Source organism: Dyella sp. AD56 (genome assembly GCF_002878475.1).
Taxonomy (GTDB): Bacteria; Pseudomonadota; Gammaproteobacteria; order Xanthomonadales; family Rhodanobacteraceae; genus Dyella.
Genome location: NZ_NRDP01000004.1, coordinates 1 through 56,828 on the forward strand (window position 1 = coordinate 1; position 56,828 = coordinate 56,828).

Sequence of the window (56,828 nt, forward strand, 5' to 3'; positions counted from 1 at the left end):
CAACGCGTTGGCCGAGACCATCAACGGGCTCTACAAGGCCGAGCTGATTCACCGCCGAGCACCATGGAAAACCAGAGAAGCGGTGGAACTGGCCACGCTCGAATGGGTGTCATGGTTCAACCACCAACGCTTACTCGAACCCATCGGGTATATTCCACCCGCCGAGGCCGAAGCTAACTACTACCGTCAGCTGGCTTCCGACTTGGTGCAGGCCGCATGATCACTTAAACCAAATAGCCTCCGCGAAAACCGGGGCGATTCAAAGTGTCATTTATCCCCCATCGGGCCGAAAAATACTAAATACAACTCAAAGGTTTTAATTAAAAACCGGCCATCAGCGAAACCAATCATAGCGAAAAATCAGCCCCAAAATCCTTGGCTGATATGCGGCCCAGACGTGAAGGTCCCGCGACTGGCATCTATCAACGCTTCCAGTCGTCTTCAATCGTGTGCAAGGTCATTGGAGCCACCAGTCCATCTTGGTCCTTTGCTCGCATCTGCTCTTCCTTATGGATGCCAAGGACCAAATAAATCAGCGCAGACCGAACCAACTGCATCAGCCGCAACGTCCGGTGTTCCAGGTCCGTTCGGCGAATGGAATGAGCCAGGGTGTCGTGGAACATGTCGTGCGCGGCAGGCGCATCCAAAAGCAGTTCATGGACCTTCACGTACTTATGTTCGAGATGATTGCGCAAATCCGCCAACGCGCGTGCCTCGGGCTCGGTCGAGTCCCGCATGCCTTCTTCAAACAAGTCCTTGCTCAACCAGTACAGGCCCCGGAGTGGCCAGTTCTCAGAGGTCGAAAAGCGAGGGCGAACCGGGCCTTTATCCTGGTCGCGCCAAATGGTCCTGAAGTTAATCCTCTTCTCCGGCATACCCAGCGCAAGGTACTGATTTAAGAAGTAGGCCACCTTGTCCAGAATCGAGTAAGTCATGCGAAAGGCCAACTTAACCTTCTCAACAGCAAGGCCATACGCGGGATAGTCCAAGGTGTTGTAGAGCAGCACGTCCCGGTCGGAAAAATGCGGACGCTCCGCATGCATTCCCTCCCACAACAACCATCGCGCTGACACAAACGCCTGCTTTAGTTCGTTGAACATGCCTGTAATGATTGGAGGTTCCCCGATGGCGGTGGCGAAATCGGGAAGCCCAAGAATGTCATTCGCGGCGACCGAGGCCGTCTCAACATCATTCAACGGGTTGAGGAAGAGCACATTCCGCAGGCACCAATGGCGATAGGAGCGCTCTTCGTCGCTTTCGCCCATGTCCCATCCATCTGGCGCGTGGTGGGCTTCAATAGCGTCGAGGTTATAGACCTCAGCAATCCGCTCCGCGGACGCCGTATAGAACTCCGCCAGACTGGCATCACCGAAATGGCCATGAGTCGAGAGCGACGCCAAACCATCTAAAAGGTCGCGATGGGCGTGAAGAGCCAGCACTCCGTGGTGTCCTGGGTCATAGAGGGCAACCGCGTAGTGCATGAGCGCGCGACCACGATTGCAACGGGCCATCCAGAAGTTCGGCTCAATGGTGAGCGCAGCACTCCAGGCACGCCTCGCTTCAATGAAGCGCCCTAAGGTATCGAGCGAGTTGCCCAAGTTAGTCAAAATCTGGCAGCGCCGAATAGGATGCAGCGACTCAAAAGCCACGCTGTTCATTGCTCGCCGGAGCCAAAAGATTTGCTCGCGCACCTCCGGCTGCTCGAAATCCCATGCCGCGGCCCGTTCGACACGATTGAATCGCTGACGCCAGGCCCAAGCGTTGGCGCGGTAGTAGTCCAATGCCGCCTGCTCATCGGGCTGAAGTCCCCGGACCTCGAACGTATCAGCCATGACCAATGCTTCGTCGATGAGCACCGAATCACCAGCATCACCGGCTTGGTCGACCAGTTTTGCAATCGCATCTAGCGCATCTGCATGGGACAAGTTGCTCATCGAAATAGGGTTATCAGGCGTCGCCATACTCTTACCTGCCTTGTCCGGTTGGGTTCATCGCGTCGCATGCAACGGAATGATGACTGGCTAAGGATGAGGCGACCAATCGGCCCTCGCAAGCTGGCTGGCTGGCTGGCATGAATGCATCAGGCGAAGCCGATTTCATCGGCTCTCCATCTCCGCAGCGCCAATTACATGTAATGGCATTTCTGCGCGTGCGCTCGGGATTAGATTCGAAAGGGGCTCGCCATCAATTGTTAAGAATCGGGGAAACGTTGGTTTGTCGGCGTCGCTTTTCCAAAAAATACGGCCTATGGCGCTCAACGGGTTAGAGCGATGTTGGTTAGTGCAGCAACCAACTCTTTAGCAAAGTAGTGAACACTAATAAGGCTTCACGGAACATGGCGCAGCACACCGCAATCATTCACGAAGCGAAGCGCGAGCGAGACGCCCCAACTTCGGCGGCTTCTCCAGTGCCCCGTCCTTCCGACAGCCCCCTGTGCGCCGTCCCTTTGAGATGCCGGGACGAATGCCTTCTGACGCTGTTTCACTTAGACCCGCGGCTGACGTACCTTGGCGACCGTGAGCGCATGCGGCTCATTGTGAGGTACTTCGATACCACGTTTAACAATCAACAGTTGGGCCGCGCCTATGTACGATTGAAACAACTCGATGAACATGGCCTGCTTCGTACCCGCGTATTCGACCGTTCGGGCTCTCGCTCTGAGAATGGCCCCCTGCTCGCTCAGGCCACCCAAGTGATAGGTGAATTAGGAGCACGCTGGGGCTGGAATGATTTGCAGGTGGCCGAACGGCAACGACGCTTGCAGCGCGTGCTGCGCTTGCTCGGGCATGAGACCTGACGCTTAAAAAAATATGGAATGAGAATCACCCATGCCTGCAGTGCACCGACGATTCGACTGCAGCGGCGAATGTGGGTTTGTCCCATTGACAAAACCCACGGATCCCCTTGGATAGAGTTGAGGACGCATCCCGCGCCCTCCCACCGAAGTCTCGGTCCGAGGAAATCATCATGTCTCATCCATGCTATACGCATCCAGCGCGTCGCTACGCGTCTTCGCCCGCGCACCCGCCGGTCTCTCCGCACCAACGCGCCGTCGCTGACGCCGCGGTGCAAAATCTAGGCGCTACCGGAGCACCCCCGCCTCGCCATTACTACCACGGAGCCACGCCCGACGGTCGCCGTGTCATCACACGTTCCAATAGGTCAGTGGGCGCCGTCATGGACGCACTTCAGAAGAAAGCGGACACCACTGACCTATTTACGAACGCACCACAGTCAGCCTACGACGTCGCATTGATTCGTGGGCCAAGCACCCACAACACGGCCCCACCCGCAGTCATGGGTGGCCACCTACACATTCAGCGCATGCGCGCCACCAAAATGCTGGATGTGCCGCAGGACGTCTTGGACTTTAACGGCAGCGCGATACTGCACTATCCGGAAGCCGCGCCTAATGCAGCACTACTAAGAGTAGTTCCACCGGTGCCCACCTATGGGGCTACACACCTTCGTTTGTCAGACCGTGCCGCCGTTTTCCTGAGTCAAACAAAGCAGCGCAATCTTTCCCGCTGCATGCTCATCGATTCGCTATGGACATTGCGCATCTTTGCAGAACTCGTTGGCGACAAGCCACTTGCCGAAATCACGCATGACGATGCCGATGCTTTTTTACAAGCGCTTGCCCTGTGGCCGCCACACGCAAGCAAAAGGCGCGAGTATCGCCTGATGGCGGCACCGCAAGTCATTGCCAAGGCCAAGTTGCTGGGAAGCCCGGGCCTCAATCTGCGCACGCAGCAAAAGCACATCGACCGACTTCGGACGTTCTTTCGCTGGCTGGAAGAGCGTGGCGAAATTGAACCAGGACTGCTGAAGGGGGTTCGCCTTTACACCCGAGCCAGAGATTTCGGGCGACATCGTCAGCCATTCTCTGAAGAGAACCTGTCTGCGATTTTTGACGCGCATCTTGATGCCACCTGCGATGCTCCGCATATGTTTTGGGCACCGTTGATGGGCCTCTATCAAGGCATGCGTATCAATGAAATCGGCCAACTCTATGTGGACGACATCCAGCGCATAAATGGCACTCATTGTATCGACATCACATGCGACCGCCCTGGTCAACGTTTGAAGAATCGGCAGTCCCGACGGTTGTTGCCGATTCATCCGACATTGATTGATTGCGGTTTTCTTGACTTCGTGAAGCAAGCGCGGCGGTGGCGCCGCACTACGCTATTTCCAGGCCTGTCCTGGGGCATCAACGGACCCGGCGATGGAATCGGCGATTGGTTCAATCGAACTCTGCTTCGAAAGCGATGTGGCATCTGTGCGCCGACTTTGACATTTCACTCGTTCCGCCACTGCTTTGCGACGTATGGAGAACGCTCCAACGTTCCTGATGCGCGTCTAGCGCTTCTCTTAGGGCATAGTTCCGGCGAAAGTATTCTGCGCATGCACTACGTCAAGCACGCTTCGACTGCTGAACTATCCAAAGACCTCAATGCCATCCAGTTTCCCAAATTCGGACATGGGCGGTATGACCCAGCCCGGTTTGAGGCAGTCTTTGATAAAGCCAATAAGCAGGAAACTCGACCGGCCCGTCTAGAGGCCGTCTATGGACCGCTGAACAACAGATAGGCACTGACGCAGGGGCCCATGCCCAAAGGGGCATGCAAAACCACCGTCAGGTTGCACCGAACATGCGCGATGCCGCCCTTGGCGGCTTCGGCCCCAGTCCAATCCCTGCTTCTCCCCCTGGAGCGCTGTTAGGCTGACGCCCATCGTCCCATTTGGCCCAAGGAAGAGGCACACCATGTACCACGGGTTTGAAGGCGTCGGATACCTGTTTTCCAAGTTTCGCTTGCACGACCGGTTGCAAACGCACATCACCGCCATGGAGCGGGAAATCACATCGTTCGACCCCAACCGGCTGCTCAATACCGCACCCGCCGACCTGGCGGCATACCTGAAGCAGAAGTACGGTATGGAACCTATTCAACTGCGGCGCGATGAATGGCACGCGGTGGAGAAGGAGACCAAGGTCGACGTTCGACACGACGGATTTCGGCGCGGTATTTTCGACCAAAGCCAACCCGTTCTAGTACCCGGCCAACGGATTGACGTTCGCATTCCCTTTGACGGCGATGCAGACCTGTTCCTTGCCCAGGGCAACACGTATTCCACTAATCCGCCACGCGCCTCCGTGGACGGCTCGGAACTTGTAATCACTTTTGAGTTTCCCTCAGACAGCCCGCCGGGGGACCTGCGTGGGTCCGTCGACCAAACACTAAATAACATCGAACAGTACCTTCGCTGGGGGCGTGAAGTCCTTGACCCGTGGAATCAGCGTCTGGAGGGGGTGGCACTGGCCGCCATCGAGCAGCGGCGAGCGCGCATCCTGGAAAATCAGGGACGTTTGTCCTCGCTGGGTATCCCCGTTCGAGCCAAGACTGACGCGCCCAAGACGTACGCAGTCCCGGATGTGCGCCGCAAGGCCATTCCAACATTGCCGCCGGCGACCACTACACCGTTTGAGCCAGAGCCCATCTGGGCCATGGAGCACTATGAGCATGCACTGACGGTCATGCAGAACATGACATTGGTGATGGAGCGCTCCCCGAGTGCTTTCGCCAAACAGTCAGAAGAAGACCTGCGCGACCAGTTTTTGTTCCAACTCAATGGTCAGTTCGAAGGTCGCGCCACAGGTGAAACGTTCAATCTTCACGGCAAAACGGACATCCTGCTCCGGGAAAACGGAAAGAACGTCTTCATAGCCGAATGCAAGTTCTGGAAGGGCCCGAAGAAATTTTCTGAAACCATCGACCAGTTGCTGGGCTATACGTCCTGGCGCGACACGAAAACCGCGATATTGGTGTTCAATCGAGGCACTGAGCCAAGCACGGTACTCAAGGGCGTGGCAGAGGCTGCACAGGCCCATCCAAACTATAAGCGCACGCTACCTTGGAGCCACGAAAGCGCATTTCGATATATCTTCCACCACAAGGACGACGCCAATCGCGAGTTCATCCTGAGCGTGCTGGTATTCCACGTGCCTAAGTAAGCCCACAACAAAACGTCCGTGCGGCGGTGGCAACTACCGGTCGCGTTCTTTCTCGGCAACGTAGCGGTGGTAGGAACAGAGCCTATCGCCGCAGCCGTAGTCCTCCAGGCTCAGCGGCTCGTTGCATACGCCACACGCGACGCCGTCTGGCATCTCAAATCCGCAGGCGAAGCACTGTCCGTCCTCGGATACATAGGTACCGTTGCCACACTCCGGGCAGGTATCCGTGGGTGGTGCACCGCCATCCTTAATCGCCAGATAGGCCTCGCCCGCGAAGTGGTCGGCCAACATTTCGGCCATCCAATCTGCAAAGTCGGATGTTTTCCCACATGCTTCGCACTTGAATCGGATATCAAACGGGCTGGCGTTGTCCGGTTCAACCTGACCCACAAGCGACGATGCGCAGTGAATGCAAGTCGGCGAAATAAGGAAGGCGCCTAGGAGTGCTGGAAGCCCATCGACCTCAATCGGCTTGAAGGTCTCAGTGCATTCCTTAAGCATTGCCGCATAGACGGCACTTTGGTTCAACAGTTCGTTCCAAGCGCGCTCCCCCAGTACCGTCGACGGGTCCGCGCCAAGTTGAATCGGCAGAAATGACCTTAGAAAATGGAACCCATCCACGAATGCACTGAGGACAACCTCCGGCTTCTCAACGTAATGGTGCTCGAGTTGATTCCTGACTTTGACTACTCGCTCCAACTGCGCGAAGTCCACGGCAACGCCAAACGACTTGAACCGCTCCTTGATTTCATTCACGTCAACCGTTTGTTGCCCGAAATGCTCCAACTTGACGGCGGACGTTCCACCGGGAACTGGTTTCAGGTGTTTCCATATCAGGATTTCATCATCCGGCGAAAGCCGCCGCAGTTTCTCCTTGCATAGCAACAACAACCCAGTTGTCAGGTTGCGTACGGCAGAGGCGAGCCGCGGCGGCTCTCCCATGATGAAGTCCTCCACGCCAATGCGAATTGCGTCAAGCGCGTTCTGATAAAGGGGGTTCCGCTCTTGGGACATAGAGCACCTGCTGACAGACTGACGTTGGAGGCCGAAGCTCAGGACACCCAGGAAGCCTACAACCCTACCCGGGGGCTTGAGCGAAGGGTCGGAGGGGTGGCGTCCAGCGTCAAATCATCCTCTCCGGCTGCTTCCTCAGTATGCGGAAGGACCTTTTCAAGTGCTACACGCTCATCCTCCCGACACACAGCCACCAACTGCGCCGCATACCCCGCCCCCAGTTCGGCCAGTGCTTTTACGACGCTCCGCAACCGTCCTTCCTGGACCTCTTGCTGTACCGTCAAAGGCGCCTCGTCTTCGGCCAACGCCTCGATTGCTCTCTGGTGGCCACGCAGGGTCGCTTTCAAAGCCTGCACTTCGGCGTGGTGCGTCCGCGCTTCCGTACGAAGTCGCCGCCACTCTTCCGGCATCTGCGCTGCATCTCCGCCACACGCCTTTGCCACAGCAATTCTCCAGGGGTGCGCTGCCTCCCATGTCTTGAGGCGTTGATAAGAGTCTGCGCGCTGTTCACGCTGACTCGCCAACTCATGTTCCAGCCCCAATATTTCTGCGCGCTCCCGCTCTCGGTCCTTGGCGAATCGAAGCAACGCCGCTCCAAGACGCTCCAGTGCACGAAGCGCGCTTTGAATTACCCGAACGAGAGAAACAGCCTCTCGGTGGGTTCGCTGCTCGTCTTCTGTACCCGTTGTTCCAATGCTTGTCCGAAACCGTGTCGCCAATGAGCCAGAGTCAAGGGAGTCCTTAGGAGCCGCGATTCTCGGCTCCGACTCGGCGACCACCATAGCAGGCGTGCCATTTGCGTCCTCCGAATACGCGGCCTTCGCCACATCGGCCATCGCTTGCGCATGCTGGGCGCTCAACGTTGCGGCGTGGGCTTTCTTATAGACCTCGCTCATGACAAGGATGTCCCGCACTGCATCACCTTGGCGTGTAAAGAATCCATCGCGCTCCAAGGCGACCACCTTCGCCCCTAAAGTAGGTTGCGGTGTGAGCCGCACGCCCGCGCGGACATAGGAGCGATGGTCGACGTCAGGAACGCCGCCGCTCTCTGCCAGATAGCGATTGGCCAAAGTCGCCCAGTGTTGATTCAGCCGCTCGACGTAGGCTCCAGAAGTGTTCTTGTTCGAAAGCATGGTGAGTTTTGAGCCAAGGACCCACATGGAGGACCCGCCGTCCTCTGTTGTTGGCTCCAGTCGCCGCGTCGGAAAATAAAGATGTGCGTGGAAGCCGACTTTGTGAGAAGGCTTTGTATTTCCTAGTGCGTCGACTGAAGCATCTCGGTGAAGCCCCATCGAGACGGGCGTATGCAACTCCCGCACGATGAACTGTGCCATCTCCTCAGCCAAATCGCCTGCTTGCTTGTCGCTCAAGCCGAATGGAATTGGAATCCTGAAGTCTCTCGCTTCCTGGGCATCACGCCGTTTCTCTGCCTGTCGTACGCGCACCCAGAGAATCTGTGGGTCAGTTGCCCATGCGGGAGCGCCAGCAGGTGCGATGGTCGTCGCGCGCACAATCTCTTCGCCAATGGCACGCCGTGTGTAATCGTGCCATTGATTATCGAGTGGGTCGTACAGCCGCAAGCCGAGCCGATAAGCAGCACCGGCAACGGCACTATGTCCTTTTGCGCGATTATGTGTTTCTAGGTGAGGGCGAGCGTGCTGAGACATTCCATCCTCCTTGATTTGGCTTGGCCATCCATGGCCATCAACGGGTGCCGAGCAACTGCGACCACTCGCCCTCATGGATTTATCCAAGCAGAAGCGCGCGACATGTCAAGCGCGCTACTCGGCTAAACCCCCGACAAAACGCCGCATATTTCTTACGAAAGGCTTCCAATCCGAGGCAGCATGACTTCGGTCTGATGCTTAGGCTCTGAAAGGACTTTTGCCGTTTGCCCTTGGCTCTAAGCGTCGTTTTCGAAGAAAACTAAGACGCGCACTTCGCTCCTGCGTTGGCCTGTGGTCTTCGTTTTTCGCCTACACCGAGCCAATGAGGTCATCAACTGATGCACGCAGGACTTCCCACGACGTGCGACACGTCGCTTCGTCAAAATTCGCCTTCATCGATACCTCGACCCAAGGGTGAACAACGTTCCTGGACTCACGCAAAGCATGACTGAACTTGCCGCGGTCGCTCTTGAGCCAACCCACATCCACTGCTACATCAACGAGTACATTGAGTGTCCAGTCCTGGATTGCTGGTGATTTGCCTGCCTTATCCTTAGGGGCTTTCGCCGACTGATAGGCCAAAGATGGGTGCAACATCGCGCGCGCAAGCAGGAGCGCTTCGAGCACGCTACCCATCATGATGATGCCTGAGGTGTAGCAGCCGATATGCACGCACTTTTGCGCTTCACGCCAACGACGCTCCACCGACTCCTTGAGCAGCGGAACCGTCGTTGTCAGTTTGGACACGTCTGGCGGTGCAACTATTTGCTTCTTCGCCGGAGCAGCGGGCGCTGCATTCAAAAAGCGCTGGGCGCTCTTGATGTGAGCCGCCAGCGCTTCGAGCCGAACGCGCCGGCTCATCGTTTCAAAATTGGAATCGTTATCGAACTGGGCGAGCATGTTCGGCGGTAGCCCTTCCACGCCATCAATTACATGTCGGACTTCCCTAACCTTAGCGTCAACCTCGCGCAGGCCGGGGAATGCGTCGGTCGCAGCCCTTCCGTCTGAAAGGGTGATGTCTTTCAGAATGGCCGCCAGCAACGAAAGCGCAGTCGTACGGTCCATAACCCACTCCTAGCGGAATGCGGGGGCCCGCTCCGGAGCCCCCGCTGTCATTTGACACACACTACCTATCCGTTCCCACCTTTGCATCGTTCACATCGGGCAGTGCAAGCGGCCCACTGCACGACGCGCGCCTAGAAGTATTCGCGGAGGTCTTGAGGAGGCTCCTTTCCCTCTCGCTTGTCCCAATCATCCCAAACCCGCTTCGCCCGCTGGTGAGCGTCCCATTCAACTGCTCGCAGGGCATGAGCGCGCGGGTCGTCGATGTTGCGATGCCCGTACTCATTGGCGCCCCAGTGGCCGCCGCCCTCGAATCCAACCACAAAGCCCGTGGTAAACGAGACCTTTCGTGGGTCCGGCATCAGAAAATGGGGACCACCCAATTTTGGCCAGATGGTCTTGCCGACACGTTGCTCCGGGTAGAGCCAATCCTCCTGTGCCGCTGCGATGTATCGGCGGGCCTGCGTCTTGAGTACGTGGTTAATGCAAATGACCTGTTCTTCGCCGATGGTCCTTCCACGCTGAACCTTCCGCAGGTCGAACATGGCATCGGCCATGTATCTCGGGTTCTCTCTGAACTTCTTTGGCGATGCCTTGGGGTTTCGGGCGTACTGTGTGTTGGTAATCACCAGGCAGTGATTGGGCCCAATCGGAAAGAGGGTCTGTGTTCCGATACGTTCAACCAGCGCATGACCAAAGCGGCGGACCTCTTCAGAGCCCGGGTATATCTCTTTGTTGTACATCGAAACCGGACAGTCGCTGACGATGAATTTCGTCGGCGAATCTGGACACGAAAGCACTTCCCAAACGCTTTCGCTCCAGATGGTTTGATACAAACGCCAGAACCGACCCAGTATTTCCAGCGTGTCCTGGTGGCTTTTCGCGTTGACGAGTCCTTGAAGTACATGGAGGCCACGCGGAGTGCGAAAAAGTTGGGCGGAAAGGTAGTTGTGCATGTCGCCGAACGCTTCATGCACACCCTCACGCATATCGTAATTTTCGAAGAAGGACGCTGCCGCTTCACCGCTGGCATCGATGCGCCCGAAAAAATGTCGCTCAATGACATCGGTTGCGTGCTCGCCAAAGAACAACGTGTAGAGATGGTCTTGCTTGAAGCAGTTGACTGGCCCAAGCAAACGCAACGCTTTGCGCGTGATGGGCGGCTTGCCAGGTCGGTGAATTTCCTGGGGCTTGAGGTCCAAATAGTAATACTTAGCCTCGCGCGCTCCGGGATTGAGGAAACGCTTCTGGTACCACTGAGGCACGTAGTGGTTGCGTACGGTGAAATCCATATTTGCCCCCGTGAACCGGCTTTAGCCACTCTCAGCCAAACTCATCACCCCTCGGACAGGTCCCGCGCATCGCTCGCCTGTAAAAACGCAAAGTCGATGGTCTGCTTCACGATGCGAACCGTGGCCTCGTAGGACATGATGCCAATGCCGAAGAACAAGAAAATCAGAAATCCGGCCAGCACCCGCGTCATAGCCTCTTGTCGAAGCGCATCAGACACGTCGGTCGTGAACACCCAGTGCGACGCGGCCCAAACGAGGCCAGCCCAGCAAATGCCCAGGAGCCAGTTGATGCGGGTAATCCGTGCGCTGGCCGCGGAGTCGAGCGTCGCGACACCAGACTGGAGCAACTTGATAGTGGCTTCGTCCGGAGCGACGGACTTGATGTGCGCTGCAAGCCTGGCCACTTGTGGTGGTCGAATGCCCAGTCGAGTCGACCGACTGGGAAGACGGAAAATCACTGAGCCCGTAGCCATCAGCCCGGCGACAATCCAGCCGTTCGACGTGTGGAGATTCCCCACCGAACCGCCACCAGTGAGCCACATGATGACGGCAAGGATGCCCCACCAAATGGGCACCAGGAACAATCCGAACCCAAAGGTAGCCAAGCGCTCTTGGACACCCACCATGAGAAACCAGGGCACATGCACGACAGCGTCGAGCGTGGATTCCACCGGCTTCCAGCGCGATTTGACGCGCGGACCAATGACTAGATGCTCGGCCTCCCGAACGATAGAGACCGTTTCCTCAAAAATAGACATGTCCCTCCCCCTGACCGGCGTCCTGTATGAGCCATGATGGATTTTCCCACTTCACGTTGCCATAGCGCAGTCTCAGGACTTGCGCTCACCGTCCTGAACCTCCGGGCGGTCCGCGACCTTTCCCAGGAGGTCGGTATAGGCGTCGAGCGTCATCCAGGCCACGCCGTGGCGCTGAGATAGAGGCACGTCTTGCAACGCAGTAAAGAAATCGACGGGGCGGCGCTCCTTGCCGACCTGGGTGAATAACCACTCGTCGTTATGGTGGGCCATGGCCATGAACGCAGAGAAGGTTTGCGGATAACCCCGAACCGCAGCGTCGTGAGCGACGCCTACTTCTGCAGAACTGGCGTGGCGATGCAGTCGACGCGCCGCCAAGACATCACGCAGCACGTATCGAACTGCCGCACGGGGCTTAGCCTGATGAAAAGGCGGCGGGTCGCCAGCCTTCCTCGCACGCTCAAGTGCGTCGAGCGAACGCCCCATAAGCACTGCCGCCTCAATGGGCTGCAACTGCGTTTCGGGGTCAAGGTCGTAAATGCCATTGCTCCGAAGGAAGTTATCGGAGAACGACCGGGGTAAGGGTTTCGGCATTAGGGCGGCCACTCCATGTTGGGCACATCCTATGCGACACCCTGAAGCCGCGTCAGCCACCCCAGGCGGCGTAGGCCACTTGTAGGCCAGAAAAAGAACAAGGGCCTAGCCTTTCGGCTAAGCCCTTGTTTTTGTTGGCTGGGAGACTAGGATTCGAACCTAGATAAACGGAGTCAGAGTCCGTTGTCCTACCGTTAGACGATCTCCCAAAACCCTGCTGAGCGGTGCGCTCTGACTTGTTGCACCGGCCAGTCGAAGCGTTATTAGCGCTTCGAGAACTGGGTAGCGCGGCGGGCCTTGTGCAGACCGACCTTCTTGCGCTCGACTTCGCGGGCGTCGCGAGTCACGAAGCCAGCCTTACGGAGCTGGGACTTCAGGGTTTCGTCGTATTCGATCAGGGCGCGGGCGATACCGAGACGGATCGCACCAGCCTGGCCGGTGATGCCGCCACCAGCAACGGTGACGTTGACGTCAAACTTGTCGGTCGCTTCGATCAGCTCAAGCGGCTGACGCACGATCATGCGCGACGTTTCACGACCGAAGAACTGGTCGAGGGTCTTGCCGTTGACCGTGATCGCGCCACTGCCCTTGCGCAGGAACACGCGAGCGGCGGAGGTCTTGCGGCGGCCGGTGCCGTAGTTCTGCTGGATCGCCATAATGATTCCTTAGAGTTCCAGCGTCTGCGGCTGCTGAGCGGTATGCGGATGTTCGGCGCCGCCGTACACCTTGAGCTTGCGGTACATCGCGCGGCCGAGCGGATTCTTCGGCAGCATGCCCTTGACGGCGATTTCGATGACGCGCTCCGGATGCGTGGCCAGCAGATCCTTGAGACTCGTGGTCTTCAGGTTGCCGACGTAACCGGTGAAGCGGTGGTACATCTTGTCGTCCAGCTTGGCGCCGGTGACGGCGACCTTCTCAGCATTGACCACAACGATGTAATCGCCGGTATCGACGTGCGGGGTGAATTCCGGCTTGTGCTTGCCGCGCAGACGGCGTGCGATCTCGGTCGAGAGACGACCGAGCGTCTTATCCGTGGCGTCGATCACGAACCAATCGCGCTTGACGCTTTCCGGCTTGGCGCTGAACGTTTTCATTTCAGAATACCTGGGCTGCCGCCTCAAGGGCGGTACACATAATCTGTGGAACAAAGGCGCGAGATGATAACGGAGTTTTCATCAATCGCGCAAGCCCACCGACCGGTGGGATGCGAGTTGGCAATGATAGCATGATCACTATGGCGCTTGAAAAGCCCCCCCATGCTCGAAAACAGAAGATCGCTGCCCTCGCCGACCAGTGCGTGCAGTGCGGGCTGTGCCTGCCAACCTGCCCCACCTATGGCCTGGACGGCAATGAGGCGGAATCCCCGCGGGGCCGCATTGCCATTGCCGCGGCATTGGCCCGAGGCGATGCGGAACCCACGGCTGCCTTGCGCATTCACCTGGATCACTGCCTCGGCTGTCTCAACTGCCAACGCGTATGCCCAGCCAACGTCAAATACGACGAGTTGCTGGTGGAAACGCGTGCACTTATCGGTCCCGCACCGGAGCGTCCGCGGCAATTGCTGGCGATGCTGAAGCAGCCCACGTTGCTGCGCCTTGCCTCACGGGTCGCCGACGCTACAGGCCTGGAGCGCTGGAAGAAACGCCTCACCGACCGGCTACCAGCGAATTCCGCATGGCGTGCCGCGCTAGCCACTTGGTCCGACGACGAAACCACCATGCCGGCATCGCTCGCACCATCCCCGGAAGCCGGCCAAACCGTGGTGGCTATCTTCCCTGGCTGTGTCGCCAGCGTCGAAGACGAAACAGCTGAGCGCGCCGCCGTGACGTTGCTGCAAGCGGTGGGCTACCGCATTCACCGGCTGCCTGCTTTTTGCTGTGGCGCGATGGATCTGCACGGCGGTGATATAGAGACGGCCGATCGTCTTGCCGAACGCGTGCGCGACAGTTGGCGCGATGCAGGCGCTGCGCAACTCGTTACGGTGACGCCCGGCTGCCTGGGCACGCTGCGCCGCGCCCTTCCGGATGTCAGTGTGACCGATCCGGTGACCCTACTTGCGGAACGCATGGATCGCCTGAGCTTTCGCCCACTGGAACGGCGCGTAGCCCTGCATTTGCCCTGCACGCAACTCAATGTCGCGCGTAGCGAATCGGCCCTGCAGAAACTTTTGAGCAAAGTGCCGTCGCTGGACCTTGCGGTGGTACCGCGCCCGCCCCACTGCTGCGGGGCAGCGGGTACGCATATGCTGGAGTTCCCGGAGCGCGCAGCGCGCCTTCGCGATGGCGTACTGGGACAGATCGCCATCTTGGCGCCACAGCAGTTGTTGTCGTCCAATATCGGATGCCGCCTGCACTTGGCTGCAGGCATGGATAAACATGGTGCGCACTGGCCGCACATGCATCCGCTTACGCTGCTGGCGCAGCAATTGGAGAACTCGCCATGAACGCACGCACGCTTTCCCCGCTCGACCGCCTGCTGGCTGGCATCGAACGCGCACTGGAAACCGTGTCCGGCGCGCCGGAAGCGGCCCGCCCTTCGCCGGCCGACACGTTCGAAGAAGCCGATATGGACGACGCCGAGCGTCGCCATGCTGCCGGCCTCATGCGCATCAACCATACGGGCGAGGTTTGCGCGCAGGCGCTGTACGACGGTCAGGCCGCGCTGGCGCGTAACGAGGACATCCGCGAACACCTGCTACATGCCGCCGCCGAGGAAACCGATCACCTCGCCTGGTGCGCCGATCGCCTGAAGGAGTTGGATAGCCGCCCGAGCCTGTTCAACCCTTTGTGGTACGCGGGCAGTTATGCCATCGGCGCGCTCGCCGCGCTCGCAGGCGACCCGGTGAGCCTGGGTTTCGTCGTGGAAACGGAGCGCCAGGTGGAAGCACACCTGGAAGAACACCTCGACAAACTGCCCCCGCAAGACGAACGCTCGCGCGCCGTGCTATCGCAGATGCAGGCCGATGAGATCCGGCATGCTCACGCCGCGCGTGAGCGTGGCGGCATCGATTTGCCGTTTCCCATCCCTGGCGTGATGCATTTGACGTCGATGGTGATGAAGGCGGTGGCTTATCGGGTTTGAAGGCCACATCGCGACGTCGTCGCGAGCCCCGCCCCTCACTCCCAAAGGGGCGAGGGAGGAATAAAAAAAACCCGCCTTTCGGCGGGTTTTTCGTTACATCAGGTTGCGGCCGTGGAAGAGCTCTTCGATCTCACGACGCAGCAGCGACTCGATGCGCTGGCGCTCCTTGAACGAGAGGTCGTCCGCGTGAGCCTCGAACAGGTACGTGTCCAGGTCGAAGTCCTTGATGTGCATCTTCGTGTGGAACATGTTTTCCTGATACACGTTGACGTCGAACATCTCGTACTTCTGACGGATGTGCTTGGCCAGGTAGTCCTGCACGGAATTGATCTTGTGATCGATGAAGTGCTTCTTGCCCTTCACGTCGCGCGTGAAGCCGCGCACGCGGTAGTCAGCGATGACGATGTCCGACTCGAAGCTGTCGATCAGGTAGTTCAGGGCCTTCAGGGGCGAGATGACGCCGCAGGTGGCCACGTCGATGTCCGCGCGGAAGGTCGCAATGCCGTTGTGCGGATGCGTTTCCGGATAGGTATGGACAGTAATGTGGCTCTTGTCCAGGTGCGCGACCACCGCATCGGAGATCGTGTCACGGCCCAGCTTCTCTACCACCGGCTCCTCGGAGATGAGGATCGTGACGGAGGCGCCTTGCGGATCGTAGTCCTGGCGTGCAATGTTCAGGATGTTGGCGCCGATGATCTCGGCCACGTCCGTAAGGATCTGGGTGAGGCGGTCGGCGTCGTACTGCTCATCGATGTATTCGATGTAGCGTTGGCGCTGCTCTTCCGACACTGCGTAGCAGATGTCGTAGATATTGAAGCTCAGAGCCTTCGTCAGGTTGTTGAAGCCCTGCAAACGCAGGCGGGGAAGCGGTTTCACCACAACGACTCTCCATGGCCGGGGATGGGGCCAGCAGTAGAGGCGGGTTAGCTACAAGGGTCCCCGCTGGATAATTCGACGTGAAAGCACGAAGCTTCCACGACCCTTGTGACCGGATCGCGACAAAGGGATCGCGTCCGAAAGACCGTGAAGTATGCGGCAAAAAAAAGGAAAACTGAACCTTCGGCAGGTCGGTTAGTTTGCCATAATGCCCGGAGGGGGGAAGGATTGGACTGTCGGGGGACGCTTGCGGACCCCGTTTGAATCTTACGGGATCTAACGTGGCGCAACTCAAATACCAGCTTCAGCAAGCCTTTGAACGTTCCCAGGCGCCAGCTAACTTCGCACCGGACCCGGCCTCGATGGAGCGCTTTCTGGCGCTTTGCCATCGCCGACGCTACCCGGGCAAGACTGCGATCATCCGTCCGGGAGACCCCGCCAACACGCTTTATTACATTGTGGACGGCTCACTGGCCGTCTGCACCGAGGACGAACAAGGCCGAGAGCTGATCCTGGCCTACCTGAGCCGCGGCCAGTTCATCGGGGAGATGGGCCTGTTCGTGGAGCAGGCTCAGCGCGAATCGATGGTGCGCACCCGCACCGCCTGTGAGATGGCCGAGATCAGCTACGAGCGCCTGTTCCAGCTGATGGAGGGTCCGCTCCGCGAGGAATGCCCGAAGATCCTGTTCGCCATCGGCTCTCAGCTGACCCATCGCCTGCTGCGTACCTCGCGCCAGGTCAGCCGCATGGCCTTCATGGACGTCACCAATCGCATCTCCAAGACGCTGCTGGACCTGTGCCAGGAGCCGGATGCGATGACCCACCCGGAGGGCACCCAGATCCGCATTTCCCGCCAGGAAGTGAGCCGTATCGTGGGTTGCTCGCGCGAAATGGTCGGCCGCGTGCTCAAGCAGTTGGAAGAGCAACGCATGATCGATGTGGCTGGCAAAACCATCGTGGTCCGCGGAACGCGCTGAACCCGCTGCCATCCGTACTAAAGAACCCGGCCTCGGCCGGGTTCTTTTTTTGCGCAAAGCCAGGCCGCTCAGGCGCTGGCGCTGCGCTTCCTGTCCGGCTGGTAGACCATATAAACGTCCGCACGCTCGTAGTGCGAGCCCGGGCGCGTCGATGGCTGCAGCACGAAACCGACCTGCTCGTACATGCGCAACGCCGTCTTCAGGCGGCTGTTGGATTCCAGGAATAGCTCCTTGCCGCCGCGCCGGTGAAATTCGGCGATAGCCGCCGCCAACAGGCAACGGCCGGCGCCCATACCCCGGAAGGTCTCGTCCACGCCCATCTTGGATAACTCGTAGACGCCGGGAGACTCGTGCAGCAGAGCACAGGTGCCGATGACCTCACCCGCCAGGCGTGCGAAGAAGATCGCCCCGCCTGAGGCGAGCACGTAACGCTCCGGGTCACCCAGCATCTCGCGATCGATATCCTCGATGCGAAAGTGGCGCTCGAGCCACTGGGCATTGAGCCTGTAGAAGTGCTCCTTCAAGGCGGGCTCGTAAGGCACCACCTCCAGCGCCGCCGAGGTCAGCGCGGCATGCTCGGCCAGCATCGCCTCGACCACCGGCCGCTCCTGCACGGCGGCTTCGGTCGCGGCCAAGGCGTCGAGCAGCGTCCGCAGCCCTTCCTCGCCCAGCGATTTCACAATGCCCCGGCGCACCGACACCCAGATCGGGCCCAGCGCCGACAGATCCGCCCGTCCCTTGTCAGTCAGCGCGAGCAGGCTGCGGCGACCGTCCTGGACGTCCTTCTTGCGGCAGACCAGGCCAGCGTCCACCAGCTTGTCGGCCAATTGGCTGACGCCCGAATGCGTCTGACCAATAGCCTGCGCCACGTCGCTGACGGTGGTTTCGCCGTTCTCCCAAAGGAAGCGCAGCACAGGGAACCAGCGCGATTCGATGCCGGCGCCGCAGGTGCGATAGACCTCGTCGACGGCCGCGTAGAAATGGTCGCTAAGCGACTTCAGCCGGCTGCCAAGCGCCAGCTGGGCAAGCGAAGGGAGGTACATCCGACTACCCTCGAACTTATTATGTAAGTGCTAACGTAATTCGATCCCTGGGCCGGGACAAGCCCGACTCCCGCGACGCCATTCCAAGCATCGCCAGCCACAGGACGAACCTCCCCGCCCCGCGGCCGCGCACAGGGTGCACCCGAACGGGGTATAAGCCGGTTAGAACCAGTCGACGCGCGTAATGGTGCGACCCAACGCCCTTTCCAGCTTCTTGCAGAGCTTGGGCGTGCCATTGACGAGCACAGCCTCCGCCGCAGGCTTCAGCATGGGGGCATCGACCAGCGAGTCGCTATAGGCCACATGCCACTCGCTAACCCCAAAAGCCGCCAGCTGTGCAGGCTTACGACGCCCCACGTTGTGCAGCTTCACGCGCATGCCCAGCAGGCCCGGACGTAGGTGCGACGCCAGTACCTCGATGCCGCCCAGCCCGAGCTGGGTCAGGATGTGGCTGACCAGCACGTGTTCGCAGCCAGTCACCACGATCACCCGGTCGCCGTCCGCCTGGTGGCGGCGCAGGGCATTCAGGCCATCGCGACAGAACTGCTTCGGCCGCCGCACCAGGCTGCCGCCGAACGCCTCAGCTGCTGTCCGGTAACGTTGTTCATTGAGGCCGATCAGGCCCACGTGAACCAGCGCTCGCTCCGCCAGCCTGCGGGAGAACGGCGACACCATAAGCATCCACGGCAGCGCACACAGCGCGCCCAGCTTCCGCAGCCAAGAGCGCTGATAGCGATCGCGCATGAACATGTAGAAGGCATCGCCATGGATCAGCACGCCGTCGAAATCGAATAGCACCGTGCGCGGCGAGGCCACGGCCGCTTCGGCCGCTGCCGGCCCGAGACTGGTTTCCCCTGTGGTCATACGTCGATATCTGGCGTGTGTTTACGTCGAGGCGAACAGGCGCTGCAATTCCGCGCCGGGGTCGTTGGCACGCATGAAAGCCTCACCAACCAGGAACGCATTGATGCCGGCGTCACGCAGCGTGGCCACGTCGTCAGGCGTATGAATGCCCGACTCGCTGACCAGGATGCGGTCGTACTCCATCAGTTGCTGCAGCTCCAGCGACGTATCCAGCGAAGTGTGGAAGGTGCGCAGGTTGCGGTTATTGACGCCGATCAGCGGCACGGGAAGTGCCAGCGCGCGTTCCAGCTCCTCGGCATCGTGCACTTCGCAGAGCACGTCGAGGTCGAGGTCAGCGGCAAGCAGCGAAAGCTCAAGCAGGGCGGCATCGCCCAGTGCAGCCACGATCAGCAGGATGCAGTCGGCACCGATCACCCGGGCCTCGTACACCTGGTAGGGATCGATCACGAAATCCTTGCGCAGCACCGGCAGCGAACACGCCGCACGCGCCTGCTGCAGGAAGTCTTCGCTGCCGTGGAAAAAATCCTTGTCGGTAAGCACGGAAAGGCAAGCTGCGCCGCCCTTCTCGTAGCTGCGCGCAATCGCCGCCGGGTCGAAGTCCGGACGGATCACGCCCTTGCTCGGGCTGGCCCGCTTCACTTCGGCAATCACGGCAGGCAGGCCGGCGTCGATCTTCGCCTCGATGGCGGCCGAAAAGCCGCGCGTTTCCGGCAGATCTGCCACGCGCGCGGAGAGTTCGGCCAGCGGCAACCTCGCGCTGCGCTCGGCCACTTCTTCGGTCTTGCGGGTCAGGATGCGCTGGAGAATGTCAGTCATGGCAAAAGCTTGATAGGTCAGTGCATGAAGAGGGCGTGAGCGTCAGCCCGCGCCGGCCAGCCGCCGCGTCACGGCGACGAATGCGTCCATTTTTGCACGAGCTGCGCCGCTGGCAATGGTGGAACGCGCGAGCTCGATGCCTGCCGCAATGGAATCCACCACGTTGGCCGCGTACAGCGCTGCGCCCGCGTTGAGGCACACGATATCGTGTGGCACGCCGCGGCGGCCTTCCAGGGCTTCCAGCAACATGGCCCGCGACTCCTCGGCGTTTTCCACGCGCAGGTTTCGGCTGGATGCCATGGCAAGGCCGAAATCCTCCGGCTCCACCTCGTACTCGCGCACTTCGCCATCACGCAGCTCACCGACCAGGGTGGCAGCGCCCAGCGAAATCTCGTCCATGCCGTCGCGCCCCCAGACCACCAGGGCATGCTTCGCGCCCAGCTGCTGCAATACGCGCACCTGGATACCCACCAGGTCGGGATGGAACACTCCCATCAGGATGTTGGGCGCATCCGCAGGATTGGTCAGCGGACCCAGAATGTTGAACAGGGTCCGCACGCCCATTTCCTTGCGCACCGGCGCCACCACCTTCATGGCCGGATGATGATTGGGCGCAAACATAAAGCCGATGCCGACCTCTTCCATGCATTGCGCCACCTGAGCGGGAGGCAAGTCGATCACCGCGCCCAGCGCCTCCAGTACGTCGGCGCTGCCCGACTTCGACGACACGCTGCGACCACCGTGCTTGGCGACGCGCGCGCCCGCCGCAGCAGCAACGAACATGGAAGCCGTGGAGATATTGAAGCTGGAGGCGCCGTCACCGCCGGTACCCACGATGTCCACGAAATGCTCGTGCGGCGGCAAATCCACCTTGGCGGACAGCTCGCGCATCACGCGTGCCGCGCCCGTGATCTCGCCCACGGTTTCCTTCTTCACGCGCAGACCGGTAATGATCGCCGCGGTCATCAGCGGGCTCACTTCACCGCGCATGATCTGGCCCATCAGCTCAATCATCTCGTCATGGAAGATCTCGCGATGCTCGATGGTGCGCTGAAGCGCTTCCTGCGGCGTGATGGTGACGCGGCGCCCGACGGTCCCGGCGCTGTTCATGCAGCGAGCTTCAGCGGCAAGCCCAGGAAGTTGCGCAGCAGATCATGACCGTACTGCGTGAGGATCGACTCCGGATGGAACTGCACACCCTCGACCGGCAGCGTCTTGTGGCGCAGGCCCATGATCTCGTCGATGCTGCCGTCCGGGTTCTCCGTCCACGCTGTCACTTCGAGGCAATCAGGCAGCGAATCCTGCTCCACCACCAGCGAGTGATAGCGCGTGGCCTCGAACGGATCAGGCAGCCCGGCGAACACGCCCTGCCCGCGATGGCGCACCGGCGAAGTCTTGCCATGCATGATCTGCTTGGCACGGATCACCTTGCCACCAAACACCTGGCCAATGGCCTGATGACCCAGGCACACGCCGAACACCGGGATCTCGCCCGCCAGCTCACTCAGCACATCCAACGACACGCCCGCATCGTCCGGCGTACCGGGGCCCGGGGAAATCATGATGTGGGAGGGCTTCAGGGCCCGGATACCCGCCACATCCAGCGCATCGTTGCGCACCACTTTCACCGCCTGCCCTAACTCGCCCAGGTACTGCACGAGGTTGAAGGTGAAGCTGTCGTAGTTGTCGATCATCAGGAGCATAAGCGGCGGAACCTGTGAGTCTCGTGCCGAGGGGATGGCCACCGGCTGGGCCGCTGGTTACACCGATTGTAGCGGCCAGGGTCGCCGCGGTGCAGCATGACTGCCGTAGGAGACGGGCACAAACGGGCCGACAGGCAAAAGTAACAGCGGCAACTGTTCCAGTGGCGGGCTACATGCCCGCCATCTCGGGGCCCGTACGGCGCGAAATCAGCCCTTCAGGCGGGTGGGATCGAGCATCGCGGCGGTCACACCGGCATCCTGCACATGGCTGGGCAGTGGGCGCCCCAGCGCGAGGTTGGCGCAGGCCTCGCCCATGGCGGCCGATGTCTGAATGCCGTAGCCACCCTGGGCTGCTACCCAAAAGAAGTCATTCCTTCCCGGCTCGAAACCGCCGACGAGATCGCCGTCGGCCACGAACGAGCGCAAGCCTGCCCAAGTGCGTGTGGGGCGGCGAATGGTCATCGTCGTCGCTTCTTCAATGCGATGGATGCCGATGGCGATGTCGAGCTCTTCCGGCTGCACGTCGTGCGGCGCCACCGGATCAGCATTCGCGGGACTACCCAGCAATAGCCCTGCATCCGGCTTGAAATAGAACGTTTCTTCGACATCGGTGACGAATGGCCAGCTTGCCGTGTCGACACCCGACGGCGGCTCGAACAGGAAAGCGGAGCGGCGCCTGGGCTGGATGCCCAGCGATGACACGCCGGCCAGCGCGGCAACCTGGTCCACCCAGGCGCCAGCGGCATTGACCAGTAGCGGCGCGCGAAAGCGTTCGTCACCCGCATCGACAAACCAGTGACCGGGCCCGCGCTCTATCGAACGGATGTCGACACGTACGCGAAGCTGACCGCCTCGGGCGCGCAATCCTCGCAAGAAGCCTTGGTGCAGTTCGTTCACGTCGATATCTGCAGCGCCCGGTTCGTACAACCCGACTTGCGCCATCTCCGGTCGAAGTACGGGGACGGTATCGCGCAGCCAGGTCGCATCCACCACCCGAAGACCCTGCGTACGCGAGGCCATGTCGGTGTGCAGCGCGTGGACCTGCTCAATCTGCGCATCAGTGCCTACGCTGAGCGAGCCGCGCGGCGAAAGAATGGTGTGGCGGGCGAAGCCTTCCGGTGGATGATCAAAGAAGCGGCGCGCGGCTCGGGTGAGTGCGCGCACCTGCGCAGAGCCGTAGGTTTCGGAGAACAACGCCGCCGAACGACCGGTTGAATGCACGCCTGCATGCTCTTCACGCTCCAGCACCAGCACGCGCGCGTGCGGCGCCATGAAATAAGCCACGGAGGCCCCGGCCATACCGGCTCCGATCACGATGATGTCAGCCTCGTGCAGCGTACTCATGCAGTCTCACTTTCCCGGGCGGATTGACGGGCCACCACACTGGTGGCGGTAAGGTCGGCGGTCACGTTGCCCAAGGTGGCAAGCGCATCCGGCAAGGCATCAACGGCAAGCATCAACCCCAGTGGCCCCACGGGCACGCCCATCGCCTGCGCCACCGGGAGATTGGTCGCCATGAAACTCACGGCGCCGGGCAACCCCACCGAGCCGAGACTGATCACTACCGCCAGTAAGGCTGCCGCGAACAACGGCGCGATGCCCACATCGATGCCATAGGCCCATGCAATGAAACACGCCGACGTCACGTACTGCACCGGGCTCGTCAGGCGGAACAGGCTGACTGCCATCGGCAGCACCAACGCATTCACCTGTGACGGATAACCGAGCCGCCGCTCTGCACTCTCCAGCATCGCCGGCAGCGAGGCGAGCGACGATTGCGTGCTGGCCGCGACGATCTGCGCCGGTACCAGCGCGGGCACAAACCGGCGCAGCGTCTCGCCACCCCACACGACCGCCACCGGCAACATCAACAAGGTCAGGCAGAGGTAAAGGATGCACTCCACCAGCACATAGATGCCCAGGGCGCTCAGCATGTGCACTCCAGCCCGCGCACACACCGCAAGGATCAGCGCAAACACGCCCAATGGCGCCACCCACAACACCCAGCGCACGATCACGATCATGGTGTCAGCGATGGCCTGGAAGAACGATACGACCAAGGTGCGGCGCTCCGCCGCGATACGCGTGAGACCAAAGCCAAAGAACAACGCGAACACCACCAGCGGCAACATGGCGCTTTGCGCTGCCGCGTTGATCGCATTCGACGGCACGATGCCGTTGAACCACTCCGCCCATCCCACGGCGCCCGTGGCCGCCGGTGCGTGCGTCGCCACGGCGCTTTCGAGTGCCGTCGTCAGCGATGGACTGTGGGGAAACAACGCGAACAAGCGGGGGGCGGCGGCAGCCGCAAAGAGCGCGCCACCGGTCAAGATCAGAATGAACGCCACAATGGCCCGGCGCGCGATACGTCCCGACGCGGCGGCATCACTGGCCGTGTTCACGCCCACGACCACCAGGGCGAACACCAGCGGCACCACCGTCATCTGCAACGCATTGAGCCACAGCCGACCCAACGGCTGCACGGCATCCGCCACCTGCACGGCAACCGCTGGAGACCACGCGGCCAGGACAAGGCCACCTGAGGCACCCAGCACCAGGCCGATAAGGACCCGCGTAGTCGGGCTCAAGGTTGTTTCCCCAGCGCCGGCAAATGCCATGGCGCACGCAATCGCAAGTACTCGCTTTGCGGCAACAACACGAACACCGGCTGATCTTCGGGTTTCATCCAGGCCAACAGCCGGCGCATGACCGGCTCGGGCATGGCCGTGCATCCTGCGGTGGCGTCAGTGGGCGATGCCCACAAATGCGCAAAGATGCAGCTACCGCCACCCGACTTTCCCTTGGCGTTGTGCTCGATGACAAAGCCGATCTTGTAACGCTGATCACCATTGAGGTGCAGGTCGCGTCGCATCGGCTCGCTCGCACCCGCCACGGCTTTCTCGCCCACCTTCTTCGCGTCGACGATCTGGTTGTAGTACGGCGAGCCATCCACATCGACGCACCAATCGGTATCCGTCATCGCTTCATAGGGCATGTGCGTGCCACCGCTGGCGGCATAGCCGAATACCTCACCGACGCGATAGACGCCGGCCGCCGCGCGGCCATCCCCTTCGTGCTTCTGCGGCCCGTCCGATTGCGGCTCGTTTAAGCCCAAGCCCCAGGCGGCGCCGGATCGACCCACGGTGACGGCCTGCGCATCCACCACCGGCTTCCAGCCGTCGCCCGTTCGCTCGAAGGCGCGTAGCACGCCATGATCCGCATTCCAGTCGGGCGTAATCACCAGCACCATTTGGCGCGACGCCTGCCAATCGACATCGCCGCTGGCCGCCACGGAGGGACCGATGGCAGCGGTGGCCAGTGCGGCGGCGAGAAAACGGCGGATCGGAAAGCGATGAATGGACATAGTCATGCGATGCCGTTGGTGGAGTGACTAGAGGTCCAGCATCTGCTGGATGCGTTCAAGATTGGCGAGAAGCTGCAGATGACGCTGCTCGTCGCCTTCGCACAACTGCACAAACACGCCATCGAGCAGATGCTGCAGCGCCGACTGGTACAGCACCGGCTGGATGTACGGCCGCTCGTCATGTGCCGATACCAGTAGTGCGATATCCGCCAGAGCACGCAATGGGTTGGAGGTATGTCGCGTCACCGTGATCAAGCGCCCGCGGCGCTCGCGGAAGAAACGAGCAATCTTGCACAGCGCCGGATGCTGCCCTTGCTCGGAGAACACCAGCAAAATATCGCCCGCACCGGCAGCGGATACACTGGCGGCCATGCGCCCTGCATCGATGTGGTGCACGCAGGGGATGCCGAGCAACGACAAGCGCTGCGCAAAGCCGCGCGCGTACATGTCATCGTCGCCCAGACCAATCATGAACACCTTGCCGCCTGCACCTGCCACAGCGATGGCGTCGGCTACTGCCTGCAGTGTTTCGGGTGCATTGATGAGGCGGGTTTCTTCTTCCGAAGCGGATTTGCACCGCCACAGATTGCCCGCCGGCGACTCGTCCGCGGCGGCCGGTACGAGTGCCGCCACCTGCGCAGCATCGCCGTTGTCGGCGCGCGCAATAGCTTCGCCCACCGAATACTTGAGATCGGGATACCCCTTGAAGCCCAACTTCTGGGTGAACTTCACCACGCTGGACTGGCTGATGCCCAGCGCATCCGCCAACTGCTGCGACGAGTAGTCGCGCAACAGTTGCGCGTTCTCCAGGATGAAGTCCGCCACGCGCCGTTCGACCGCCGACATCTGGTCGCGTTCGGCGCGGATTTTCACCAGCGGCGACATATCAGGCTTCCAACTTTTCCAGGCCGCGAATTTCGCGGATGCCCAACCCAGGCGCATCGGTGACCGAGATCTCCGATTCGTTGAACACCACGCCGCCGTCGACCGGGTTGTATTGGCACAGCGACGGACCATCCAGATCCACCTTCGTGATCACCGCGGACTTGGCTACCGCTACGTGCACGGCCGCCGCCACGCTGATGCTGCTCTCCAGCATGCAACCGATCATGCACTCCACCCCGTACATGCCGGCAATGTCAGCGATGCGCATGGCGTTGGAGATGCCGCCCGTCTTCATCAGCTTGATGTTGATGATGTCGGCGGCGCGCATGCGGATCAGGTCCATCACCTCCATGGGGCCAAACACACTTTCGTCGGCCATGATGGGCGTGTGCACACGCTCGGTGACGTAACGCATGCCTTCCAGGTCGCGCGCCTTGACCGGCTGCTCGACCAGTTCCAGCCGCACACCTGCATCTTCCAACGTCTGCAGGGCATAGACCGCCTGCTTGGCCGTCCAGCCCTGGTTGGCATCCAGGCGCAGCAGCGCGCGATTCTCCACCGCCGCGTAGATCGCCTTGACGCGCTCAATGTCGACGCCGATATCCTTGCCTACCTTGATCTTCAGCGATTCGAAACCGCGATCCACGGCGCTGATGGAGTCAGCCACCATCTTGTCGATGTAGTCGACACTGATGGTGATGTCCGTGGTGATCACCGGATCGCCGCCACCGAGCAGCTTGTATAGCGGCGCGCCGTACATCTGACCCCACAGGTCGTAAAGGGCGATCTCTACCGCGGCCTTGGCGCTGGTGTTGCGCTCCATCGCAGTCTGGATCAACTGCGTAAGCCGGTTGAGGTCGGCGACGTCCTGGCCGGTCAGGCGTGGCGCGATGTAGTGCCGGATCGCATCGACGATCGAACCATGCGTATCGCCCGTGATGACCGCCGTCGCCGGTGCCTCGCCGTAACCCACGTGGCCGGTGTCGGTATGCACCATCACCACAATGTCCTCGACCTGGTTGACCGTGCGCAGCGCCGTCTTGAACGGCGTCTTCAACGGCACCCGCAGCATGCCGAACTGGATGTCGGTGATCTTCATAGGGCTCGGCAACTTCCTGTCTTCGATGGGTGACGGGGATGGAAACGCGTTCATGGGCGCACGTGCACGATGCTGGTCATGCGGTCGACATAGGTGTGCTTGTCGTCGTACATCAGCGGCAACAAAGGCGTCACCGACACTTCGTTGAGCTTGACCCGGCGCATGCCACCCGTGCCATCCCGGTAGGAAATGCCACTGGTGTCGTGGATCACGTAAGGCTCGCCGTCGAGCTTGCCGATCACCATCATGACGTGCCCCGGGATGTAGACGAGATCACCCACCTTGAGCGCCATCGCCGCCTTGAGCCGCTCGTCGTGACTGTCCTTATCGCCGAATGCCTGATGAGTAAAACCAGGACTGATCGCCTGCTTGCTCGTGTTGCGGGGCATCTGCACGCCCAGGCTGCGATAGACATCCGAGACGAAGCCGCTGCAATCACGCCCGTCGTAGTCATGGCCCCAACCGTAGCGCTCACCGAGGAATTTGAAGGCCTGCCGGATGATGTTCGCTTCGGTCAGCGGCAGGAAGTCATCCTGCGTATCCGCGTTACGCTGAATCAGCGCTGGCGAAAAGGCGAGCTTGCCGTCCGCCTGCCGGATGGGTAGATCCACCACGTAGGAGGCATACGGCGACTGGCCGTTCACCGGCTCGTCGGCGGGTTGATTGGACACCACCGGCACAGCGATGCCCATGTCCAGTTGCAGCTGCGACACGGCGGGCAATTCGGGCGTAAAGACGGTGCGTATGGTGCTACCAGTCACCACCCGATACGGCGTACGTCCGCCATACGCCAGCACGTCGGCCGCAGTGCCTTCGGCGACGTTCTCGCGATGCGTCCACGCTGCGTAACGGGGACTCACCACGAACAGCCAACGCCCGTCACGACTAGTGTGCGCGATGAGCACAGGCGTGCCAGGGAACTCCGCCGTTTCCTGGAAACGGTCAATATCGGTGTCGTCTGTCGATGTAAACACGCGCGTATCGGTCGGAAACGTACGCAACGCAGCGCGCTGCACGATCATGCCGTAGCGGCTGGGTTGTTGCGCCGGTACGGCATCCAGCGCCAGCGCGTCCGTCAGTTGGTCGTGCAGGCTCCCCGGTACGGGCTGACCCTTGATGTCATAGAGCTTGCGCTTCGGATACTGCGAAAGGTCGTTGATCCAGCCAGTGACCGTTGCACGGTCAAGCTGCGCTGGCATCGCATGCAGGTCATGCATGGACGGATCGATCTTGAGCAGGTCGGCGTTTCGTTGGCCGATCTCGACGGTGTCCAGCAAGACTTGGTCCGGCTGTGTCGACTGTTTGATCCAGAAGTCCGGCCCGAGCATTGCATTGTTGGCGATGCCGATGACGCCGGATGGCGGCACAAGAGCCGCGGCAACTCCTTTGTCCGCGAATGTCGGCGCGGCCGCGAGGGCGGCGATCAGGCAGAACGTCAGGCGAGGCATGGATCGCATGATGATTCCTAGGCAATGGCCAGCGACGACATCACCGACGCCACCAGCAGACCGAATCCCGTACCGAGGATATAACCGAGCAACGCGAGCAAAATGCCCACCGGCACCAGTGACCGCGAGTAGCTCGCCGCCAAGATGGGTGTGGCGGCTACACCGCCGATGCAGGCCAGCGAAGAGATGCCGCACAGGTACAGGTCGAAGTGAAACAGACGCGCCGCCAAGGCGAGCAGCACCGCGTGAATCACGATGATGCAGATACCGCAGCCGATGTAGAGCGGCGCCGAGCCGATGCCGTCGAAGTTGCTTTGCGAAGCGAGGATCGCCACCACGCTGATGAGCAAGGCACTAGAAATGGTGTTGGCGCCCGCAAAGCGGGCCAGCGGCGTATGCGCCGCAACCAGACCCAGCGCCGTGGCCAGCATGATGGTCCAGGTGGTCGGGGAGATCATGTCCGACGTGGGCAGACGATCAGCCAACCACGCCGAGAAAGCCGCCGCCGCCAGCGCCATGCCCAGCCATAGCAGCACGTTGTCCGGTGTGGTCGGGCCGTTGTTGCGGGTTTCCTCCACCACCATGTCCGCGCTCGACTTGGCGCGCGTCCAACGATTGAACTGCGTGGCCACGCGACCCAGCCCGAACAGCACAACGACCCACATGGAGTAGCACAGCGCGTCGGTGAGCAAAGAGAAGGCCAGCAGGCGGTCCGGCATGCCGATGGCTTGCTTCACCGCCACCATGTTGGCCGTGCCACCGATCCAACTGCCCGACAGCGCGGCCAGCGGCTGCCAGGCACTGCCCGGGAGCCAGTAGCGAAACATCAGGAAGGTGCCGACGAAGGCAATGAACAAACAGACCATGGTGACGAAGAACACGGCGAGCACACGAGGCCCCAGCCGGTAGATGGCACGCAGATCGCAGTTGATCATCAACAGGAACAGCAGCGCCGGCACCATGTGCTCGATCAGCAGGCTCTGTGTGCCGCGAATTTCGTCGTTGACCTGCCACAGGCCCGTGACCGCGAGCGCGGTGACCAGTAGGTAGGTCAGCACGATGGGCGGAAGCACTTCGAAGAACCGCCAATGGAAGCGCCGCTCGAGAGCGGGAAACAAGCCCGCCGCGAGCAACATGACAGCGAGATAAGGCCAGGCCGTATGGATCATGTGTCCCCTCTGACTCCCCGATCACATTCGTTTTTGGAATACCTTACACAACTTTTGGAATATCTAATTCACGCAATGGACGGCCGAAGCATAATTTATTGACCGTCATTTGCAAGCCATGCTAAACAGCGACTTCGCCTTGTTCTTGGGGAAGCGGCAGGTGCGGAAGGAATCACCCTCTTTGGCTTTACGACGCCTGCGCGCACTGCCGATGGCGCTGGCGCTTTGCTGCCTTTCACCCGTGGCGATGCCGTCGAGCGTCGATGATTCACCCGTACCGCACGCTGTCGCGCTGATCGATGCCGGGCAATTCAAGGCAGCCGATGCGGACATCGACAAGGCACTCGCGCAGCCGGGCCTTCCATCGGAGACGCGAGAGGCGTTGTTGTTCCAGCGCGAACGCATGCGCCGCATCCTGCTCGACTTCACGCTGGATACCGACGCAGCCAAGGCGCGCGTGCGCAAGCAGATTCCCGATCTCTCCGATGCGGAGTTCGCGCGCTGGGATCAGCAGGGTCTGATCGAGCATCATGTGATAGACGGCCGCACGCTCTACTTCAAGCGCGCGCCGAATAACCTGTTTCTGCTCAGCAAGGAGGCAGCGGCGCGGCGCGCGCATCCTGCACCATCCAATGACGATCCCATGGAAACGCTCAACGATCATCACCGCGCCACGCGGCGCGAAGCGATCGCCACGCACCGCAGCAGCGTTACGCCCAATCACGTGCGGGTGACGGAGACCGTCACCGTTCGCGCCGATGCGGTACCTCCCGGCGAGACCATCCGCGCGTGGCTGCCCTTCCCTCGCGCGTTGCCGGGGCAACAGGACGGCGTGCGATTGATCGACAGCCAGCCGGCCGGCGCGCGCGTCGCCCCGGCAAGTGCGTTGCAGCGCACGGCTTACATGGAAAGGAAGGCCGAAACCGGCAAACCCACCCTGTTCGCGGTGACCTACGAGCTGACCATTTACGCGCAGTATCACGACATCGATGCCTCGAAAGTGGTGCCGACAAAGATCACGCCAGAGCTTGCTCCGTACATCGCGGAGCGCGCGCCGCATATCGTTTTCACTGATGACCTCCGCGCCTATTCGCACAAGATCATTGGCAACGAGAAGAATCCTTACCGCATCGCGCAGAAGTTGTTCGCGTCCGTAGATCAAATTCCGTGGGCCGGTGCGCGCGAGTACTCCACCATCAGCAACCTCAGCGACTACACGCTGCATGCCGGCCACGGCGACTGTGGCGAGCAGACCATGCTGTTGATGGCCCTGCTGCGCCTCAACGGCATCCCTGCGCGCTGGCAGTCGGGCTGGATCTTTTCTGACGGCAGCTACGAAAACATCCACGACTGGGGGCAGCTCTACCTTGCCCCCTACGGCTGGGTGCCGATGGACGTGACTTTCGGCCAGCTGCAACCCGCCAAGGGCGATGACCCTGCCCTGCAATGGTTCTACCTCGGCGGCCTGGATGCCTACCGCATCGCGTTCAACAGCGATTTCAGCCAGCCCTTCGTGCCGCCCAAGCAGTTCGTACGCTCCGAAACGGTGGATTCGCAGCGCGGCGAGCTGGAGTGGCGCGGCGGCAATCTGTACTTCGACCAGTGGGACTACGAGTTCACATGGCAACAGCTCCCTCTATGACGGCGGATTCGAAGGAGACCGGAAATGATGGGGCGAATCCTCCGCAGGACGACAAGGCACCAGGTGCGAGCATGACGCTGGCAACCACTTCACCACTCGCCACGCTCGACGATGTGGACCTCCGCGCGTTGGCTGCGCGCCTGGGCACGCCGCTGTATGTGTACTCCGCCCGCTCGATTCGCGAACGCATCCAGGCATTGCAGGCCGCACTGCGCGGCACGGATGCGCTGATCTGCTTTGCGGTCAAGGCGAACTCGAATCGTGGCGTGCTCGGCTTCATGCACGAACATGGTGTGGGTGCAGACATCGTCTCGGCGGGTGAACTCTGGCGAGCACTGCAGGCCGGCATACCGCCCGAACACATCGTTTTTTCCGGCGTGGGCAAGAGTGAACTGGAGATCACCGAGGCACTCGGCGCAGGCATCCTGCGTTTCAATGTGGAGTCGCACGACGAACTGCTCACCCTGCAACGGCTTGCACGCTCCAAGGGCACCATCGCCCGTGCCGCCGTCCGCATCAACCCGGATGTCGATGCACTCACGCATGCCAAGATTTCCACCGGCAAAGCGGAGAACAAGTTCGGCGTGAGCATCGACGAGGCGCGACGATGGTTCGCAGCACGCCATGAACTGAGCCACGTTCAACTGGACGGACTGCACGTGCATATCGGCTCGCAGATCCTCAGCCTTCAGCCCTTCCGGGAGGCCATGCAACGCGTCGCCGCCTTCTGGCGCGAACTTGTCGCGCAGGGCCATCCGATCAACAGCATCGACGCGGGTGGTGGGCTGGGCGTTTGCTATCGCGCGGGCCTTGACCATCCCATCGATGCTGCCGACTACGTGGCCACCGTGCGCGACGCGCTGGCCGGTTTCGACGGCCGTTTGCTATTCGAGCCCGGTCGCTATCTGGTCGGCGAAGCCGGCGTGCTGCTGACGCGCGTGATCCGCGTCAAACATGGTGATCAACGCGACTTCCTGGTGCTTGATGCCGCCATGAACGATCTCGCCCGCCCCAGCCTGTACGATGCATGGCATGACATCGCGCTGATAGACGGGGAGCATCGCCCGATGACCGCGTACGACATCGTAGGGCCGGTCTGCGAAACCGGCGACACCTTCGCCAAAGCCCGCACCCTGCCGACCTGTGCCGCTGGCGACCTGCTGATGATCCGCACCGCCGGTGCTTACGGCGCCTCCATGGCATCCACCTACAACTCTCGCCCGCTTGCCGCCGAAGTCATGGTCGACAAGGGTCGCTACGCCATGATGCGACAGCGGCAAACGTTCGAAGAGATAGTCGCCGGCGAACAACTGGCCAAACACTGGGAGACCGCATGAAGACTGTCCGCAAGTTCGGTATCGCGCTAGCTATCGCACTAGGCAGTACCACTGCCGTCGCGCAGAAAGATCCGCCGATCACGCTCGACACCCATGTGGATATTCCCTTCGCCTACATGCGCGAGGCCCGCTTCGACTTCGGCAAGCAGACGCCACTGCAAGTGGACCTGGATAAGATGCGACGCGGCGGACTCGATGCCGTGTTCTTCATCGTCTACGTGGACCAGGGGCCGTTGACGCCCAAAGGCTGGGCCCACGCCGTCGCGCAGGCAAAAACCAAGTATGACGACATCGACCTGATGCTGAAGGCGTACCCCGACCAAATCCGACTGGCCAGGACGCCCGACGATGTACGCACCAACAAGGCAGCGGGCCATCTCTCGGCGATGATTGGCGTCGAGAACGGCTACTCGCTGGGCCATGACATCAAGAATCTCGACGCCGCCTTCGCGCGCGGCGCGCGTTACGTCGGGCTGGCTCACATGGGCAACAACGACCTCTGCAGCAGCTCCACACCGGAAGCCGACCTTGGCGACACGCCACTCCCCGAGTACAGCATCACCGACTTCGGCCGCAGTGTCGTCAAGCGTGCCAACCAGTTGGGCATCATGGTCGACGTCTCGCACTCCTCCGATGCCTGCGTACGCGAGGTGCTCGCCCTATCCACATCACCGGTGATCGCCTCGCACTCCTCTGCCCGTGCAATCGACAACCATCCGCGTAACCTTTCCGACGATCTGTTGCGCGCCATCGCCGCCAAGGGTGGCGTGATCCAGGCCGTGGCAGTGCAGGAATTCATCCGCCTCGATCCCGCCCGTGATCTCGCGATGAAAGCATTACAGGCACAGGTCGCGAAGCAGACCGGCGACAAAAGCTTCGACAGCGAAAAGCACGAGTACCTGCCTGCCTACATCGACGGCATGAAGCGCATCGACGCCGCACTGCCACCGCCGAACGTGGACGACTACGTCGCCCACATCAAGCACATGGTTGAGGTAGCCGGTATCGATCACGTCGGTATTGCCTCGGACTTCGACGGCGGTGGTGGCCTCGCAGGCTGGAACGATGCCACGCAGACCCGCAACGTGACCGCAGCGCTGCGGCGAGCCGGCTTCAGCGATACAGACATCGCCAAGATATGGGGTGGCAACCTGCTGCGTGTATGGGGCGAGGTGACCCAGCGGGCCACCGCAAACCATGCGAGCTGAGCTGATGAAGCCGCGCTTCTTGGTGGCACTCGGAGGGTCGCTCTTGGCCTGTGCAGCCCATGCCGACGGCACACCGACGCTATCGCCCGCACGGACGGCGGCGCAAGCAGGCCTGGTCGACATCCATCCACTGGCACCGGATATTGCCGAGGACATCAAGTACGCGGGCAGCGACAATTTCGTCGGCACACCGGTGGATGGCTACCTCGCCGCCAAATGCCTGTTGCTCAAGCCGGCGGCCGAGGCACTGGCAAGCGTACAGCGCGATCTTCGTCCCCAGCATCAGCGGCTGGACGTGTTCGACTGCTATCGCCCGGCCCGCGCCGTGAAGCACTTCGTACGCTGGGCTGGTGACCTGGCTGATCAACGCACCAAGGCCGCGCACTATCCCAAGCTCGACAAGAGCGCCTTGCTGGGCGACTACATCGCGCCCGTCTCCGGCCACAGCCGCGGTGCCACGGTAGATCTCACGCTGATGCAATGCGATGCGGCCGATACGCACTGCACACCGCTCGATATGGGTACGGACTTCGATTACTTCGGCACGCTCGCCAATACCGACTCACCCGAGGCCACGCCCGCGCAGCATGCAAATCGCGAAGTGCTCAAGCGCGTAATGGAGCGGGAAGGCTTCCGCAACTATGCCATGGAGTGGTGGCACTACACGCTCACGCCCGAGCCCACGCCAGACACCATCTACGACGTACCCGTGCAGTAAGACCCCGCCACACCATGAGACGACACATGATGCGCAAGTTAGCTCCGTTGCTGGCCGCCACGCTGTTCGTCGCCGGCCTCGCGCACGGCAAGGATTCCACCCCCGATGTCGATGCGCTGATGGCCCGCTACCAGGGTGACGCGCCGGGGGCATCGCTGCTGGTCATCAAAGATGGCAAGCCACTGGTGAAGCACGGCTATGGCCAAGCCAACCTGGAGACGCATGAAGCCGCGACGCCAGCCACCAACTACCGGCTCGCTTCCGTCAGCAAACAGTTCACGGCGGCGGCCATCTTGCTGTTGGCGGAACGCGGCAAGCTCAGCCTTGATGATCATGTGCGTCACTGGTTGCCGGAGCTTCCTGCAGCGCACGAGCCGATCACCATCCGCCAGTTGCTCAGTCATGGCGGCGGCCTGATCGACTACGAAGACCTGATGCCCGCAGACCAGACCGCGCAGATCCATGACGACGACGTGCTGCGCATGCTGGCCGCCGAACCACGCAGCTATTTCGCGCCAGGCACGTCTTATCGTTACAGCAATGGCGGCTACGTGCTGCTGGGGCTGATCGTAGAGCGCGCATCCGGCCAATCGCTGCAGGACTTTCTGGCAAAGAATATCTTCCAGCCACTAGGCATGACGCATACCTTGCTCTACGTGCACGGCGGACCGGAGGTGGCGCATCGCGCCTATGGCTATAGCGAGGACGGCGCCCATTGGGTGCAGACGGACCAAAGCCCCACCAGCGCGACGCGCGGCGACGGCGGCATTTACTCATCCATCAATGATCTGGCGAAGTGGGATGCAGCGCTCTACGACCACCGCCTGCTATCCGATGCCTCTCGCCAGCTCGCCTTCAGCGCGCAGAATAAGGTGAGCGGTGAAACCGACGTCGATAGCTACGGCTTTGGCTGGCGCATCCATGGTGATGTGCTATGGCACTCAGGCGAAAGCATGGGCTTTCGCAACGTCATCATCCGCTGGCCGAAGCAGCATCTGACCGTGATCCTGCTCAGCAACCGCAACGACCCAGAGCCCTACCCGACCGCGCTGGCCATCGGGCAACTGTTCCTGACGAAGTGAATCAGGCGGCTTGGCGCCACGGGCGGTAGCTGGGCAAGCAGTGGGTCTCCTCGCGATCCATGACCACCCGCGTACTTTGCCCACTGCGCACAGCCTCGCGTTCGGCGAGATGCGTGGCGAACTCCAATGCGCTGACCAGCACATAGCGCCGGCCGATCGGCGCGCCATTGCGCACGACGTTCCAACCCTCGCCACGCTTGCGCGTGACGACGTATTCGACAACAGGGGAAACCATGCGGAACCTCCGTGCCGGGCGTTCGCCAACGGCTTGATTCGGGATTCCGAAAAGGTAGTGAGCATCAACGGCTCAAAACATAGGAACAATCTCAAACACTCACGGGAGCCTGGCCGACAGCCGGCTCCCTCAAAGCGAGGTTAGAGCCCGCTCAATAGCTCGCGACGCCCATGGGCTGCATGGCCACGCAGGCATCGCCAGCGCACTCGATCTGCACGTCGCCAGAGACCGGACACTGCGAACGGAACATCGCCCGCTGGCCATCCACCATCACCACGTGGATCGCACGGTCACATTGGCGCGCGGCCGCCACGTTCTGCGCCGCGTTGAACATCGTCTTGCTGACGCGGCTGTCGAGACTGGCTAGGCCAGCGGCTTGGGGTGAAGACGACGCCGCGTAACTCGCTGTACCTGCCCCACCCGGGTTGGCATAGCCGGCCACAGCGGCATACGACGAGGACACCAGCACGCTCAGCTTGTCCGGATAGTGATGCGACGCGCCGTCCGAAAAGTCCACCACCACGCCGATCAATCCGCCGAAGAGGATGTTGCCCCAGACCATGCCTCGGATGGTCGAGTCATAGGATTGCTGCGCAATCTGCTTGCCGTCCTTCTGGCAGCTCACGCTGAGATCGTGCGACGAACGGTGGACGGTGGCAGTGCCTGGTGTGGTCACGCGTACCTGGCTCTCCCCGTTGCTCAGCGTGCAATCAGCGCGAATGCTTTGGTCAGCGGCGCGGGTTTCCACCTGCACCTTCTGATAGCGCCCACCGACGATCGACGCGCACGCGGACACGCTCAAGGCGCACGCAAGCACGACGCCCTTCTTCCATAAAAGCTTCATGTCATTCCCCTGACTTGGCACCCCAGGCATTCACCGGACACTCCCCCATGGATGTCCGTAGCAAGGGGTGGGACATCGGCGGCGTGATGCACATCGCGTAGGTGTTGCACGGAGATCCCGTCGATCGACGGCCCGATGCCTGGCAGCCAGCCCCCTGTGACTGCGCTCACGCATTCTTATCGAAGCCAAGGGAGAAAACGAGTGGCGCGATATCTAACTTATGGCCGATGCGGGGGGCCCGAAGAACGGGAAATAAGGGACGCTATGGAGTGCACTTTTCAAGCGCACAGCCAGATAGCGGGATAGAAAGTCCACTCTGACCCCAGTTTTTTCCTTTGTAGGCTGTTTGCTGGGACCGGTAACCATCGCGGGGCGCACGCTAAAGTCGACCGAAAGTGATCAAGGTTTAAAAACTGAAAAACTGGGGTCAGAGTGCACTTTTCAAGCGCGCTGCCAGATAGCTGGATAGAAAGTCCACTCTGACCCCTGTTTCTCTGACCCCTGTTTCTCGGATTTTTCAACGATGAATGAGCGAAGCACGATTCAAGGCGTCGACGTTGAACCAGGCGCCTTAGCAACGAGACATCTCTTGATGGTCGAAGAATTGAACTGCCGGAGAAGTTCCTGCGAGACAGGGTCAACTGACTGCGCGAACGACGGTGCGATGGATCCCGTCACCGCCAACGCGAGTAGCACGCCGGTCGTCAGTCCACGTGATCGCTGCCACCGCGGCACGCGATGATCTATTACTGCACTGACTTCCATACCCCTAACCGCATCCCGTGTTGAAAAAAGGGGCTCGGAACCGCCCACCGCCTTCGGGGGGACAAGAGTTAAGCGGCTCCGAGCACAACAACTCAGGGTGAAACGCTAGCGGTTTGTATGCCCGTCATGAATCAGACAAGTCGTAAATTTGCAGTGTGGCTGGGCGCGAAGGACTCCCCTTTCACTGCGCCGTAGAGAGGCGATGCACCCGGATTTCGCAAGCCAATGTGCTCGAACATCGACCGCGCCAAGGAGCGCCGATGGCGCGACAAGCGAGGATTGATGCCGAAAGGAGCGCCGGAACGGAGCAGTTAGAACAATGGCATGCGACAACCCTGATCGTTCCTGGGCGTGTCTCGGCCGTCTCGCGCTACGACCCGAGACAGGACCACTTCATCCCTTCGACGATGTCGGGGAGGAATCGAAAGCGCGAAAGTAAGCTTACGGCTGACGCGACGAAGCGGGAGCGAAGGCGAGCACCTGTGACGTATAGCTCTCGACCACGAGGCTAAACGCACGATTCGACTCGTCGAACAACAGTGCGCGGTGCTGCAGGACGTGATGAGGCATGGAAAGTACCGCGCCGCTGGATGTGGGCAGGCTGGCTTCGCTCTCCCAGCCTTTCGGCAGTGGCGACCACAGCAGTTCCGCTGACAGGGTCTGGCGACGGAAATGCAGCGCCTGCACCACCTTGCCGAACGGCGTGTCGGTGGTGTCGAGTTCGTGGTTCATCGCGTCGGTAAGGCGCGATGGCACATACCAGTTGTCTGCCTCTGACAGCACGTGTCCGCCGCAGGTGAGCTGCACGCGGCGATAACGTACGGGTTCATCGGGACCGATCTGCAACTGGGTGCGTCCGTCGGCAGGCAGCGGTTTGTCTTCGCCTTGCACGCGCTCCGCGACGACCTTGGCTTCGGCCGCCATATGGTGCTCGCCGCACCAGCGCTCCAGTGTGAGCGTGGCGCTGGGATGGCTGAGCAGTTCAGCGTTGAGCGATTGCAGCAACGCCAGCGCCTCGAGCCGAGAGGTGGCGTCATCGTGCCAGACGGGCGGGGTTTCAGGCTCACGCGCATGCAGCGGCGCCAGCAACAATGAACTACCCAGGCCCAGGGCGCAGGTCCACGTTGCGTGCCGCTTCATGCCGCGCATGTTTATAAGCCCTTCGCTGCCTGAGCCACGGCGCGGAATAGAGCGCGCCCCTTGCTCATCGTCTCTTCCCATTCGGACGACGGGTCGGAGTCATACACGATGCCCGCGCCGGCCTGGACGTGTAGACGTCCATCCTGAATCACGGCGGTGCGGATGGCGATGGCCGTGTCCGCGTCGCCCCACCAGCCAATCCAACCGATAGCGCCAGCGTAGATGTTGCGCTTGTACGGCTCCAATTCCTGGATGATCTCCAGCGCGCGGATTTTGGGCGCACCGCTGAGTGTGCCTGCCGGGAAAGTGGCCTTGAGCACGTCCATATAGCCGACGTCCGGGCGAACCTTGCCTTGCACCTGCGAAACGATGTGCATGACGTGCGAGTAGCGCTCGACCACGAAGGACTCGCTCACTTCCACGCTGCCCGTTTCGCTGATGCGGCCGATGTCGTTGCGCCCAAGGTCGATCAGCATCACGTGCTCGGCGCGTTCCTTGGGGTCGGCGAGCAGCTCCGCTTCCAGCGCCTGGTCTTCTTCCTCGGTCGCACCGCGTTTGCGCGTGCCGGCCAGCGGACGCACCACAACCTTGCCGTCTTTCAGGCGCGCGAGGATCTCTGGCGAGGAACCGACGATCTGCGTGTTGCCCAGGTCCACGAAGTACATGTACGGCGACGGATTGAGCGCACGCAGCGCGCGGTATACGTCCACCGGGCGGGCATTGAAGCCCACGCTGAGACGCTGCGATGGCACCACCTGGAAGATGTCGCCGGCGCGGATGTATTCCTTCGCGCGCTCCACCATGGCCTCAAACTCCTCCTTGGTGAAAGAGGATTTGAAGTCGCCTTCGTCCAGCGCCGTGCCCTGGTTGAGCTGCGGATACGACACGCCGCTCTGGCGCAATCGGTACACCAGCGCGTCGAGTCGGCGCTGAGCCTCGGCGTAGGCATGCGGCTGCGAAGGATCGGCGTGCACGATCAGGTACAGGCGGCCCTTGAGGTTGTCGAACACCGCCACTTCCTCGGCGAGCATAAGCAGCACGTCGGGCGTGCCCAGCTCGTCAGGGCGATCCCATCGGGCAAGCCGCGGCTCGATGTAGCCAATGGTCTCGAAGCCGAAATAACCGACTAGGCCGCCACTGAAAGCGGGCAGCTGCGGAAGGCGCGGTACGTCGTATTGCTTGCGCAGGTTTTCGATCTCGCCCAGCGGATCGTCCACGTGGCGGCGCTCGGTAACCTCGCCGGCATCTTCCACTTCCAGCTCGTGGCCGCGCAGGCGATACACGCGCTTGGCAGGCAGGCCGATGATCGAATAGCGCCCCCACGTCGCGCCGCCCTCCACCGATTCGAACAGGAAGGTATACGGGCCGTCGGCCAGCTTCAGGTATACCGACAGCGGTGTGTCGAGGTCGGAAAACACCTCGCGCACCAGCGGAATGCGGGTATGACCCTGCGCTGCCAGCGCGTCGAAATCGTCTCGGGAAATCACGTGGGGGATCCGGATGGCCAAGCTTGAATGGCCATTGTAGGGGCAGGGAGCCGACGAACCGAAGCCCAGCGCTAAGAAAGAGTCTGCTTGTTCGCCCGGGCCGGCGCGCCTAACCTTGCGGCATCGGTGCACATGACGGCATCCGCAGGGGGAATCGATGGGTATGGACCGCTGTTGCCTGGTACTTTCCGGCCGCCTGCTCGACGGCCAGGACCCGGACGCCGTGCACGAACGCATGGCTACAGCCTTTGGCATGGAGATGGCAGGGTTCCGCGAGCGCGTATTCGCGCGGACGCCGCTGATCATCCGTCGCGGCCTGGATGCCGAGACCGCCGACGCGCAGGCGACCCAGTTGCGCGCCTTGGGCGTCGAAGCCGATGTATGGCCGGACGGCGACCGGCTGGTGTGGCTGCGCCGTGACAACCAGGTGCGTGGACCCTTGCCGGAGGATGCCTTGGAGCGCTACACCGAACCGGACGACCAGTGGTGCCACGACGGTGGCCAGACCTGGTTTGCCTGGACGCCCACTCCAGCAGCGGAGGAACCGCCGCCGCTGCCACCGCAGGCGCAGGTACCAACGCAGCACGCTATCGACGACACGGCCACGCTCGAGCCTGAAGTCACCACCCCCGCGTCCCACCAGCCACCGCCGCTACCTGCCGCGCCCGTGACCAAGCCGGTGAGGAAGGCTTTCTCCTTCGCGGCCATCGTCACGGCGTTGGTCGCCGTGCTGGCGTTGTTCTGGCATCCCGCGTCGCCCTTCGCCTTGCTGCTGGCCCTGTGCACCCTGGTGTATCTGCATCCGCGCCCGGCCCTGCAAGGTCGCGTCGTTGCCATGGCTGCGGTGGTGTTTAGCGCGACCGCGCTGGTGATGTGGATGCATCGCCCTGCCCCGATACCGGTGGCGCAGCCTTATGTCCCGCGACCGTTGAAGCCACTGTCGCATGGCGCACCGGGCACGGTCGCCGCGACCCAGTGCGTGACCCGTACCTCCGAGCCGAAGAATGAGGAAGATCGCTTCTTGCTCACCGGCGAACGCCTGCTCACCGGCCGCGCGCAACGCAAGGGCGACACTTACGTCGCGGAAGCTGCGGTGGCGGTTGACAAGCAGTGCCACCCCAGTGAGTTGCAGTTGTACGTGTTCCACAACGGCGTATTCATCGGCACCGTGCTCGACAAGGCCGCAAGCTTGGCGAGTACGAAACTCGCGGATTTCGACCTGGTGGACGACCAGCATTTGCGTGTCACGCTGGCTCAGTGCACAGACAAGCCGGCCGACTGCGCAGCGACCACCGTGCGGCAATTCGCAGTGATGCCGGGCGGTGGTGGCTGGACGCTGGGTGAAACCAAGTAGCGAATCGCGCTTAGCGTCAGCAGCTGCTCAAAGTCGCTGACGCGGCATCCCATGCAGTTGCAAGGTGAACGCCACACCGCTGCCGTCGTCCAGGTTGCGGGCAATCGCCACACCACCATGACGCTCGGCAACGAGGCGCACCACGTAAAGACCCAGCCCCAGATGCGGCGCATCGCCCGGCGTGGCCTTGTCGCGCAGGCTGACCAGTGAGTCGAACAGCCTGCCCTGCATCGCCGCCGGCAGCGGCGGCCCCTGGTTTGCCAGTTCGATCTCGGCGCCGCTACTGGTGGCACGCAGCGTGAGGCGCAACCAGCCACCCTCGGGAGTGAAGGACAACGCGTTGTCGAACAGCTTATCCAGCGCCTGTGCGATAAGTTCCGGTGCGCAGTGCATGGTCATGGGCTCGTCGGGCAGCACGGCTTCCATCCGCCGCGTACCCGCTAGCGGGCGATAGGCGTCGCTGCACCCACGCACCACCGCGACCAGATCCACGTCTTCCGGCTCGGCCGCGGCAATCGCACGCTCCATGCGGCTGGCCTCACTCATCGCACGCACCAACTGACCCAGCCGCGCCACGCCGTCGCGAGCGCGTTGCATGTAGGGCTGCGCATCGGGCGGCATGGCGTTGCCCTCCTGCAATGCGTGCTCCAGATTGTCGAGCGACGATTTGACGATGGCCAGCGGTGTGTTCAATTCATGCGAAAGCTTGGACGCCAACGTCCGTAAGTAGTCGGTGTAACCGCCCACCACCTCGAACAGGCGCTCGAAGCTGCGGGCCAGATCGCCAATCTCATCCTCCGCGGAGGTCATCGGGAAGGGGCCATCCAGACGTCCATCGTTCAACTGCGCGCGCTCCGCTGCATCACGCAAACGACCCAGGCGAAGACTAAGACGAGTGGCGAAAATCAGCAGGATGGCGCCTGCCACCAGCAGCACACCAAAGCTCGTCAGCAACAAACCCAACAAGGCACGATTGGCCAACAGGGGCACGGCGCGGCTGGCCTGCTCAAGCAGCAGTACACCGACGACTTGTCCATCCCGCTCGATCGGCACCGCAGCGGCAAGCACCACACTGCCCCGTGCCTCACCCTGCCGCCACAACGTAGCTGATTTGCCAGAGCTGGCTTCGCGCACTTCGGTGACATCCAGGCGCGGCACGTCTTGCGTCCACAACTCTGCATCGTCGACCTGATCGGCCAGCAGAGAGCGATAGACCAGCGCGGCAAACCAGCCCGGTTGATCGCTTGGCGCCATGGCGGGTGTCGTCAAGCGACCAGTCTGCGCCAACAACCATCCCTGCGGCGCGAGCACGCGCGCCTGGACTCCGTCGAGCGCCAGCAGGCCCAACTCCTTCGACAAAGCCTTTGAATAGTTGACCAGCGGACGGCTCTGCACCGCCTCGGGGTCGCCGCCCGTCGCCGGATCGAATACCGCCAATCCAAGGGTGTCGAGCCCGCTGCGCGGCACACGTAGTTCCACGCGATAGCCGCTGCCGTCTTCCTGCCATTGCACGGTAATGCGCGCGGGCAGGCCGTCGACCGGTGGATCCAATGGGCGAGGTGTCACCGGCCCCGGCGCGGCACTGGCAATCAGGAAGCGGCGCGATTGCCCGCCCTTGCCGAGACTCAGCACGAGGTGATCAGCGCGCAAGGCGCCGGGATCGTCCGCATCGGCGCGGGTGCGCTGCGCGCTGCGCACATCAGCGTACAGGTAGAGCCAGTCTGCATCGGCGGCGAGCAGCAGCTTGCCGCGCTTGTCCAGCGGCTGGCTCCATGGCGTCAGCGGCGCCCAGTCGTCGCCGTAACCGTCGATGGTGATGGGATTTGCAGCGTCCTGTACGTACCACACAGGCCCGGCTGGCGGCAGCGGCGCATCGGTGACCACCAGGCTGCGCGCCATGGCACGCGCCGAGGCGGTGAGCGCCTGCGCCTGGCCTTCGCGCAGCAGCGTTTCCATCTGGCGCACGTAAAGCCAGCCGGCCATGGGAAGGGCCAGCGTGCAGAGAGCGACGAGTAGGAGCTTGCGGCGGAGGGTCATGGGGCGACGATACCGAAAACGTGGCTCAATGCTGCGTCTTGGCGGCGCCCTGTTTGCCAGCCCCTTGCTTCATGTAGAGCGATTGCCCGGCCACGCGGCGAAACAGCGAGAGCAGATCCTGCTTCTGCGCATCGTCGTGCGCCAGCGTCATCGACCAGCTCAAGCGGATGTCAGTAGCGAGGCCAGGGTCGCAAAACACCACCGCGTCGTCCTTGTGATCCGTGCCTTCGTACAGCACGCCACGGCACGTCATCGACTTGTTATCCACCGCAAAGTCGCTGACCTTACCCTTGGGGTCCCGATCCAGGTAGTGGTGCCGGTCGTCCTGCAACTCGGCTTCCAGCGAGGACAGTTTGGACGGCCAGACATTGAGCACCATCACGCGATCGGGCTCACCCGTCCATTCGCCCTTATAGAGCACCAGATTCACGCCAATCGCCTTGGCGTACATGCAGCAGTCCTGTGTCCAGCCATCGGGCAGATCAGTGAGGATGGCCCAGCCCGGCACGTCACGATCCGCCTGGCCGTAGACCATGACGCTCTTGTCGCCAGGATTGGCCGCCTGCACGGCTGACATCACCAACAACAGCAACAACGCAAAACACCAACGCTTCATCAAGGCTTCCACCGATAACCCACGCCATGCACCGTTTCGATGGCATCGAATTCCGGTGCCACGGCGATGAACTTCTTACGGATGCGCTTGATGTGCGAGGTGATGGTGGCGTCGTCCACTACCAGTTCCGCCTCACGCATCAATTGGTCGCGATTCTTTACGTGGCCGGGGAAGCGCACCAGCGTGTGCACCATCCAGAACTCGGTGACGGTGAGCGGAATCTCTTCGTTGTTCCAGGTGATGCGCATGCGCTCGGATTCGAGCTTGAGCGGACCGTGCTCGATCACCGTTTCGCTGCTGGTCGGCACCTTGAGCGATTCGATGCGGCGGAAGAGCGCCGCGATGCGCGCGGCCAGCTGGTGCAGGCTGGTGTCCTTGCTGAGGTAATCGTCCGCGCCCAGGCGCAGGCCGGAGATCACATCGAAGTCGGAATCGCGTGCAGTGAGGAAGATGATCGGCAACGTGGCCGACTTGGCGCGCAACTCGCGGCACAGGTCGAAGCCGCCCTCGGGCTCGTCGCCCAGGCCGATGTCGATAATGACCAGCTCGGGCAGGCGCATGGCGAAGGCGCTGGAGGCTTCCTGCCGCGAGCCGTAGCCGCGCGTTTCATAGCCAAAGCGGTTCAGCGCTTCGACGTAGTTCGCGCGGATCAACGGTTCGTCTTCGACGATGGCAATACTGCGGCCCATGATTCACTCCGAGATGGCAACGCCGCGCAGCGTGCAGCCTGAGCCCACATGACGCAAGCCATCTGACTACGCTGCCCGCGTTTCGCCATGTCGAGCCGGCGTGGCGCCACACCCTGATGTGCACGGTTCACAGCTTGGTCCACCTGCCCGGGCATGGGCCGATCTTGCCCGCGTTTTGCCACATTCGAGCCCCGAGCCATGCCCGCCGGGAGTCGCCCAATGGGGTCGTCAACCCAGGAACCTTCGTCCATGCGTCCCACCGGCCAGCCCAACGTCGACCCCAATGCAGAACTTCGCGGCTTCGAGCCCCTGCGCGTGGTGCTCGCCTTGGGCGGTCTGCTGCTGGGGCTGGTCATGAGCCTGCACTGAGGAGATCGCTCATGAACGACATCGACCTGAATGACCCTTTCCTGTCTTCCGCCGTGGAAGCCTTGGAAGCGGCTGGTGCGCATGGAAGTGCGCCGGCCGCTGGGGCGGATGAACCCGACCCCGACTGGCAGCCCGTGTAAAGCCGTTCCTCTAGGCACGTTCCTTCCCCGCCCGAAAGGCGGGGATTTTTTTGTGTGTTAACAAAGCGCTATCGCAAGGTGACGACGCAAGGACGGGAACCAAACCGCAAAATCCCGGTCTGAGTTCCTGACGGTCGATGGTTCTTGCCGTGGATCACCGGCCGTCGTGTGGTCTCCTCACACGTCGTTCCGACGAAACTTATCCCGGTGCCCTCGCGCCGGGATTTTCTTTTCTAGGGCTCTCTCAGCCGCGCACTGCGGCCAATTCTTTGTGCATCGCCTCGATCACGGCCTGGTAGTCCGGCGCGTTGAAGATGGCGGAGCCGGCCACGAAGGTGTCCGCGCCGGCGGCGGAGATCGCGCCGATATTTGCGGCCGTGACACCACCGTCGATCTCCAGGCGGATCGGGCGACCGCTCTCATCGATGCGGCGACGCACTTCGCGCAGCTTGTCCAGGGCGGACGGAATGAACTTCTGCCCGCCGAAGCCGGGATTCACCGACATCAGCAAGATCAGGTCGAGCTTGTCCATCACGTAGTCGAGCCAGGAAAGCGGCGTGGCCGGATTGAACACCAGACCGGCCTGGCAGCCCGAGTCCTTGATCAGGCCAATGGTGCGGTCCACGTGCTCGCTGGCCTCCGGGTGGAAGCTGATCACGCTGGCGCCAGCTTTGGCGAAGTCCGGCACGATGCGATCCACTGGCTTCACCATCAGGTGCACGTCGATTGGCGCTGTGATGCCGTAGTCGCGTAGCGCCTTGAGCACCATCGGGCCCATGGTGAGATTGGGCACGTAATGGTTATCCATCACGTCGAAATGCACCCAGTCCGCGCCGGCAGCCAATGCCTTGGCGGTGTCCTCGCCCAGGCGCGCGAAATCAGCGGAGAGGATGGACGGGGCGATGACGTTGGATTGCTTGCTCATGTTCGTTCTTCCTATAGGAGCGCGCCGACATGCGCGATCCGGGGTTTCAAGGCGGCTGCAGTGGCGCACAGGGTGCGCTCCCACACGTGGACGCCCGGTTTACTTGAAGCCGCGTTCCGTCTTGATGCGCTCGTAGGCAGCATTGATCTCGCTGGCGCGCGACTCGGCCTGCTTGCGCATGGTCTCTGGCAGGTCACCCAGGCGATCGGGATGGTGTTCGGAAATGAGCTTGCGATAGGCGCGCTTTACAGCGCGATCGTCCACGTCGCGGGAAATGCCCAGCACGGTGTACGGGTCCGGCCCCTGCGTGTTGCGTTGGGGCGGCACGTAGCTGCCACCGTTGCCGCGCGAGCCGTAACCGCGCGAACCGCCGCCAGTGGCGTTCCAGGCGTAGCCCTTCATCGCCATCAGCGCCATCAACTCCATGTCGCTCACACGCAACGCGAAGGCGAGCTGGCGCAGAATGGCCATTTTCTCCGGTGGCGGATTGCCTTCGGCCAAGACCGTGACGATCACCACGTCGAGTACGGGGAAGGCGTGATCGCGGCGCAGGCCCACCCAGCGGCGCAATTGCTCGATGGCCGGGGTGACGTCGAACTCCGGCTGCTTGCCCGCGTTGAAGGCCGCGATGGCATGCTTGCGCTGATCCTGCTCCAGGCCCATGCGCTGCATGAGGCTTTCGGTGACGGCAATTTCCGCCTCCGACACGCGGCCATCGGACTTGGCCACGGCGCCCAACAGAGCGAACAGCGGGCTGATGTAACCGCCCGCTTCGGGCGTGGCGCGACGGCGCTGGCCCTGGCGCAAGCTGTCAATGATGAAACCGGTGATGCCGCCGACGACGGCACCGGGCAATCCGTGGCCGAAAATCAGCCCAAGCAGGGCGAGCCAGATGGTCCAGGTGAAATTCATGGGTTGCCTTGGTTGGACGGCATGGCCGGCGTCTGCGCGCTGTACCAGCGTGCCAGTTCATCGAGGTCGGCGTCGCTCATGGGGCCGATTGCGGCGCGCATCAGCGGCACGTTGCGGCGACCGTCCCGGTATTGCTTGAGCGCTTCGCGCAAGTAGTCCAGCTTTTGCCCCGCGAGATTGGGGGCGCCGGGAATCTGCGCCATGCCGGTTTCGCCGTGGCAAGCCGCGCATAGGCCCAGCCGTGCGGGTTTGGGCTGAGGTGCAGCATGGGCCGACGCCAGCACGCCCCACGCCAGCGAGGCAGCGGCAAGGCTCCGGACAAACGATGCGCGGTGATGGCGCGGCTGGACCATGACAAAGACACCGGGCTCAAAAAGCGCCGATTCTAGCAGCCGCCGAAAGGCCCGCCCGGATATGTCCCATCGGGCCCACGCCTCGCGCCCAGGCCGCACCGGCTACAATTGCCCGCTTGATCGCCGGCCTGTTCCGGGCCGTCTTCCCCGTTTTCCCGTCCTGCCGCGCAGGCCGGCCACCCAGGAGCGAAAGACCGTGCCCACCACCTTGCTGCAATCGAACCTCCCGGGCCTGGACCTGATCCACCGTGGCAAGGTGCGCGACGTCTACGCGCTGCCGGAAAACCGCCTGCTGATCGTGGCCAGCGACCGCCTTTCGGCGTTCGACGTGGTGTTGCCCGACCCGATTCCGGGCAAGGGCGAAATGCTCACGCAGATCTCCAATTTCTGGTTCGACAAGACCGCACACCTTGTGCCTAACCACCTGCTCGATGTGCCGCTGGCCGACGTGCTGCCCGCCGGCACCGACCTGAAGCTGTATGAGAAACGCGCCGTGGTCACACGCCGCCTGAAGCCGGTGCCGGTGGAAGCGATTGCGCGCGGTTACATCATCGGTTCGGGCTGGAAGGACTATCAGGCCACCGGCTCGCTGTGCGGCATCAAGCTTCCGACGGGCCTCAAGCAGGCTCAGCAATTGCCGGCGCCGATCTTCACGCCGTCGACCAAGGCCGCCGTGGGTGACCACGACGAGAACGTGAGCTTCGACGCCGTCGTGGCCGCTGTGGGGCCCGAGCTCGCCGAGCAGGTGCGCGAGGCCACTTTGTCCATCTATAAGTGGGCGGCGGCGTACGCGGCCGAGCGCGGCATCATCATTGCCGATACCAAGTTCGAGTTCGGCACCGACGAGAACGGCAAGCTCTACGTGATGGACGAGATGCTCACGCCCGACTCCTCGCGCTTCTGGCCGGCCGACTCCTATCAGGTGGGCATCAGCCCGCCGAGCTACGACAAGCAGTTCGTACGCGACTACCTGGAAACGCTGGACTGGAACAAGAAGGCGCCCGGCCCGAATGTGCCCGCCAATGTGATCGCAGCCACCGCCGGCAAGTACGCTGAAGCGCTGCAGCGTCTGGCCGACATCACGCTGGACTGATCCCGTGAAGGCCTGGCTGCTGCTTGGCACTGCCATCCTTGCCGAAGTCATCGCCACCAGCGCGCTGAAAGCCTCCGATGGCTTCAGCCGCTGGTTGCCGAGCATTGCCGTGGTGATCGGTTACGGCATCGCGTTTTACTGTCTTAGCCTCACTCTTCGCCACATTCCCATCGGTATCGCCTACGCGGTATGGTCGGGCGTCGGCACCGCGCTGATCGCATTGATCGGCGTGGTGGCCTACCAGCAGAAGTTGGACCTGCCTGCGATGCTGGGCATCGGCCTGATCGTGGCCGGCGTACTGGTCCTCAACCTTTTCTCGAAAAGTGGCGCGCACTGATGGCATCGACCGGATCGACGCAAGGCATGCAAGGCTGGCTCGACAGCTACAGCAGTGACCACCAGCACCCGACCAACCGCGTGCTGCACTGGGTCTGCGTGCCGCTGATCGTGTGGTGCGCCATCGCCATGATGTGGACCATCCCGGTGCCATCGATGGTCGGCCGCCCCGGGTTCTGGTCGGTATGTGCGCTGGTGCTTGCGTTCACTTGGTATTGGAAGCAATCGCACCGTCTTGCTGCCGCGTTGCTCGTTGCGCTGGTGCTGTTGTGCGTGCTGACCGAATTCGCCTATCGCGCGCTGGGGCCGCATACGCTGTTGCTCACCGCTATCGGGGTTTTCGTGGTGGCATGGGTCGGGCAGTTCATCGGCCATGTCATCGAAGGTCGGCGACCGAGCTTCCTGACCGACCTGGCGTACCTGCTGGTAGGGCCGGCGTGGCTGATGGACAAGCTGCTGCGCCGCGCGGGAATCTAATCGCCTCACCCACTCGTCATTCCGGCGCAGGCCGGAATCCAGTGGCGTCAGCGTTCGATTTTTGCCATGTAATCTCGCGACCGTCGCCAAACACTATCGATTGACCACGCGACAATCCAACACCGTCGCCACTGGATTCCGGCCTGCGCCGGAATGACGAGCAAACATAGGAACATTGTCTAATGACCACCCTGCTCACTCTCGTCAGCACCCTACTCTGGTGGGTGCTCTACAGCAGCATCGGCGCGCTGTTCTTCGCAATCATTGCGTGGTCGGTGTTGCGTTGGGCTGAGCGCTGCCCCGTAGTGTTCAACCGGACCTACTTTGCCTGCCTTGTATGGAACCTCATCGGGCTGCTGCTCGTCGCCGGTGTCGCCATGCACGAGGGACACACGAAACCGCCGTATGCGCCACTGCTGGCTTCGCCGCTGCTGCGTGGTGCGCTGGTGGTGGACATGGTGGTCGGCGCATTCGTGCTGTGGCGGCTGATTCCGCGCCTCGACGCGCGCCGCATCCGCCCTGCCAGCGCGTGCATGGCGGTGGCGGCGGTGATGGCCGTGGCGTTTGGCGCGGCGACCAGCTTGGCCTGACCGCACGCTTTATTGCCGGAGCCCGCTTCGCTCAATAGCCGGTCTTGTGATTGGCTTCGCGCACCGCATCGATGAAGTGCGTAAACGGCCGATCAGTGATGGCGACCAAACCGATGTGCGCGTTCTCGCCGTCGATCAAACGCCCGGTCACGGGCTGATCGACATACTGGAACCAGTGAACACCGATGATGGCCGGGTTGGCCACCGCATCGGCCACGTAATGCGCATACGCTTCCCCGCGCTGCTGTTCGTTCCATACCGGCGCGACACCTTTGCCGAATGGGCCGCGATCGTCGGAACCGAAGTGGAATTCCGAGATCAGCGCAGGCTTGCCGAGCTTGGCAAAGGCCTCCGCATCGAACGCATGTTCGGGCACGTCGGCATAGCCATTGAAGCTCACTACGTCGCAGAACTGCGCGCATGAGGCGACCGCCTCTGGTGTGTTCACGGCGAAACGCCCGCCCAGGAACAGGTGATGCGGGTCATGTTTGTGGATCGCCTGCGCGACTGTGCGGAAATACTGATCCGCATACGTGCGCAGCCACGCACTGTAGTCATCGGCGATGGCCGGATGCGCGTCGTCCGGGTTGGGCGCGGCAAAGTTGGTGGCGTTGAGTGCTTCCCACGTGTCCAGCGTGATGCCCCATGCCGAAGCAAGCTTCGCCGGCGTGCCGTACTTTTTCTTCAGCTCGGCAATGAACGCCTGCTTGGCCGGGCTGCGCGCCTCGCCACGCAAGGTTCCCTGTGCCAGCCCCCAGCGGCCCTGCGGGCCTTGTCCCGCCCACGCCAGCTCGTTGTCGGCAAAATAGCCAAGCATCCACGGATCGTCGCGCACTTCCTTCGTCGCCTGCGCCGCGGCCGTATCGGCGGCCTGTGCGAAGCGGGGATCGAACGGATCGGGCATACGCCCCCAGTAGTCGTAGCCGCTGGACACATTGCCGAACGTGCCGGCGATGTTCACCGATCGCGTATACGCTTTGCGATGCATCTGGCTCAGCGCGTCATCGCTCCAATTACCCAGCGTGTTGAAGCCCCAGTGGTCAAGGCGCTCGATGGTGCGCGCACGCCATGCCTGCCGCCAGTGACGACCATCGGCAAGGAACAGATTGGCCGAGTAGTAGTCGAACCATTTGCCCTGATGGAACGCGATGCCGGTCGATGCCGTCTGGTCGCCAACGGATTTGCCTGTGGTGCCGTAGAACGGCGCCCAACGGCCGCTGTCGGGCGGCAAGTCCTTGAACATGAACTCGCGGCCTTCGATATACGTGCGACCGCCGTCGTCATCAACGACATTCACGCCCAGCGAGAAGAACGCGTGCCCTTCCGGCGTCACGAACTGCCAACGGCCGTTGCGCTGTTCGGTGCGGAACCAACCGGTGCCCTTGAACGCAGCAACATCGGTACGCCCACCATAGCGGTCGAAACCCTTATGTGCTGTCGCCGTTGCCAGTGCCGGTGCAGCAGGCGTCGCAGCGGCAGCCGTTGCGGCGCCCGCCTTGAGTTTGGGTTTGGGCTTGGGATGAGGCGTGCCACGCAAGGCATCGTCGGAATCCACTTTGCCCGCCCACTGGCCGCGCGTGTACTGGCCCCAGGCGTCGACGATGCCGGTGTAGGCGTCGCGCAGGTCGTGATCGCCACGCGAGGTGTCCAGCTTGCCGAACAGCAGGGTCTGCGCCGCCGTTGGCGCAGGCATGCTCAGGCGAACCGACTTCACGTGCGAGAGATCGAGCGAACCCTCCACCGTCGTCGCCACAAACAAGCGTTTGCCCCCCGACACATAAGGCATCGGCGGCCCGGCCTGCATGCCCATCGCACGCGGCGAGGTGGCATGCAACGGAATCACCAGGGTCTGCGGCGGGCCGGCGGGAATGCCAACGGTGGCATGCAGATGTTCACTCGGCTTGGCGCCATCAATGTCGACGGTAAGCGTGACGGCCCAGGACATAGCGTTCTGCATGTCCACGCGCAGCGAACCTTCCTTCGACCAGTCACCCTTATCCAGCAGCACCGTCACCTGCGGCTGCGGCGATGGCTGGAACACGTAGCGCTGCAACGACATGTCGTCGACCGTGACGGGTTTGCCGTCGAGCGTCACGTGATCGAGCGTGGTCTGCGGCGTCGCGGGTGCCGGCGCAGTGCTGGCGCTGGATGCCGCAGCGGGCGCAGCAGCGGCCGCTCGACTGAGGTCGGCCCGATCGGTATCGCTGGCCTTATGGCAGCCCGCGAGGGCGAACAGGCAGGCAACAGCAAGGGGAGCGATCCGGTTCATCGGGGGCTCGACGCAAGGAAATGGCGGCAGTATGCCTGCGCCGTCTGAAGGCTACCTTGCTGGATCAAGGTCACACATGAACGCAATTTCATGCTGCTCTCCGCTGCCACGCACGCCACGCGTAATACACCGGCGCGCCCATCGCGATGAGCAGCAAGCTCATGCCGGCGTCACCCGGCGAATGGATGGATGTGACCACGATGACACCCAGCACAGTCCCGACAAACAGTATCGGCAACAACGGGTATAGCGGCACGCGATAAGGCGACGGCTCGTCGCGGAAACGTCGGCGATACCAGAACAACGTGGCGATGCCGAACGCGTGCGATAGCCACTCACCCACCGTGGTGTAGTCGACCAGTTGACCGAAGCTGCCGGAGAGCACCAGCACGATGGCCCAGCCACCCAGCACCGCCAGCGCCACGCGCGGCGCGTGCGAGCGCGCATGGATGCGGCCCACGGCGCTGAACAGCATGCCGTCCGCGCCCATGGTCTGCAGCACGCGGGCACCACCGGCGATGGCGATGCTGCAGTAGCCGAAGGTGGAACAGGCAATGCCCACGGCAATGAGCGTGGCGCCGCCTTGGCCGAACAGGTGGCGCATCAGGTCGGCGGCCGGCGCCTGACTCGCGGCCAGCCCTGCATGCCCCAGGCCCGCGAGGTAGGCAAAGTTCACCAGCACGTAGCACACCACTACGCCGCCCAAACCCAGGCCAAGCGCGCGGGGCAAGGTGCGCTGCGGGTCGCGTACTTCGCCAGCGAGATCGTTGAGGTAGTGGAAACCACCGTAGGTGAAGAGCACCGGCAGCAACGCGCCAAGGATCGCACTGGACGGCATGACGTGCGTGGTGTCGGTCGCCAGCACTTGGCCGAACTGCCCATGGGCGAGGATCACGCCGACCACCACGACCAACGCAATCGCCGACAGCTTGAGCAGAGTGAACAGGTTGAGCATGCGCGAACCGGCGCGGATGCCGAAGAAGTTGACGCCCACGATAAAGGCAATGGCGCCCGCCGCCACCGGCTTGACCCACAGCGTTGGAGACAACCCGATCGCCGTGCAGAAGTAATCGGCGAAGGTGGTCGCCACCGCCGCCACGCTGCCGGGATAGTTGATCAGCGCCATGGTCCAGCCGAACAGGAAGGCCGGAAGCTGCCCAAAGGCTTCGCGCAGATAGATGTAGACGCCGCCCGCCTGCGGCCTGCGCGCCCCAAGCTCCGCGTAGCAGAGCACACCCGCCAACGTTAGCAGGCCACCCACGGCCCAGAGCGTCAGCAGCTGCGCGCCGGACGACGTGCGCTCGGCCACCGTCGAGGCGCTGCGGAAAATGCCCGCGCCGATCACGCCACCGATCACGATGGCCGCCGCATCCCAGGTGCCCAGGCGACGCACGTACGAAGTAGATGTCTCAGCGGTCATGGGGCGGCGCAGGGTCCTGCACGATGGATGGAGCACCGAAGATAGCGGACTGCGCCACGATGTACGACTGACGCCTTGCCTAGACGGCCCGGCTCCCGGTGGGCACGACTTGACCGTCCGCCCTTGAGCCCCACAGCACCCATGGGTCACGCGGACGACAATCCACACGACGATTTCTCATCGCGACCAGTAGTTTTTCGCTTCCGACCAGGCCCGAACGGCACGATAGTCCCGACTTGCGTCACTCACGCGATCCCCTGCGCATCCCCACTGATGATCGTTCGGAGGCACCATGAGCACCGTCGCAAGCGTCGCCCGTCCCGAGGACGACAAAATCCTCGCCCCCCTGCTTGAATGCGACCGCGCACTGGTCGCCGTCGGCAAGAAAATCCGCGTACTGAAGGCCATCGACTGGCCGCAGTCGATGGAGGCGGCGTTTATGGCCTCCTACGAGAAGGGTCGCCCCGAGCTGCCGCAACCGTCCGTCCGTCACCCCGACCTCACCGCCGAGATGGGCACGCTGAAGGCCATCATGGCCAAGCTGGACCGTGGCCACCCCATCGGCGACTGGCTGTTCAAGACGGCGTGGAGCTACCTCACTGCGGCACAGATGCTGATGAGCATTGGCACGGAGGCTTTCACGCGCTGCTCGACGGCGCTGTACGGCCGCCCGGACACGATCTATCCCGGGCAAACATCCAACGCGGTCGATGCGGCCAACGACCTGCTCACCATCAGTGACGACCTGATCAGTCGCGAAGGCATACCTCACGTGCCGGCGGACATCCCCGCTGAGGAATTTGCCCAGCGTTTACGCGAGCGACTGGGCCCGTTCTTCGACAAGGACAAAGTGGAAGTCGTGCTCGATCCGGACCTGCCGTCGAAGGCAACGGCGGGAAGCAAGAGCATCAATCTTCGCTCGAGTGCGCTGTTCTCCGCGCTGGATCTTGAACAACTCACCGAGCACGAAGCCTTTGTGCACACGGCGACCCTGCTCAACGGCAAGCATCAGCCGTACTTCAAGACACTGGGTCTGGGCGCGCCGCGCACCACCCGCGCACAGGAAGGGTTGGCCACGTTCTCGGAAATCATCACGGGCGCCATCGATCTCAACCGGCTTCGCCGCATCGCGCTGCGTGTTGTTGCCGTCAAGAACGCGCTGGATGGCGCCGATTTCATCGAGGTGTTCCGCGGCTTTCTGGACGCGGGCCAGTCGCCGGTGGAAAGCTATCAAAGCGCGGCGCGTATCTTCCGTGGTGGCGATCCGCGCGGCCGCATCTGCTTCACCAAGGACGGCGCCTACCTGGAAGGCGTCATGGTCATCTACGTGTTCATCCGCAAGGTGCTGCAAGCCGGCCATGTGGAAATGCTGCCGCTGCTGTTCGCGGGACGCGTGACCACGACCGATGTCATCACGCTCAGCCCCTATCTGCAGGACGGCCTGATCGCGCACGCGGTCTACGTGCCACCGTGGGCGCGCAACCCGCAGCGCATCCTGTCGCTGATGGCATTCTTCACCGCTGCGCAGCGCTTCCGGCTGGATACCTTTGACCTCAATACCTTCGTCGAGCTGGACGAACAGCGCGTCGATGAGAGCCTGCATACGCCGTGGCAATGAGGAAGCCATAGCCGCGCGGCGTGTGCCAGGTTCGGGTGGCAGCGCACGACAGGGCACGCAAGCGCGATGACGCAACGCCACGCGCCAACCGGCGCGTTTCGTGTTTGACTGTGCAACCCCATCCGTCTCGTCGTCCGTTGTGCCGCCCCAATCCCGCAAGATCATCCATGTCGATATGGACGCGTTCTACGCGTCCGTGGAACAGCGCGACGATCCGTCGCTGCGCGGCAAGCCCGTGGTGGTGGCGTGGCGTGGCGCGCGCTCGGTGGTCTGCGCGGCGAGCTACGAAGCACGCACGTTCGGCGTGCGTTCGGCCATGCCGGCCGTGCGCGCGGAGCGGCTTTGCCCACAGGCGATCTTCGTGCCGCCCGATTTCGCACGTTACAAGGCCGTGTCCCGGCAAGTGCGCGAGATCTTCGCCCGCCATACCGATCTGATCGAGCCCTTGTCCCTGGATGAGGCGTACCTCGACGTCACCACCACGCACACCCACCTGCCCTCGGCTACGGCCACCGCGGAAGCCATCCGCGCGGCCATTCGCGAGGAAACCCAACTCACCGCCTCGGCAGGCGTCGCCCCGAACAAGTTCCTCGCGAAAATCGCGTCGGACTGGCGCAAACCCGACGGCCTGTTCGTGATACGGCCGCACCAGGTGGATGCCTTTCTCAAACCGCTGCCGGTCGGTCGTCTTCCAGGGGTCGGCAAGGTCATGGAAGCAAAACTGACCGAGCTGGGTATCGCTACGGTGGCTGACCTGAGAACCCATGGTGCGATGGAGCTCGAGCAACGCTTCGGCCGCTGGGGTGTGCGCCTGCATGAGTTGTCGCTGGGCATCGATGAGCACGCCGTGCAGCCGGATCGGCCGACGCTGCAGGTGTCGGCGGAAGACACGTTCGAAAGTGACCTGATGCTGGACGACATCGAGCCGCACATTCGACGGCTGGCGGAAAAAACCTGGGCCGCCCACCAATACGAGGCGACCGGTGCGCATGCGCGCATTGCACGCACGGTGGTGCTCAAGCTCAAGACGTCGGACTTCCATACATTGACTCGCAGTTTCACACCATCATCACGCCCCGAGTCAGCGCAGGAAGTTGCGGACATTGCTTGTGCGCTGCGTGATCGCGTGGAACGTCCCGCAGAGACGCGCTATCGACTGGTAGGCGTTGGGCTCGCCGGATTCGTCGAGGCCGAAAGCTTCGCTGCGCAGAGCGATCTGTTCGCCAAGCTTGGTTTCAAGTGAAACCACTTAAAAAGTGATCGACAACCGCAAGAATTGTTAAAGAGCCCTTGTCTCGATCTCAATTTCCTGAAAGAGTGGCTGCGGGGAACCCAAAAAGAGGTGCAACACCTATAGACGTCCAGGCGCCTATAGCGGGGATTCTTTTGCCTATGAATTCGGGGAGATATTCATGCAGTCCAACTACAATCGTCTATCAATAGCGGT

General features: G+C 62.1%; 55 protein-coding genes and 1 tRNA gene (1 of these 56 running past the window's edge). 21 read left to right on the plus strand and 35 right to left on the minus strand.

Annotation, left to right across the window (positions count from 1 at the left end):
- A partial coding sequence (locus DyAD56_RS03445) for an IS3 family transposase (RefSeq protein WP_146010429.1) occupies window positions 1-220 on the plus strand: 220 nt, incomplete at its 5' end.
- Window positions 221-422: 202 nt separating this feature from the next.
- Here DyAD56_RS03445 and DyAD56_RS03450 read toward each other — a convergent pair.
- Entirely contained in the window at window positions 423-1,961 is a 1,539-nt protein-coding gene (locus tag DyAD56_RS03450) for an LA2681 family HEPN domain-containing protein (RefSeq protein WP_102301357.1), read from the minus strand.
- Between the two features lie 563 nt (window positions 1,962-2,524).
- On the opposite strand from DyAD56_RS03450, the gene DyAD56_RS23515 reads away from it, so the two are divergent.
- From DyAD56_RS23515 to DyAD56_RS03465, 3 genes are all read left to right on the plus strand, one after another.
- A complete protein-coding gene (locus DyAD56_RS23515; protein ID WP_146010430.1) occupies window positions 2,525-2,797 on the plus strand; it encodes a hypothetical protein in 273 nt (90 codons plus the stop codon).
- Between the two features lie 380 nt (window positions 2,798-3,177).
- Entirely contained in the window at window positions 3,178-4,593 is a 1,416-nt protein-coding gene (locus DyAD56_RS03460; RefSeq protein WP_158241246.1) for a site-specific integrase, read from the plus strand.
- Window positions 4,594-4,768: 175 nt separating this feature from the next.
- Window positions 4,769-6,016 carry a hypothetical protein gene (locus DyAD56_RS03465; RefSeq protein ID WP_102301360.1) on the plus strand — a complete coding sequence of 416 codons (1,248 nt, stop codon included), beginning with the start codon at window positions 4,769-4,771 and terminating at the stop codon, window positions 6,014-6,016.
- Between the two features lie 33 nt (window positions 6,017-6,049).
- Here the strand turns inward: DyAD56_RS03465 and DyAD56_RS03470 are convergent, their stop codons facing one another.
- The 9 genes from DyAD56_RS03470 to rplM form a co-directional block, all read right to left on the minus strand.
- The gene (locus tag DyAD56_RS03470) at window positions 6,050-7,030 is read right to left on the minus strand and encodes a hypothetical protein (RefSeq protein WP_102301361.1); all 981 of its coding nucleotides are present in this window, start codon (window positions 7,028-7,030) and stop codon (window positions 6,050-6,052) included.
- A gap of 56 nt (window positions 7,031-7,086) precedes the next feature.
- Window positions 7,087-8,697, minus strand: coding sequence for a MobA/MobL family protein (locus DyAD56_RS03475; protein WP_158241247.1), 1,611 nt, complete (start codon window positions 8,695-8,697; stop codon window positions 7,087-7,089).
- A 309-nt stretch (window positions 8,698-9,006) separates the two neighbouring features.
- A complete protein-coding gene (locus DyAD56_RS03480; protein WP_102301363.1) occupies window positions 9,007-9,762 on the minus strand; it encodes a hypothetical protein in 756 nt (251 codons plus the stop codon).
- A 131-nt stretch (window positions 9,763-9,893) separates the two neighbouring features.
- Complete coding sequence (locus DyAD56_RS03485) at window positions 9,894-11,051, minus strand: DUF4238 domain-containing protein (protein WP_102301364.1); 1,158 nt, start codon at window positions 11,049-11,051, stop codon at window positions 9,894-9,896.
- A gap of 44 nt (window positions 11,052-11,095) precedes the next feature.
- Entirely contained in the window at window positions 11,096-11,809 is a 714-nt protein-coding gene (locus DyAD56_RS03490) for a hypothetical protein (RefSeq protein ID WP_102301365.1), read from the minus strand.
- A 72-nt stretch (window positions 11,810-11,881) separates the two neighbouring features.
- Window positions 11,882-12,400: a hypothetical protein gene (locus DyAD56_RS03495; RefSeq protein WP_102301366.1), complete on the minus strand. Its 519-nt coding sequence runs from the start codon at window positions 12,398-12,400 to the stop codon at window positions 11,882-11,884.
- Window positions 12,401-12,535: 135 nt separating this feature from the next.
- Window positions 12,536-12,609: transfer RNA gene (locus tag DyAD56_RS03500), tRNA-Gln, on the minus strand.
- Window positions 12,610-12,663: 54 nt separating this feature from the next.
- Window positions 12,664-13,056, minus strand: a complete 393-nt coding sequence (rpsI, locus tag DyAD56_RS03505; RefSeq protein ID WP_102301367.1) for a 30S ribosomal protein S9 — start codon at window positions 13,054-13,056, stop codon at window positions 12,664-12,666.
- A 9-nt stretch (window positions 13,057-13,065) separates the two neighbouring features.
- On the minus strand, window positions 13,066-13,494 hold the full coding sequence (gene rplM, locus DyAD56_RS03510) for a 50S ribosomal protein L13 (protein WP_102301368.1): 429 nt from the start codon (window positions 13,492-13,494) through the stop codon (window positions 13,066-13,068).
- Between the two features lie 140 nt (window positions 13,495-13,634).
- Between rplM and DyAD56_RS03515 the strand changes: the two genes are divergently transcribed.
- Together DyAD56_RS03515 and coq7 are read left to right on the plus strand one after the other, a co-directional pair.
- Entirely contained in the window at window positions 13,635-14,843 is a 1,209-nt protein-coding gene (locus DyAD56_RS03515; RefSeq protein ID WP_233202270.1) for a (Fe-S)-binding protein, read from the plus strand.
- Window positions 14,840-15,481, plus strand: coding sequence for a 2-polyprenyl-3-methyl-6-methoxy-1,4-benzoquinone monooxygenase (gene coq7 / locus DyAD56_RS03520; protein WP_102301370.1), 642 nt, complete (start codon window positions 14,840-14,842; stop codon window positions 15,479-15,481). The genes DyAD56_RS03515 and coq7 overlap by 4 nt, the downstream gene beginning before the upstream one ends.
- Before the next feature lie 93 nt (window positions 15,482-15,574).
- On the opposite strand, the gene speD is transcribed toward coq7, so the two are convergent.
- Window positions 15,575-16,360: an adenosylmethionine decarboxylase gene (gene speD, locus DyAD56_RS03525; protein ID WP_019465856.1), complete on the minus strand. Its 786-nt coding sequence runs from the start codon at window positions 16,358-16,360 to the stop codon at window positions 15,575-15,577.
- Window positions 16,361-16,638: 278 nt separating this feature from the next.
- Between speD and crp the strand changes: the two genes are divergently transcribed.
- Window positions 16,639-17,334, plus strand: a complete 696-nt coding sequence (gene crp, locus DyAD56_RS03530; protein WP_102301371.1) for a cAMP-activated global transcriptional regulator CRP — start codon at window positions 16,639-16,641, stop codon at window positions 17,332-17,334.
- A 68-nt stretch (window positions 17,335-17,402) separates the two neighbouring features.
- Here crp and DyAD56_RS03535 read toward each other — a convergent pair whose 3' ends face one another.
- The 12 genes from DyAD56_RS03535 to DyAD56_RS03590 all read right to left on the minus strand — a co-directional run bounded on the left by DyAD56_RS03535 (window position 17,403) and on the right by DyAD56_RS03590 (window position 29,725).
- A complete protein-coding gene (locus DyAD56_RS03535; RefSeq protein ID WP_102301372.1) occupies window positions 17,403-18,377 on the minus strand; it encodes a helix-turn-helix domain-containing GNAT family N-acetyltransferase in 975 nt (324 codons plus the stop codon).
- Window positions 18,378-18,539: 162 nt separating this feature from the next.
- Window positions 18,540-19,241: a haloacid dehalogenase-like hydrolase gene (locus DyAD56_RS03540; RefSeq protein WP_102301373.1), complete on the minus strand. Its 702-nt coding sequence runs from the start codon at window positions 19,239-19,241 to the stop codon at window positions 18,540-18,542.
- Between the two features lie 21 nt (window positions 19,242-19,262).
- Window positions 19,263-20,057: an indole-3-glycerol phosphate synthase TrpC gene (trpC, locus tag DyAD56_RS03545; RefSeq protein ID WP_102301374.1), complete on the minus strand. Its 795-nt coding sequence runs from the start codon at window positions 20,055-20,057 to the stop codon at window positions 19,263-19,265.
- Between the two features lie 42 nt (window positions 20,058-20,099).
- The gene (gene trpD, locus DyAD56_RS03550; protein WP_102301375.1) at window positions 20,100-21,167 is read right to left on the minus strand and encodes an anthranilate phosphoribosyltransferase; all 1,068 of its coding nucleotides are present in this window, start codon (window positions 21,165-21,167) and stop codon (window positions 20,100-20,102) included.
- Window positions 21,164-21,760 (minus strand): aminodeoxychorismate/anthranilate synthase component II, encoded by a 597-nt coding sequence (locus tag DyAD56_RS03555; protein ID WP_102301376.1) that lies wholly within the window; start codon window positions 21,758-21,760, stop codon window positions 21,164-21,166. Before DyAD56_RS03555 ends, trpD begins: the two co-directional genes overlap by 4 nt.
- A 207-nt stretch (window positions 21,761-21,967) precedes the next feature.
- Window positions 21,968-23,104, minus strand: a complete 1,137-nt coding sequence (locus tag DyAD56_RS03560) for an FAD-binding oxidoreductase (protein WP_102301377.1) — start codon at window positions 23,102-23,104, stop codon at window positions 21,968-21,970.
- Window positions 23,101-24,348 (minus strand): dicarboxylate/amino acid:cation symporter, encoded by a 1,248-nt coding sequence (locus DyAD56_RS03565; protein WP_102301378.1) that lies wholly within the window; start codon window positions 24,346-24,348, stop codon window positions 23,101-23,103. The genes DyAD56_RS03560 and DyAD56_RS03565 overlap by 4 nt, the downstream gene beginning before the upstream one ends.
- Window positions 24,345-25,124, minus strand: a complete 780-nt coding sequence (locus tag DyAD56_RS03570; protein WP_233202281.1) for a hypothetical protein — start codon at window positions 25,122-25,124, stop codon at window positions 24,345-24,347. The genes DyAD56_RS03565 and DyAD56_RS03570 overlap by 4 nt, the downstream gene beginning before the upstream one ends.
- Window positions 25,125-25,151: 27 nt before the next feature.
- Window positions 25,152-26,009 carry a MurR/RpiR family transcriptional regulator gene (locus DyAD56_RS03575; RefSeq protein ID WP_102301379.1) on the minus strand — a complete coding sequence of 286 codons (858 nt, stop codon included), beginning with the start codon at window positions 26,007-26,009 and terminating at the stop codon, window positions 25,152-25,154.
- Between the two features lies 1 nt (window position 26,010).
- Window positions 26,011-27,108 (minus strand): dipeptide epimerase, encoded by a 1,098-nt coding sequence (locus DyAD56_RS03580; RefSeq protein ID WP_102301380.1) that lies wholly within the window; start codon window positions 27,106-27,108, stop codon window positions 26,011-26,013.
- Between the two features lie 50 nt (window positions 27,109-27,158).
- Window positions 27,159-28,556, minus strand: a complete 1,398-nt coding sequence (locus DyAD56_RS03585; RefSeq protein ID WP_102301535.1) for an SH3 domain-containing protein — start codon at window positions 28,554-28,556, stop codon at window positions 27,159-27,161.
- A 17-nt stretch (window positions 28,557-28,573) separates the two neighbouring features.
- Window positions 28,574-29,725 (minus strand): DUF819 family protein, encoded by a 1,152-nt coding sequence (locus tag DyAD56_RS03590; protein ID WP_102301381.1) that lies wholly within the window; start codon window positions 29,723-29,725, stop codon window positions 28,574-28,576.
- A gap of 247 nt (window positions 29,726-29,972) precedes the next feature.
- On the opposite strand from DyAD56_RS03590, the gene DyAD56_RS03595 reads away from it, so the two are divergent.
- The 5 genes from DyAD56_RS03595 (at window position 29,973) to DyAD56_RS03615 (ending at window position 35,712) form a co-directional block, all read left to right on the plus strand.
- Window positions 29,973-31,367 (plus strand): transglutaminase-like domain-containing protein, encoded by a 1,395-nt coding sequence (locus tag DyAD56_RS03595; RefSeq protein WP_199178879.1) that lies wholly within the window; start codon window positions 29,973-29,975, stop codon window positions 31,365-31,367.
- Window positions 31,368-31,438: 71 nt separating this feature from the next.
- Window positions 31,439-32,704, plus strand: coding sequence for a diaminopimelate decarboxylase (lysA, locus tag DyAD56_RS03600; RefSeq protein WP_102301537.1), 1,266 nt, complete (start codon window positions 31,439-31,441; stop codon window positions 32,702-32,704).
- Complete coding sequence (locus DyAD56_RS03605; RefSeq protein WP_102301382.1) at window positions 32,701-33,912, plus strand: dipeptidase; 1,212 nt, start codon at window positions 32,701-32,703, stop codon at window positions 33,910-33,912. The genes lysA and DyAD56_RS03605 overlap by 4 nt, the downstream gene beginning before the upstream one ends.
- Before the next feature lie 4 nt (window positions 33,913-33,916).
- Window positions 33,917-34,630: a M15 family metallopeptidase gene (locus tag DyAD56_RS03610; protein WP_102301383.1), complete on the plus strand. Its 714-nt coding sequence runs from the start codon at window positions 33,917-33,919 to the stop codon at window positions 34,628-34,630.
- Between the two features lie 29 nt (window positions 34,631-34,659).
- Window positions 34,660-35,712 (plus strand): serine hydrolase domain-containing protein, encoded by a 1,053-nt coding sequence (locus DyAD56_RS03615; protein ID WP_102301538.1) that lies wholly within the window; start codon window positions 34,660-34,662, stop codon window positions 35,710-35,712.
- Between the two features lies 1 nt (window position 35,713).
- On the opposite strand, the gene DyAD56_RS03620 is transcribed toward DyAD56_RS03615, so the two are convergent.
- From DyAD56_RS03620 to trpE, 4 genes are all read right to left on the minus strand, one after another.
- Window positions 35,714-35,947 carry a hypothetical protein gene (locus DyAD56_RS03620; protein ID WP_102301384.1) on the minus strand — a complete coding sequence of 78 codons (234 nt, stop codon included), beginning with the start codon at window positions 35,945-35,947 and terminating at the stop codon, window positions 35,714-35,716.
- Between the two features lie 151 nt (window positions 35,948-36,098).
- On the minus strand, window positions 36,099-36,791 hold the full coding sequence (locus DyAD56_RS03625) for a hypothetical protein (RefSeq protein ID WP_102301385.1): 693 nt from the start codon (window positions 36,789-36,791) through the stop codon (window positions 36,099-36,101).
- 1,206 nt (window positions 36,792-37,997) lie between these two features.
- Window positions 37,998-38,696, minus strand: a complete 699-nt coding sequence (locus DyAD56_RS03630) for a hypothetical protein (RefSeq protein ID WP_102301539.1) — start codon at window positions 38,694-38,696, stop codon at window positions 37,998-38,000.
- An 11-nt stretch (window positions 38,697-38,707) separates the two neighbouring features.
- The gene (gene trpE, locus DyAD56_RS03635) at window positions 38,708-40,183 is read right to left on the minus strand and encodes an anthranilate synthase component I (protein ID WP_102301386.1); all 1,476 of its coding nucleotides are present in this window, start codon (window positions 40,181-40,183) and stop codon (window positions 38,708-38,710) included.
- A gap of 163 nt (window positions 40,184-40,346) precedes the next feature.
- Here trpE and DyAD56_RS03640 point away from each other — a divergent pair, with 163 nt between their 5' ends.
- Window positions 40,347-41,537, plus strand: a complete 1,191-nt coding sequence (locus DyAD56_RS03640; RefSeq protein WP_102301387.1) for a hypothetical protein — start codon at window positions 40,347-40,349, stop codon at window positions 41,535-41,537.
- A 27-nt stretch (window positions 41,538-41,564) separates the two neighbouring features.
- On the opposite strand, the gene DyAD56_RS03645 is transcribed toward DyAD56_RS03640, so the two are convergent.
- From DyAD56_RS03645 to pdsR, 3 genes are read right to left on the minus strand one after another with little or no spacing between them, the layout of a single operon-like run.
- On the minus strand, window positions 41,565-43,574 hold the full coding sequence (locus DyAD56_RS03645; protein WP_102301388.1) for an ATP-binding protein: 2,010 nt from the start codon (window positions 43,572-43,574) through the stop codon (window positions 41,565-41,567).
- Window positions 43,575-43,599: 25 nt separating this feature from the next.
- Entirely contained in the window at window positions 43,600-44,190 is a 591-nt protein-coding gene (locus DyAD56_RS03650) for a hypothetical protein (protein ID WP_102301389.1), read from the minus strand.
- Window positions 44,190-44,879, minus strand: a complete 690-nt coding sequence (gene pdsR, locus DyAD56_RS03655) for a proteobacterial dedicated sortase system response regulator (protein WP_102301390.1) — start codon at window positions 44,877-44,879, stop codon at window positions 44,190-44,192. The genes DyAD56_RS03650 and pdsR overlap by 1 nt, the downstream gene beginning before the upstream one ends.
- Window positions 44,880-45,259: 380 nt before the next feature.
- On the opposite strand from pdsR, the gene DyAD56_RS24430 reads away from it, so the two are divergent.
- Entirely contained in the window at window positions 45,260-45,388 is a 129-nt protein-coding gene (locus DyAD56_RS24430; protein WP_255409192.1) for a hypothetical protein, read from the plus strand.
- Between the two features lie 244 nt (window positions 45,389-45,632).
- On the opposite strand, the gene rpe is transcribed toward DyAD56_RS24430, so the two are convergent.
- From rpe to DyAD56_RS03670, 3 genes are all read right to left on the minus strand, one after another.
- Window positions 45,633-46,313, minus strand: a complete 681-nt coding sequence (gene rpe, locus DyAD56_RS03660) for a ribulose-phosphate 3-epimerase (protein ID WP_102301391.1) — start codon at window positions 46,311-46,313, stop codon at window positions 45,633-45,635.
- Between the two features lie 99 nt (window positions 46,314-46,412).
- Window positions 46,413-47,225 (minus strand): co-chaperone DjlA, encoded by an 813-nt coding sequence (djlA, locus tag DyAD56_RS03665; protein ID WP_102301392.1) that lies wholly within the window; start codon window positions 47,223-47,225, stop codon window positions 46,413-46,415.
- The gene (locus tag DyAD56_RS03670) at window positions 47,222-47,578 is read right to left on the minus strand and encodes a c-type cytochrome (protein ID WP_102301393.1); all 357 of its coding nucleotides are present in this window, start codon (window positions 47,576-47,578) and stop codon (window positions 47,222-47,224) included. Before DyAD56_RS03670 ends, djlA begins: the two co-directional genes overlap by 4 nt.
- A 196-nt stretch (window positions 47,579-47,774) precedes the next feature.
- Here DyAD56_RS03670 and DyAD56_RS03675 point away from each other — a divergent pair, with 196 nt between their 5' ends.
- The 4 genes from DyAD56_RS03675 (at window position 47,775) to DyAD56_RS03690 (ending at window position 50,074) form a co-directional block, all read left to right on the plus strand.
- Window positions 47,775-48,671: a phosphoribosylaminoimidazolesuccinocarboxamide synthase gene (locus tag DyAD56_RS03675; protein WP_102301394.1), complete on the plus strand. Its 897-nt coding sequence runs from the start codon at window positions 47,775-47,777 to the stop codon at window positions 48,669-48,671.
- Window positions 48,672-48,675: 4 nt separating this feature from the next.
- Window positions 48,676-49,008, plus strand: a complete 333-nt coding sequence (locus tag DyAD56_RS03680) for a multidrug efflux SMR transporter (protein WP_102301395.1) — start codon at window positions 48,676-48,678, stop codon at window positions 49,006-49,008.
- Complete coding sequence (locus tag DyAD56_RS03685; protein ID WP_233202271.1) at window positions 49,008-49,484, plus strand: DUF962 domain-containing protein; 477 nt, start codon at window positions 49,008-49,010, stop codon at window positions 49,482-49,484. Before DyAD56_RS03680 ends, DyAD56_RS03685 begins: the two co-directional genes overlap by 1 nt.
- 182 nt (window positions 49,485-49,666) lie before the next feature.
- A complete protein-coding gene (locus DyAD56_RS03690) occupies window positions 49,667-50,074 on the plus strand; it encodes a hypothetical protein (protein ID WP_102301396.1) in 408 nt (135 codons plus the stop codon).
- A gap of 31 nt (window positions 50,075-50,105) precedes the next feature.
- Here the strand turns inward: DyAD56_RS03690 and DyAD56_RS03695 are convergent, their stop codons facing one another.
- Both DyAD56_RS03695 and DyAD56_RS03700 read right to left on the minus strand, forming a co-directional pair.
- Window positions 50,106-52,343, minus strand: a complete 2,238-nt coding sequence (locus DyAD56_RS03695) for a beta-agarase (protein WP_102301397.1) — start codon at window positions 52,341-52,343, stop codon at window positions 50,106-50,108.
- Window positions 52,344-52,431: 88 nt separating this feature from the next.
- Complete coding sequence (locus DyAD56_RS03700; RefSeq protein ID WP_102301398.1) at window positions 52,432-53,763, minus strand: amino acid permease; 1,332 nt, start codon at window positions 53,761-53,763, stop codon at window positions 52,432-52,434.
- Window positions 53,764-54,055: 292 nt separating this feature from the next.
- Between DyAD56_RS03700 and DyAD56_RS03705 the strand changes: the two genes are divergently transcribed.
- From DyAD56_RS03705 to DyAD56_RS03715, 3 genes are all read left to right on the plus strand, one after another.
- Window positions 54,056-55,381 (plus strand): flavohemoglobin expression-modulating QEGLA motif protein, encoded by a 1,326-nt coding sequence (locus DyAD56_RS03705; protein WP_102301399.1) that lies wholly within the window; start codon window positions 54,056-54,058, stop codon window positions 55,379-55,381.
- 139 nt (window positions 55,382-55,520) lie between these two features.
- Entirely contained in the window at window positions 55,521-56,624 is a 1,104-nt protein-coding gene (dinB, locus tag DyAD56_RS03710; RefSeq protein WP_102301400.1) for a DNA polymerase IV, read from the plus strand.
- A 169-nt stretch (window positions 56,625-56,793) separates the two neighbouring features.
- Window positions 56,794-56,828 carry the 5' portion of a TonB-dependent receptor gene (locus tag DyAD56_RS03715; protein WP_102301401.1) on the plus strand. The gene runs 2,866 nt beyond the window's last position, so the window shows 35 of its 2,901 coding nt (coding positions 1-35); the start codon lies at window positions 56,794-56,796; its stop codon lies beyond the right edge, outside the window.

Excerpts from the sequence above, each read along its gene's own strand:
- DyAD56_RS03690 (WP_102301396.1), top strand. The coding sequence starts at position 49,667 with ATGACCACCCTGCTCACTCTCGTCAGCACCCTACTCTGGTGGGTGCTC.
- DyAD56_RS03490 (WP_102301365.1), bottom strand. The coding sequence starts at position 11,809 with ATGTCTATTTTTGAGGAAACGGTCTCTATCGTTCGGGAGGCCGAGCAT.
- DyAD56_RS03685 (WP_233202271.1), top strand. The coding sequence starts at position 49,008 with ATGGCATCGACCGGATCGACGCAAGGCATGCAAGGCTGGCTCGACAGC.
- DyAD56_RS03460 (WP_158241246.1), top strand. The coding sequence starts at position 3,178 with ATGGACGCACTTCAGAAGAAAGCGGACACCACTGACCTATTTACGAAC.
- djlA (WP_102301392.1), bottom strand. The coding sequence starts at position 47,225 with ATGAATTTCACCTGGACCATCTGGCTCGCCCTGCTTGGGCTGATTTTC.
- rplM (WP_102301368.1), bottom strand. The coding sequence starts at position 13,494 with ATGAAAACGTTCAGCGCCAAGCCGGAAAGCGTCAAGCGCGATTGGTTC.
- DyAD56_RS03705 (WP_102301399.1), top strand. The coding sequence starts at position 54,056 with ATGAGCACCGTCGCAAGCGTCGCCCGTCCCGAGGACGACAAAATCCTC.
- DyAD56_RS03620 (WP_102301384.1), bottom strand. The coding sequence starts at position 35,947 with ATGGTTTCCCCTGTTGTCGAATACGTCGTCACGCGCAAGCGTGGCGAG.
- DyAD56_RS03700 (WP_102301398.1), bottom strand. The coding sequence starts at position 53,763 with ATGACCGCTGAGACATCTACTTCGTACGTGCGTCGCCTGGGCACCTGG.
- trpC (WP_102301374.1), bottom strand. The coding sequence starts at position 20,057 with ATGACTGACATTCTCCAGCGCATCCTGACCCGCAAGACCGAAGAAGTG.
- DyAD56_RS03515 (WP_233202270.1), top strand. The coding sequence starts at position 13,635 with ATGGCGCTTGAAAAGCCCCCCCATGCTCGAAAACAGAAGATCGCTGCC.
- DyAD56_RS03485 (WP_102301364.1), bottom strand. The coding sequence starts at position 11,051 with ATGGATTTCACCGTACGCAACCACTACGTGCCTCAGTGGTACCAGAAG.
- DyAD56_RS03605 (WP_102301382.1), top strand. The coding sequence starts at position 32,701 with ATGAAGACTGTCCGCAAGTTCGGTATCGCGCTAGCTATCGCACTAGGC.
- DyAD56_RS03585 (WP_102301535.1), bottom strand. The coding sequence starts at position 28,556 with ATGCCTCGCCTGACGTTCTGCCTGATCGCCGCCCTCGCGGCCGCGCCG.
- DyAD56_RS03465 (WP_102301360.1), top strand. The coding sequence starts at position 4,769 with ATGTACCACGGGTTTGAAGGCGTCGGATACCTGTTTTCCAAGTTTCGC.
- DyAD56_RS03580 (WP_102301380.1), bottom strand. The coding sequence starts at position 27,108 with ATGAAGATCACCGACATCCAGTTCGGCATGCTGCGGGTGCCGTTGAAG.
- DyAD56_RS03470 (WP_102301361.1), bottom strand. The coding sequence starts at position 7,030 with ATGTCCCAAGAGCGGAACCCCCTTTATCAGAACGCGCTTGACGCAATT.
- DyAD56_RS03450 (WP_102301357.1), bottom strand. The coding sequence starts at position 1,961 with ATGGCGACGCCTGATAACCCTATTTCGATGAGCAACTTGTCCCATGCA.
- DyAD56_RS03650 (WP_102301389.1), bottom strand. The coding sequence starts at position 44,190 with ATGAAGCGTTGGTGTTTTGCGTTGTTGCTGTTGTTGGTGATGTCAGCC.
- DyAD56_RS03555 (WP_102301376.1), bottom strand. The coding sequence starts at position 21,760 with ATGCTCCTGATGATCGACAACTACGACAGCTTCACCTTCAACCTCGTG.
- DyAD56_RS03535 (WP_102301372.1), bottom strand. The coding sequence starts at position 18,377 with ATGTACCTCCCTTCGCTTGCCCAGCTGGCGCTTGGCAGCCGGCTGAAG.
- rpe (WP_102301391.1), bottom strand. The coding sequence starts at position 46,313 with ATGAGCAAGCAATCCAACGTCATCGCCCCGTCCATCCTCTCCGCTGAT.
- DyAD56_RS23515 (WP_146010430.1), top strand. The coding sequence starts at position 2,525 with ATGCGGCTCATTGTGAGGTACTTCGATACCACGTTTAACAATCAACAG.
- DyAD56_RS03595 (WP_199178879.1), top strand. The coding sequence starts at position 29,973 with ATGCCGTCGAGCGTCGATGATTCACCCGTACCGCACGCTGTCGCGCTG.
- lysA (WP_102301537.1), top strand. The coding sequence starts at position 31,439 with ATGACGCTGGCAACCACTTCACCACTCGCCACGCTCGACGATGTGGAC.
- DyAD56_RS03640 (WP_102301387.1), top strand. The coding sequence starts at position 40,347 with ATGGACCGCTGTTGCCTGGTACTTTCCGGCCGCCTGCTCGACGGCCAG.
- DyAD56_RS03695 (WP_102301397.1), bottom strand. The coding sequence starts at position 52,343 with ATGAACCGGATCGCTCCCCTTGCTGTTGCCTGCCTGTTCGCCCTCGCG.
- DyAD56_RS03615 (WP_102301538.1), top strand. The coding sequence starts at position 34,660 with ATGCGCAAGTTAGCTCCGTTGCTGGCCGCCACGCTGTTCGTCGCCGGC.
- DyAD56_RS24430 (WP_255409192.1), top strand. The coding sequence starts at position 45,260 with ATGAACGACATCGACCTGAATGACCCTTTCCTGTCTTCCGCCGTGGAA.
- DyAD56_RS03610 (WP_102301383.1), top strand. The coding sequence starts at position 33,917 with ATGAAGCCGCGCTTCTTGGTGGCACTCGGAGGGTCGCTCTTGGCCTGT.
- DyAD56_RS03625 (WP_102301385.1), bottom strand. The coding sequence starts at position 36,791 with ATGAAGCTTTTATGGAAGAAGGGCGTCGTGCTTGCGTGCGCCTTGAGC.
- DyAD56_RS03480 (WP_102301363.1), bottom strand. The coding sequence starts at position 9,762 with ATGGACCGTACGACTGCGCTTTCGTTGCTGGCGGCCATTCTGAAAGAC.
- coq7 (WP_102301370.1), top strand. The coding sequence starts at position 14,840 with ATGAACGCACGCACGCTTTCCCCGCTCGACCGCCTGCTGGCTGGCATC.
- DyAD56_RS03495 (WP_102301366.1), bottom strand. The coding sequence starts at position 12,400 with ATGCCGAAACCCTTACCCCGGTCGTTCTCCGATAACTTCCTTCGGAGC.
- trpD (WP_102301375.1), bottom strand. The coding sequence starts at position 21,167 with ATGAACAGCGCCGGGACCGTCGGGCGCCGCGTCACCATCACGCCGCAG.
- DyAD56_RS03540 (WP_102301373.1), bottom strand. The coding sequence starts at position 19,241 with ATGACCACAGGGGAAACCAGTCTCGGGCCGGCAGCGGCCGAAGCGGCC.
- DyAD56_RS03560 (WP_102301377.1), bottom strand. The coding sequence starts at position 23,104 with ATGAGTACGCTGCACGAGGCTGACATCATCGTGATCGGAGCCGGTATG.
- DyAD56_RS03570 (WP_233202281.1), bottom strand. The coding sequence starts at position 25,124 with ATGTCCATTCATCGCTTTCCGATCCGCCGTTTTCTCGCCGCCGCACTG.
- DyAD56_RS03475 (WP_158241247.1), bottom strand. The coding sequence starts at position 8,697 with ATGTCTCAGCACGCTCGCCCTCACCTAGAAACACATAATCGCGCAAAA.
- DyAD56_RS03630 (WP_102301539.1), bottom strand. The coding sequence starts at position 38,696 with ATGAAGCGGCACGCAACGTGGACCTGCGCCCTGGGCCTGGGTAGTTCA.
- DyAD56_RS03645 (WP_102301388.1), bottom strand. The coding sequence starts at position 43,574 with ATGACCCTCCGCCGCAAGCTCCTACTCGTCGCTCTCTGCACGCTGGCC.
- DyAD56_RS03575 (WP_102301379.1), bottom strand. The coding sequence starts at position 26,009 with ATGTCGCCGCTGGTGAAAATCCGCGCCGAACGCGACCAGATGTCGGCG.
- rpsI (WP_102301367.1), bottom strand. The coding sequence starts at position 13,056 with ATGGCGATCCAGCAGAACTACGGCACCGGCCGCCGCAAGACCTCCGCC.
- pdsR (WP_102301390.1), bottom strand. The coding sequence starts at position 44,879 with ATGGGCCGCAGTATTGCCATCGTCGAAGACGAACCGTTGATCCGCGCG.
- DyAD56_RS03670 (WP_102301393.1), bottom strand. The coding sequence starts at position 47,578 with ATGGTCCAGCCGCGCCATCACCGCGCATCGTTTGTCCGGAGCCTTGCC.
- DyAD56_RS03590 (WP_102301381.1), bottom strand. The coding sequence starts at position 29,725 with ATGATCCATACGGCCTGGCCTTATCTCGCTGTCATGTTGCTCGCGGCG.